Source organism: Streptomyces sp. NPDC041068, assembly GCF_040647455.1.
In the GTDB taxonomy this organism is placed as follows: Bacteria; Actinomycetota; Actinomycetes; order Streptomycetales; family Streptomycetaceae; genus Streptomyces.
On sequence record NZ_JBEZCG010000031.1, the window covers coordinates 1 to 57,671 of the forward strand.

The 57,671-nt window shown below is 70.4% G+C and carries 46 protein-coding genes and 2 pseudogenes (1 of these 48 running past the window's edge); 11 read left to right on the plus strand and 37 right to left on the minus strand.

What is annotated here, in order from left to right; all coding sequences use genetic code 11:
* Positions 1-134: 134 nt before the first annotated feature.
* Together AB0B50_RS42410 and AB0B50_RS42415 are read right to left on the minus strand one after the other, a co-directional pair.
* Entirely contained in the window at positions 135-1,415 is a 1,281-nt protein-coding gene (locus AB0B50_RS42410) for a DUF2092 domain-containing protein (protein WP_362342705.1), read from the minus strand.
* Positions 1,416-1,698: 283 nt separating this feature from the next.
* The gene (locus AB0B50_RS42415; protein WP_362342708.1) at positions 1,699-2,709 is read right to left on the minus strand and encodes a polyprenyl synthetase family protein; all 1,011 of its coding nucleotides are present in this window, start codon (positions 2,707-2,709) and stop codon (positions 1,699-1,701) included.
* Positions 2,710-2,967: 258 nt separating this feature from the next.
* Here AB0B50_RS42415 and AB0B50_RS42420 point away from each other — a divergent pair, with 258 nt between their 5' ends.
* Together AB0B50_RS42420 and AB0B50_RS42425 are read left to right on the plus strand one after the other, a co-directional pair.
* Entirely contained in the window at positions 2,968-4,482 is a 1,515-nt protein-coding gene (locus AB0B50_RS42420) for a peptide MFS transporter (protein ID WP_362342711.1), read from the plus strand.
* A 46-nt stretch (positions 4,483-4,528) separates the two neighbouring features.
* Positions 4,529-6,529, plus strand: a complete 2,001-nt coding sequence (locus AB0B50_RS42425; protein ID WP_362342713.1) for a CocE/NonD family hydrolase — start codon at positions 4,529-4,531, stop codon at positions 6,527-6,529.
* A gap of 26 nt (positions 6,530-6,555) precedes the next feature.
* Here the strand turns inward: AB0B50_RS42425 and AB0B50_RS42430 are convergent, their stop codons facing one another.
* Positions 6,556-7,365: an HAD family hydrolase gene (locus AB0B50_RS42430; RefSeq protein WP_362342715.1), complete on the minus strand. Its 810-nt coding sequence runs from the start codon at positions 7,363-7,365 to the stop codon at positions 6,556-6,558.
* Positions 7,366-7,651: 286 nt separating this feature from the next.
* Here AB0B50_RS42430 and AB0B50_RS42435 point away from each other — a divergent pair, with 286 nt between their 5' ends.
* From AB0B50_RS42435 to AB0B50_RS42450, 4 genes and pseudogenes are all read left to right on the plus strand, one after another.
* The gene (locus AB0B50_RS42435; protein ID WP_362342717.1) at positions 7,652-12,178 is read left to right on the plus strand and encodes an RHS repeat-associated core domain-containing protein; all 4,527 of its coding nucleotides are present in this window, start codon (positions 7,652-7,654) and stop codon (positions 12,176-12,178) included.
* Between the two features lie 2 nt (positions 12,179-12,180).
* Entirely contained in the window at positions 12,181-12,627 is a 447-nt protein-coding gene (locus AB0B50_RS42440) for a hypothetical protein (protein ID WP_362342720.1), read from the plus strand.
* A gap of 324 nt (positions 12,628-12,951) precedes the next feature.
* Positions 12,952-14,241: a fumarylacetoacetase gene (gene fahA, locus AB0B50_RS42445; protein WP_362342723.1), complete on the plus strand. Its 1,290-nt coding sequence runs from the start codon at positions 12,952-12,954 to the stop codon at positions 14,239-14,241.
* Positions 14,242-14,555: 314 nt separating this feature from the next.
* A pseudogene (locus AB0B50_RS42450) lies at positions 14,556-15,002 on the plus strand (Uma2 family endonuclease).
* A gap of 57 nt (positions 15,003-15,059) precedes the next feature.
* Here AB0B50_RS42450 and recQ read toward each other — a convergent pair.
* From recQ to AB0B50_RS42525, 15 genes are all read right to left on the minus strand, one after another.
* On the minus strand, positions 15,060-17,006 hold the full coding sequence (gene recQ, locus AB0B50_RS42455; RefSeq protein WP_362342726.1) for a DNA helicase RecQ: 1,947 nt from the start codon (positions 17,004-17,006) through the stop codon (positions 15,060-15,062).
* Between the two features lie 222 nt (positions 17,007-17,228).
* Positions 17,229-18,917 (minus strand): NADH-quinone oxidoreductase subunit NuoN, encoded by a 1,689-nt coding sequence (gene nuoN / locus AB0B50_RS42460; protein ID WP_362342729.1) that lies wholly within the window; start codon positions 18,915-18,917, stop codon positions 17,229-17,231.
* A complete protein-coding gene (locus AB0B50_RS42465; RefSeq protein ID WP_362342732.1) occupies positions 18,914-20,485 on the minus strand; it encodes an NADH-quinone oxidoreductase subunit M in 1,572 nt (523 codons plus the stop codon). The genes nuoN and AB0B50_RS42465 overlap by 4 nt, the downstream gene beginning before the upstream one ends.
* Before the next feature lie 5 nt (positions 20,486-20,490).
* Entirely contained in the window at positions 20,491-22,386 is a 1,896-nt protein-coding gene (gene nuoL, locus AB0B50_RS42470) for an NADH-quinone oxidoreductase subunit L (RefSeq protein WP_362342735.1), read from the minus strand.
* A gap of 14 nt (positions 22,387-22,400) precedes the next feature.
* On the minus strand, positions 22,401-22,700 hold the full coding sequence (gene nuoK / locus AB0B50_RS42475; protein WP_003974374.1) for an NADH-quinone oxidoreductase subunit NuoK: 300 nt from the start codon (positions 22,698-22,700) through the stop codon (positions 22,401-22,403).
* Positions 22,697-23,533 (minus strand): NADH-quinone oxidoreductase subunit J, encoded by an 837-nt coding sequence (locus tag AB0B50_RS42480; RefSeq protein ID WP_362342738.1) that lies wholly within the window; start codon positions 23,531-23,533, stop codon positions 22,697-22,699. Before AB0B50_RS42480 ends, nuoK begins: the two co-directional genes overlap by 4 nt.
* The gene (gene nuoI, locus AB0B50_RS42485) at positions 23,530-24,189 is read right to left on the minus strand and encodes an NADH-quinone oxidoreductase subunit NuoI (protein ID WP_362342741.1); all 660 of its coding nucleotides are present in this window, start codon (positions 24,187-24,189) and stop codon (positions 23,530-23,532) included. Before nuoI ends, AB0B50_RS42480 begins: the two co-directional genes overlap by 4 nt.
* Entirely contained in the window at positions 24,182-25,516 is a 1,335-nt protein-coding gene (gene nuoH, locus AB0B50_RS42490) for an NADH-quinone oxidoreductase subunit NuoH (RefSeq protein WP_362342838.1), read from the minus strand. The genes nuoI and nuoH overlap by 8 nt, the downstream gene beginning before the upstream one ends.
* A gap of 38 nt (positions 25,517-25,554) precedes the next feature.
* Positions 25,555-28,068, minus strand: coding sequence for an NADH-quinone oxidoreductase subunit G (locus AB0B50_RS42495; protein WP_362342744.1), 2,514 nt, complete (start codon positions 28,066-28,068; stop codon positions 25,555-25,557).
* Complete coding sequence (gene nuoF / locus AB0B50_RS42500) at positions 28,065-29,426, minus strand: NADH-quinone oxidoreductase subunit NuoF (protein ID WP_362342746.1); 1,362 nt, start codon at positions 29,424-29,426, stop codon at positions 28,065-28,067. The genes AB0B50_RS42495 and nuoF overlap by 4 nt, the downstream gene beginning before the upstream one ends.
* Positions 29,426-30,277 carry an NADH-quinone oxidoreductase subunit NuoE gene (gene nuoE, locus AB0B50_RS42505; protein WP_362342749.1) on the minus strand — a complete coding sequence of 284 codons (852 nt, stop codon included), beginning with the start codon at positions 30,275-30,277 and terminating at the stop codon, positions 29,426-29,428. The genes nuoF and nuoE overlap by 1 nt, the downstream gene beginning before the upstream one ends.
* Positions 30,274-31,608, minus strand: a complete 1,335-nt coding sequence (locus tag AB0B50_RS42510) for an NADH-quinone oxidoreductase subunit D (RefSeq protein WP_362342751.1) — start codon at positions 31,606-31,608, stop codon at positions 30,274-30,276. Before AB0B50_RS42510 ends, nuoE begins: the two co-directional genes overlap by 4 nt.
* On the minus strand, positions 31,608-32,339 hold the full coding sequence (locus tag AB0B50_RS42515; RefSeq protein ID WP_362342753.1) for an NADH-quinone oxidoreductase subunit C: 732 nt from the start codon (positions 32,337-32,339) through the stop codon (positions 31,608-31,610). The genes AB0B50_RS42510 and AB0B50_RS42515 overlap by 1 nt, the downstream gene beginning before the upstream one ends.
* Positions 32,336-32,890, minus strand: a complete 555-nt coding sequence (locus tag AB0B50_RS42520) for an NADH-quinone oxidoreductase subunit B family protein (protein ID WP_362342756.1) — start codon at positions 32,888-32,890, stop codon at positions 32,336-32,338. The genes AB0B50_RS42515 and AB0B50_RS42520 overlap by 4 nt, the downstream gene beginning before the upstream one ends.
* A 21-nt stretch (positions 32,891-32,911) precedes the next feature.
* Positions 32,912-33,271, minus strand: a complete 360-nt coding sequence (locus AB0B50_RS42525; RefSeq protein ID WP_003992243.1) for an NADH-quinone oxidoreductase subunit A — start codon at positions 33,269-33,271, stop codon at positions 32,912-32,914.
* A gap of 760 nt (positions 33,272-34,031) precedes the next feature.
* Here AB0B50_RS42525 and AB0B50_RS42530 point away from each other — a divergent pair.
* Entirely contained in the window at positions 34,032-34,853 is an 822-nt protein-coding gene (locus tag AB0B50_RS42530) for a C40 family peptidase (protein ID WP_362342759.1), read from the plus strand.
* An 84-nt stretch (positions 34,854-34,937) separates the two neighbouring features.
* Here AB0B50_RS42530 and AB0B50_RS42535 read toward each other — a convergent pair whose 3' ends face one another.
* The 4 genes from AB0B50_RS42535 to AB0B50_RS42550 form a co-directional block, all read right to left on the minus strand.
* Complete coding sequence (locus AB0B50_RS42535; RefSeq protein ID WP_362342762.1) at positions 34,938-36,089, minus strand: tetratricopeptide repeat protein; 1,152 nt, start codon at positions 36,087-36,089, stop codon at positions 34,938-34,940.
* Complete coding sequence (locus AB0B50_RS42540) at positions 36,086-37,372, minus strand: ATP-binding protein (protein ID WP_362342765.1); 1,287 nt, start codon at positions 37,370-37,372, stop codon at positions 36,086-36,088. The genes AB0B50_RS42535 and AB0B50_RS42540 overlap by 4 nt, the downstream gene beginning before the upstream one ends.
* Positions 37,373-37,416: 44 nt before the next feature.
* Complete coding sequence (locus AB0B50_RS42545) at positions 37,417-37,743, minus strand: putative quinol monooxygenase (RefSeq protein ID WP_362342768.1); 327 nt, start codon at positions 37,741-37,743, stop codon at positions 37,417-37,419.
* 360 nt (positions 37,744-38,103) lie between these two features.
* Positions 38,104-39,390, minus strand: coding sequence for a geranylgeranyl reductase family protein (locus AB0B50_RS42550; RefSeq protein ID WP_362342771.1), 1,287 nt, complete (start codon positions 39,388-39,390; stop codon positions 38,104-38,106).
* A gap of 97 nt (positions 39,391-39,487) precedes the next feature.
* Here AB0B50_RS42550 and AB0B50_RS42555 point away from each other — a divergent pair, with 97 nt between their 5' ends.
* Both AB0B50_RS42555 and AB0B50_RS42560 read left to right on the plus strand, forming a co-directional pair.
* Positions 39,488-40,039, plus strand: coding sequence for a GNAT family N-acetyltransferase (locus tag AB0B50_RS42555; protein ID WP_362342774.1), 552 nt, complete (start codon positions 39,488-39,490; stop codon positions 40,037-40,039).
* 142 nt (positions 40,040-40,181) lie between these two features.
* Positions 40,182-40,484, plus strand: a complete 303-nt coding sequence (locus AB0B50_RS42560; RefSeq protein WP_362342777.1) for a PASTA domain-containing protein — start codon at positions 40,182-40,184, stop codon at positions 40,482-40,484.
* A 27-nt stretch (positions 40,485-40,511) separates the two neighbouring features.
* Here AB0B50_RS42560 and AB0B50_RS42565 read toward each other — a convergent pair whose 3' ends face one another.
* From AB0B50_RS42565 to AB0B50_RS42590, 6 genes are all read right to left on the minus strand, one after another.
* Positions 40,512-43,088 carry a zinc-ribbon domain-containing protein gene (locus AB0B50_RS42565; RefSeq protein ID WP_362342780.1) on the minus strand — a complete coding sequence of 859 codons (2,577 nt, stop codon included), beginning with the start codon at positions 43,086-43,088 and terminating at the stop codon, positions 40,512-40,514.
* Between the two features lie 83 nt (positions 43,089-43,171).
* Positions 43,172-43,867, minus strand: coding sequence for a demethylmenaquinone methyltransferase (locus tag AB0B50_RS42570; protein WP_362342783.1), 696 nt, complete (start codon positions 43,865-43,867; stop codon positions 43,172-43,174).
* 154 nt (positions 43,868-44,021) lie between these two features.
* A complete protein-coding gene (locus tag AB0B50_RS42575; protein ID WP_362342786.1) occupies positions 44,022-44,621 on the minus strand; it encodes a hypothetical protein in 600 nt (199 codons plus the stop codon).
* A 7-nt stretch (positions 44,622-44,628) separates the two neighbouring features.
* Positions 44,629-45,828, minus strand: a complete 1,200-nt coding sequence (gene mqnC / locus AB0B50_RS42580; protein WP_362342788.1) for a cyclic dehypoxanthinyl futalosine synthase — start codon at positions 45,826-45,828, stop codon at positions 44,629-44,631.
* A 70-nt stretch (positions 45,829-45,898) separates the two neighbouring features.
* Positions 45,899-46,624 carry an A24 family peptidase gene (locus tag AB0B50_RS42585; RefSeq protein WP_362342841.1) on the minus strand — a complete coding sequence of 242 codons (726 nt, stop codon included), beginning with the start codon at positions 46,622-46,624 and terminating at the stop codon, positions 45,899-45,901.
* Positions 46,625-46,714: 90 nt separating this feature from the next.
* On the minus strand, positions 46,715-49,777 hold the full coding sequence (locus tag AB0B50_RS42590; protein ID WP_362342791.1) for a BTAD domain-containing putative transcriptional regulator: 3,063 nt from the start codon (positions 49,775-49,777) through the stop codon (positions 46,715-46,717).
* Positions 49,778-50,105: 328 nt separating this feature from the next.
* Between AB0B50_RS42590 and AB0B50_RS42595 the strand changes: the two genes are divergently transcribed.
* Complete coding sequence (locus AB0B50_RS42595) at positions 50,106-50,453, plus strand: hypothetical protein (RefSeq protein ID WP_362342794.1); 348 nt, start codon at positions 50,106-50,108, stop codon at positions 50,451-50,453.
* Positions 50,454-50,467: 14 nt separating this feature from the next.
* Here AB0B50_RS42595 and AB0B50_RS42600 read toward each other — a convergent pair.
* Positions 50,468-50,653 (minus strand): annotated as a pseudogene (locus AB0B50_RS42600) (hypothetical protein); the annotation flags it as partial.
* Positions 50,654-50,748: 95 nt separating this feature from the next.
* On the minus strand, positions 50,749-51,114 hold the full coding sequence (locus tag AB0B50_RS42605; protein WP_362342797.1) for a hypothetical protein: 366 nt from the start codon (positions 51,112-51,114) through the stop codon (positions 50,749-50,751).
* Between the two features lie 896 nt (positions 51,115-52,010).
* Here AB0B50_RS42605 and AB0B50_RS42610 point away from each other — a divergent pair.
* Positions 52,011-53,582, plus strand: coding sequence for a serine/threonine-protein kinase (locus tag AB0B50_RS42610; RefSeq protein ID WP_362342800.1), 1,572 nt, complete (start codon positions 52,011-52,013; stop codon positions 53,580-53,582).
* 51 nt (positions 53,583-53,633) lie between these two features.
* Here AB0B50_RS42610 and AB0B50_RS42615 read toward each other — a convergent pair whose 3' ends face one another.
* The 7 genes from AB0B50_RS42615 to AB0B50_RS42645 all read right to left on the minus strand — a co-directional run.
* Positions 53,634-54,104 (minus strand): pilus assembly protein TadG-related protein, encoded by a 471-nt coding sequence (locus tag AB0B50_RS42615; RefSeq protein ID WP_362342803.1) that lies wholly within the window; start codon positions 54,102-54,104, stop codon positions 53,634-53,636.
* Positions 54,101-54,553, minus strand: a complete 453-nt coding sequence (locus AB0B50_RS42620; RefSeq protein ID WP_362342806.1) for a TadE/TadG family type IV pilus assembly protein — start codon at positions 54,551-54,553, stop codon at positions 54,101-54,103. The genes AB0B50_RS42615 and AB0B50_RS42620 overlap by 4 nt, the downstream gene beginning before the upstream one ends.
* The gene (locus AB0B50_RS42625) at positions 54,553-54,930 is read right to left on the minus strand and encodes a TadE family protein (protein WP_362342844.1); all 378 of its coding nucleotides are present in this window, start codon (positions 54,928-54,930) and stop codon (positions 54,553-54,555) included. Before AB0B50_RS42625 ends, AB0B50_RS42620 begins: the two co-directional genes overlap by 1 nt.
* A gap of 128 nt (positions 54,931-55,058) precedes the next feature.
* Complete coding sequence (locus AB0B50_RS42630) at positions 55,059-55,304, minus strand: hypothetical protein (protein WP_362342808.1); 246 nt, start codon at positions 55,302-55,304, stop codon at positions 55,059-55,061.
* 65 nt (positions 55,305-55,369) lie between these two features.
* A complete protein-coding gene (locus AB0B50_RS42635) occupies positions 55,370-56,299 on the minus strand; it encodes a type II secretion system F family protein (RefSeq protein ID WP_362342811.1) in 930 nt (309 codons plus the stop codon).
* Positions 56,296-57,351, minus strand: coding sequence for a type II secretion system F family protein (locus AB0B50_RS42640; protein WP_362342814.1), 1,056 nt, complete (start codon positions 57,349-57,351; stop codon positions 56,296-56,298). The genes AB0B50_RS42635 and AB0B50_RS42640 overlap by 4 nt, the downstream gene beginning before the upstream one ends.
* A gap of 7 nt (positions 57,352-57,358) precedes the next feature.
* Positions 57,359-57,671, minus strand: partial view of an ATPase, T2SS/T4P/T4SS family gene (locus tag AB0B50_RS42645; protein ID WP_362342817.1) — the 3' portion only. It continues 998 nt past the right edge of the window; the window shows 313 of its 1,311 coding nt (coding positions 999-1,311); its start codon lies beyond the right edge, outside the window; its stop codon occupies positions 57,359-57,361.

Sequence of the window (57,671 nt, forward strand, 5' to 3'; positions counted from 1 at the left end):
CTCACTCCACCCGAGAACACACCTCCCGTGGCCAGCCGCGCGCACCGCCCCCCCCCCTCGCGGCCCGGGGGCGGGCGGCCGGCGGTGCGTACCGGGGGTGACGTCACCCTCGATCCGCCGCTCGGGCCACACGCCTAGTGCGCCGCGTTCGCCGCCTTCACGAGCGCGTCCTTCGTGACCGCGCCCACGTAGACCTTGCCGTCCTCGGTGACGAGGGCGTTGATCAGGCGGGTCGAGAAGACCGTGCCGGAGCCGAACTTGCCGCTGACCTGGTCGCCCAGCGAGTCGAGCAGCTTCTGCGCGTCCGGCGGCACGTCGCCCGAACCGGCCGTCGGCAGGCCCTGGCCGCCCGGCAGCTTCAGCTCGGCGATGGAGCTCCAGCCCTCGCCGATGACCTTCAGGTCGTTGAGGCCCTCTTCCTCGAACTCCTTGCCACCCTTGTCCTTGAACCCACGTTCGTCGGCGGCGTGCTCGTCGGCCTCGGTGACCTTCGCGCCCTTGGGCGGCGTGAAGTCGAAGGTGGACGCGGACGGCTTGCCGAAGTCGACCTTCGTGAAGCCCGCGTCGATCACGGCGGCGCCGCCGGAGGCCGGGGTCAGGGTGAACTTGAGCGGCGTACCGGTCTTGGCGTCGACCGCGACCGTGATCTGACCGACCGTCGAACCGGACTGCTTGGGCTTGACGACCAGGCGGTACGCGTCGCGGCCCGCGACCTGCGCGGTGCCGTCGACCTTCACGGACGTCGTGTCGTCGACGGCCTTCAGGGCCTGCTCTGCGAAGTCCTTGGGGGTGGCGGGGAGTTCCTTCGCCACGTCCTCGGGCGCGCCCTTGTCGGACCCATCGGACTTGTCGGCACCCTTGCCCGAGGCGTCCTCGGCGTCCGCGGCACCCTTCGCGTGATACGCCTCGTTCGACTTGCTGTCGTACGCCCACAGGTCGTCGCCGTTGTGGATCAGGCTGTACTCGGCGGCGTCGTCCAGGACGGACACCTTCTGCTTGTCGGGGCCGTCGGCCGCGACGCGCAGCGTGTGCGTGCCGGACGCCAGCTCCATCAGCTTGCTCTTGGGGTCGGCGGCCGAGCCCTCGCCGCCGCCGTCCTCGCCGTGGTCCGAGCCGCCGCCACCGGCGAAGCCGCCCGCCATGCCGCCCATCGACGGCAGGCCCAGATCGGTGCTGATCTTGACGTTGCCGGAGAGCTGCTGCGTGTCGGACGCGGCGATCTTCTCGATGAGCTCCTGGGCGGTGATCTTCGGCAGATCCGGGTCGCCCGACGTGGCGAGCGCCGGGACGAGCCCGATGGTCGCCGCCGCCACCCCCGCCACCGCGAGCGGGACCACGTAGCGCGCCGCCTTGCGGCGGCCGGCGCTCAGGTCCCCGGCCTCACTGGTGTCCTGTTCCGGTTCGTACGGTGCCATTGTGTGCCCTACCTCCGTGGTCGGCGGCGGCCTTTTCCCTGTACGTGCCTTCGTCCACCCCGCGCCGCCATTCTCACCCGAATTGGTCAGGAGTGGTTGTCCTTGTTGGACTCCATCCGACCAAATCGGCCAGGAAGAAGCGTCAGACCCCGGGCGCAACTCCACGTACTCCCGCGGGATGACACGAAGCGGCGGCGCCTCCCCCGACCCGTAGGGGGTGGCACCGCCGATCGACAGGGGTGCGCGCCGTGACGCAGGTCACGCGGCCGTGGGTCCGTGGACCTCAGCCCGCGCGGTGCACCACCAGGTCGCAGAGCTCCACCAGCGCGGCCTTCGCGTCGCACTCCGGCAGCGGCGCCAGCGCAGCCCGCGCCTCCTCCGCGTAGCGCACGGTGTCCCTGCGGGCGTGCTCCAGGGCGGGGTGCACGCGGAGCCGGGCGAGCGCCTCGGCGTGCCGGGCGTCGTCGGTGAGGTCGGAGGCGAGCAGCTCGCTCAGGGCGATGTCCTCGGCGAGGCCGAGCCGCGCCACGCGCTCGCGCAGACGGAGAACCGGCAGCGTGGGGATACCCTCGCGCAGGTCCGTGCCGGGCGTCTTGCCGGACTCGTGCGAGTCGGAGGCGATGTCAAGCACGTCGTCGGCGAGCTGGAAGGCGACGCCGAGCCGCTCGCCGTACTGCGTCAGGACGTCCACGACGGTCTCGTCGGCGCCGGACATCATCGCGCCGAACCGGCAGGCCACGGCGACCAGCGAGCCGGTCTTGCCGCCGAGCACGTCGAGGTAGTGGTCGACCGGATCGCGCCCCTCGGACGGCCCCGCGGTCTCCAGGATCTGGCCGGTGACCAGACGCTCGAAGGCCTCCGCCTGGATGCGGACGGCCTCGGGGCCGAGGTCGGCCAGGATGTACGAGGCGCGGGCGAAGAGGAAGTCCCCGGTCAGGACGGCGACGGAGTTGCCCCAGCGCTGGTTGGCGCTGTCGACGCCGCGGCGCACGTCCGCCTCGTCCATCACGTCGTCGTGGTACAGCGTCGCGAGGTGCGTGAGCTCGACGACCACGGCGGAGGGCACGACGCCCGGCGCGTAGGGATCGCCGAACTGGGAGGCCAGCATCACGAGCAGGGGGCGGAAACGCTTCCCCCCGGCACGGACCAGGTGCTGGGCCGCCTCGGTGATGAAGGGCACCTCGCTCTTGGTGGCCTCGAGCAGGCCCTCCTCGACAGCCGCCAACCCTGCCTGGACATCGGCTTCGAGAGCCTGGTCCCGCACGCTCAGCCCAAAAGGCCCGACGACGGTCACGAGAGGTTCTCCTGTCTGCTGACGATCACATGGCGAACTCGGTCGATCATTGGATCTCGGTCGATGACACGGTTTGTCGATGTGTCGCTGCCATCACTCAAGTCAGCGTATCCGGTCGACTTTCGATCACAGCGAGCACCTGCCCGCACAACGGCGGCCGGGCAGAGTGCAATCTCCCCCGGTATGTTCTTGATCAGCCCATAAGACTGACAAGACCGCCCCGCACCAGAAGAACCGTAACGACCGGGAGCAGCCGCTTTGTCCCGTACTACGGCCGAGTACGAGCCGCCCGCAGAGCCGCCGACGGATCCGCCGCCGGGCGACGACCACGCCTTCTTCGGGCAGCCACGCGGTCTGCTCACCCTCTCCGGCCTGGAGGTCTGGGAACGCTTCTCGTTTCTGGGCATGCAGGCCATCCTGGTCCTCTACTTCGCCGATTCCGTCGCGAACGACGGCATGGGGATGGCTCCCGGGACGGCGGCGTCGGTCTCGGCGGCGTACGGAACGCTGGTCTATCTGGTCTCCGTGGCGGGCGGCTGGCTCGCCGACCGCATCCTCGGGTCGTACCGCGCGGTGCTGTGGGGCGGCATCCTCATCGCCTTCGGCCACTACTCGATGGCGGTGCCGACGCCGACCATGACGTGGGTGGGCCTCGGCCTGATCAGCGCGGGCACCGGCCTGCTCAAGCCCAATGTCGCCTCGATGGTCGGCAAGCTCTACCGCACCGAGGACGAGCGCCGCGACGCCGGCTTCGCGCTCTACTACATGGCGATCAACGTGGGCGCCTTCGCGGGTCCGCTGATCACCGGCTGGCTCGGCGACCACAAGGGCTGGCACTGGGGCTTCTCGGCGGCCGCGATCGGCATGACGTTCGGTCTCATCCAGTACGTGGCGGGACGGCGTCACCTCGCCGGGCGCAAGGCGTCCGCCGAGTTCGCGCTGCCTCAGGACGCGATGCGGCGAGCGATCCTCATGATCGTCGCCGGGGTCGTCGTCGCCGCCGCGGTCGCGGGGCTGCTCGCCTCCGTCGGCTGGCTCACGATGGACCGCTTCGTGGACCTGCTCACCCTCATCTCGGTGATCGCGCCGGTCGTCTACTTCGCGGTGATGTTCCGCAGCCCGCGCGTGACGGCCGAGGAGCGCCTCCGCTTGCGCCCCTACGTGGTCCTCTTCCTCGCCTCGGTCGTCTTCAACTTCATCCTGTTCCAGGCGTACTCGACGATGATGCTGCTCGCGTCGACGAACGCGGAGACGTCGATCCTCGGATTCCACTTCCCCGCCGGCTGGTACGCCTCCGCGCTCGGCGCCTTCGAGGTCGCGCTCGCCCCGGTGGTCGCCGCCGTCTGGGCACGGATGGGCCCGCGCCAGCCGCACGCCTCCAACAAGATCGCGTTCGGTGTGATCCTGGGCGGTCTGTCGTTCCTGCTGATGGTCCTGCCCACCTCGGGGCACAGCGGAGACACGTACGAGATGGCCGCCTGGTGGATCGTCGGCTCCTATCTGCTGCTCGGGCTCGGCGACGTCCTCCTGGAGACCTCGGGCATGTCGGCGACGACCAAGCTCGCCCCGAAGGCCTTCGCCAGCCAGACGATGGCGCTGTGGTTCCTGTCCCTCGCGCTCGCCAACGGCATCCAGGCACAGGTGGTGAAGCTCTACGGAGAGGTCTCCAACCCGGCGTACTTCGGCGTGAACGGCGGCATCGCCGTGGTCGCGGGCATCGCCGTGATCGCACTCGCGCCGTGGCTGCGCCGCACCATGCACCCCGTCCACTGAGGGCACCCCGCCCACCGAGGACATCCCGTCCACTGAGGTTCCTCCCATGTCACACCCGAAGATCCGGACCGACTTCCCGTACGAGACCACGCACGAGGACATCCGCGTACCCCTCGCCGACGGGACGAAGCTGTACGCGCGCGTGTGGCGCCCGGTCACCGACGAGCCCGTCCCCGTGCTCCTCGAATACCTCCCCTATCGCCTGAGCGACTGGACGGCGCCGCGCGACTGGCAGCGCCACCCCTGGTACGCGGGCCACGGATACGCCTCCGTGCGCGTCGACGTCCGCGGGCACGGCAACAGCGAGGGGCTGCCCACCGACGAGTACTCGGCGCAGGAGCTGTCCGACGGCGTCGAGGTGGTGAACTGGCTGGCCGCACAGCCCTGGTCGAACGGCAGGGTCGGCATGTTCGGCATCTCCTGGGGCGGCTTCAACTCCCTCCAGATCGCGGCGCTCGCGCCCGAGCCGCTCAAGGCGATCGTCACGGTCTGCTCCGCGGACGACCGCTATGACAACGACGTGCACTACATGGGTGGTTCCGTCCTCGCGGTGGACATGCACGCGTGGGCGGCGACGATGCTGGCCTTCGTGTCGCGCCCGCCGGACCCGCGGTTCGTGGGCGACGCCTGGCGCGAGATGTGGCTGACCCGCCTCGAAGCCGTCGACCCGTTCATCCACACCTGGCTGGACCACCAGACCCGCGACGACTACTGGCGGCACGGCAGCGTCTGCGAGGACTACTCCGCGATCGGCGCCGCCGTCCTCGCGGTGGGCGGCTGGCACGACCCGTACCGCGACACGGTCCTGCGCCTGGTCGAACACCTCCCCGACGACCGCGTACGAGGGCTGATCGGCCCCTGGTCGCACCAGTACCCGGACCGCGGCCTGCCGCCAGGACCCGCGATCGGCTTCCTCCAGGAGACGCTGCGCTGGTGGGACCACCACCTCAAGGGTGTCGACACCGGGGTGATGGCCGAGCCGAAACTCCGCTCCTGGATCAGCGATTCGCATCCGCCCGCGACGGTGTACGAGGAGATGAAGGGCGGCTGGGTCGGCGACCCCGCCTGGCCGTCGCCGAACGTCACCCCCACCGCCTACGCCCTCCAGGGCACCCCTGTCATCGTCGACTCCCCCATGCACACGGGACTGGACGCCGGCCGCTTCTTCCCGTTCGGCAACGACGCCGACCTGCCGCCCGACCAGCGGGACGAGGACGCGAAGTCGGCATGCTTCGAGTTCGAGGTCCCTTCGGAGGTACGCATTCTGGGGCGGCCCAGGGTCACTCTGCGGCTGCGCATGGACGTGCCGTACGGCCAGGCCGTCGCCCGCCTCTGCGACATCGCGCCCGACGGCTCGTCCACCCTCGTCACCCGGGGTGTGCTCAACCTCTCGGCCCGCCACGGCAGGGACCGCGCGGACGCCTGGCCGCTCGGCGCCACCGAGGACGTGACCTTCGAGCTCAACGGCGTCGGTCACACCTTCCCGCCGGGCCACCGCATCCGCCTCGCGGTCTCCTCCGCGTACTGGCCGTGGATCTGGCCGCAGACCGACTCGGCGGGCTTCGCCCTGGAGCCGGTGGGCAGCTCGCTGGAACTTCCGGTGCGCGAGGGCGAATTGGACCCGTCGATCACCTTCGAGGCGCCCGAGCAGTCGGAGCCGCTCGGCGTGGTCTTCCCCGCGACCCTCGACGCACAGCGCCCCGAGCGTCTCGTCGTACGCGATGTCGCCAGGGGAGAGTGGCGCCTGGAGGTCGACCCGCGCTACGGCGGCACGCGCGTGTACCCCGACGGCCTGGAGTTCACCGAGGACGCCCTGGAGACGTACACGATCCACGAGGACGACCCGCTGAGCGCCCGCACCCGCTCGGACTGGACGATCCGCCTGCACCGGCCCGAACTCTCCTGGGACGTGACCGTCGAGACGCACTCGGAGATCACGTGCGACGCGGCGGACTTCATCACCTCGAACGAGGTGGTGTGCAAGGACGGGGGCGAGGTCGTCTTCCACCGGACGTGGGAGAGGCGGATTCGGCGGACTGCGGGCTGACGGGCCAACGGGCCGCTCCGGCCTGCCTAACCGGTCAGCAGACGTTCGACAACGACGGCGATGCCGTCTTGTTCGTTCGACAAAGTCAACTCATCGGCCACTGCCTTGAGTTCGTCGTGGGCGTTGGCCATGGCAACGCCGTGCGCCGCCCACATGAACATGGGGATGTCATTGGGCATGTCCCCGAAGGCGACCGTGTCGGCCGCCGTCAGCCCCAGCCGCTCGGCGGCCAGCGCGAGCCCGGTCGCCTTGGTCACCCCGCACGGCTGGAGCTCCACGGTGCCGGGCCCCGACATCGTCACGGTGGCGAGCGAGCCCACCGCGTCGCGCGCCACCGCCGCCAACTCGTCGTCCGCCAGCGTCGGATGGCGCAGCAGGACCTTGCTGATGGGCTCCTCCCACAGCACTCCGCGGCCGGGCACGCGCACCGCGGGCAGCGTGGGGTGCGGCATCTCGTAGCCCGGCTCGATGAGTGTGAGGCCGTCCACGCCGTCCTGGTCGACGGCCGCGTAGACCTGCCCGACCTCCGCCTCGATCTTGCCGAGCGCGGCCTCTGCGAGCTCGCGGTCGAGGGTCACCGACCACTCCATGCGGTCCGCCCCGGCGTCGTACAGCTGCGCTCCCTGCCCGCAGACGGCCAGGCCGTCGTAGCCGAGGTCGTCGAAGAGGGGGCGCACGCGCGGCGCGGGCCGACCCGTCACCACGAGGTGCCTCGCGCCCCCCTCACGGGCGGCGGCCAACGCCCGCCGGGACCGGTCGGAGACCGTGTCGTCGCCGCGCAGCAGCGTCCCGTCCAGGTCAGTGGCGATGAGTGCATATGCGAGGGGAGCGGCCATGATCCAGAGAATACGGATCCTGGGCCCCACCGGAAGCGGCTTGACAAGGTGCATGTGAGGCTGGTGGCGGCCGGGCCGACTGTGGTTCACCAGAAAGTGGACTCTGCCATTCCGCAACACCGCGTTCCGCGACACCGCATTCCGCAACGCCGGGTCCGGGCGACACACGTCTCACGACGTACTCGTTTGGTAACCACGGGAGACGCATTCCCCCTTGTCACCGCACAGCCAGTAGTTTTGGGCGCGAGTACGTCGCTGAGAGTGCGCACGAGACGGGGGAAGACACATGGGGGGCCATCGGCCGTCGGATTGGCATGTACTTGATCTGGAGAAGGATCCGACGCCGGGTGATCCGCAGCGGGTCCGCAAGCTCGCCAAGGACCTGCACGACTTCGCCGACGACGTCGGCAAGGTACTGCGGGACATCAAGGGGATGGCGGGCGAGGACGCGATCCTGCAGTGGGCCGGGCAGACCGCGGAGGCGTTCACGGAGAAGTTCGAGGACGCGCCCAGCAAGCTGAAGAAGCTCAAGAAGAGCTACGACATGGCCGGTGACGCCCTGGCCGCGTACTGGCCGGAGTTGGAGCGCGCCCAGACGCTGGCGGACAAGGCGCTGGTCAAGGGCCGCGAGGCCCAGGCCGATCTCAGCAGCGCCAAGTCCCGTCTCTCCTCGGCCGATTCGTGGGTGGACAAGGCCGGCAAGGAGGCCGACAAGTACAAGGACGACGGCAGCAAGGGCAAGGACGTGCCGCCGCCGGACCCGGACAAGGTCAAGGCGGCCACCCGCAACGCCGCCTCGGCCGAGAAGGCCCAGAAGTCCGCCCAGGGCGATGTCGACTCGGCGAAGAGCGCGCTGGACGCGGCGAAGAAGATGGCCGAGGACGCGCGCAAGATGCGCGAGGAAGCGGCCGGGACCGCGAAGCGGAAGATCGACGAGGCCTCCGACGCCGGTATCCAGAACCGCAAGTGGTGGGAGGAGATCGGCGACTGGGTCTCCGACAACTGGGACACCATCGTCGCCGTCTGCAAGGTCGTCGTCGCCGTCGTCGGCGTCATCGCCATGATCGTCGGCGGGCCCATCCTCGCCGCGATCGTCATCGTCGCGGGCGCGATCGTGCTGGCGGACACCCTGAGCAAATACGCCAAGGGCCAAGCCACCCTCATGGACGTGGCGTTCGCCGCCATGGACTGCGTCCCCGGCATGAAGGGCATCACCACCGCCGCCAAACTCGCCAAGGGCGTGAAGGGCCTGAAGGCGGGAGTGAAGGGCCTCGGCAAGAACGCCGACGACGCCCTCAAGAGCGGCGCCAAGGGCGCCGACAACCGCGCCGCCGACGCCGTGACGTCCCGGGGCTCCGACCCGATCGACATGGCCACCGGCTTCATGTTCCTGCCGCAGACCGACATCACGCTGCCGGGCACCCTGCCGCTGGCCTTCCACCGCCGCGTGTCCTCCGGCTACCGCACCGGCTGGTGGTTCGGGCCCACCTGGGCCTCCACCATCGACCAGCACCTGGAGGTCCACTCCGGAGGAGTCGTCCACGTCACCGAGGACGGCCTGCTGCTCGCCTACCCCCACCCCGTCGAGCCCGGCACACCCGTCCTCCCGGAGGCCGGCGCGCGCCAGCCCCTCACCCGGCTCGACAACGGCGGATACCGGATCGACGATCCGTACACCGGCCACACCCGCTTCTTCGCCGCGCCCGTCGACGGCGTCGCACTGATCCAGCGGATCACCGACCGCAACCACAACCGCATCGACTTCGACCACGACGAGGAGGGCACCCCGCTCGCCATCCGGCACTCGGGCGGCTACCACCTCAAGTTGACCGTCGACGAGGGCCACATCACCTCGCTCGTCCTCGCGGGCGGCTCGGCGGACGGCTCGGACCTCACCGTCAGGACGTACGAGTACACCGACGGCAACCTCACCACGGTCGTCAACAGCACCGGCCACCCGCTGGTGTTCACGTACGACGAGCGGCTGCGGGTCACCTCGTGGACCGACAGCAACGGCAGCCGTTACGACTACGCGTACGACGCACTCGACCGCTGTGTCGCCGAGGGCGGTGAAGCCGGGCACATCGCCATCACCCTCGACTACGACGGCCGCTCCGCCGACTGGCCGGGCGCCCGCGTCACCACCCTGACGACCGCCGAGGGCGCCGTCACCCGCTTCGTCGTCAACGACAACAGCCAGGTCGTCGCCGAGATCGACCCGCTCGGCGGCACTGTCCGCACCACCTGGGACGAGCACCACCGCCCCCTGTCCCGGACCGACGAGCTGGGGCGCACGACGCGGTACGAGCGCAACGGCCTCGGCCACCCCACTCTGGTGACCAGGCCCGACGGGAGCACCGTCCAGTACGCCTACGACGACGCCCTCGCCCTGCCGACGGCGGCGCGCCTCCCCGACGGGACCAGCTGGCACCGTGCGTACGACGCGCGCGGCAACTGCACGGCCGTCACGGACACGGACGGGGCGACCTACCGCTACGGCTACTCCGCGCAGGGGCACATCACCTCGATCACCGACCCGCTGGACCACACCACCACGGTCGAGTGCGACCCCGCGGGCCTGCCGCTGAGCTCGCGCGATCCGCTGGGCGGCACCACCCGGTGGGCCCGCACCGCGACCGGTCTGCCCCACCGGTTCACCGATCCGCTGGGCCGCACCACCCGCTTCACCTGGTCGACGGAGGGCCTGCTGACCAGCCGCGCCGCCGCGGACGGGGCCGCTGAGATTTGGGAGTACGACGGGGAGGGCAACTGCGTCAGTCACACCGACGCGACGGGCGCCGTCTCACGGTTCGAGTACACCCACTTCGACATGATGTCCGCCCGCACCGACCCCGACGGCGCGCGCTACACCTTCCGGCACGACCCCTCGCTGCGGCTCACCTCGGTCACGAATCCGCAGGGACTCACCTGGCAGTACACCTACGACGCCGCCGGGCGCCCGGTGTCCGAGACGGACTTCGACGGCCGCAGCGTCCACTACACCCACGACGCGGCGGGCCACCTCGTCGCGCGCACCAACGCCCTCGGCGGGCGTGTGGAGTACGCGCACGACAGCCTGGGACGGGTCGTCCGGTCCGACGCCGAGGGCGCGGTCACGGAGTACGCCTACGACCCGGCGGGCCGCCTCGTCCGCGCGACCACCGCGGACAGCACGCTCACGCTGCGCAGGGACGCGGCGGGCCGCCTCGTCTCCCAGAGCACCGACGGACGCGAACTCACCCACGTGTACGACGCGTTGGGCCGCGTCGTCAGCCGCACCACGCCGAGCGGCGCGACGACGACCTGGTCCTACGACGCCGCGGGCAACCGGAACGGGGCGAGCGCCTCGGGCCACGCGCTCCGCTTCGAGTACGACGCGGCGGGCCAGGAGGTCGCCCGGCACATCGGGGCCGAGCTCACCCTCACCCACTCCTTCGACGAACAGGGCCGCCTCACCGCGCAGTCCGTGACGGCGGGCGGCACGCGCCGCGTCCAGCACCGCGCCTACCGGTACGGCGGTGACGGCAGCCTCCTCGGCGTCGACGACCAGCTCTCCGGGAGCCGCAGCTTCGGCCTCGACGCGGCGAAGCGGGTCACTGCCGTGCACGCCGACGGATGGAGCGAGCGGTACGCCTACGACCAGGCGGGCAATCAGACCGAGGCCGCCTGGCCGAGCACCCACCCCGGCCAGGACGCGGTCGGCACGCGCGCCTACGAGGGGACCCGCCTCACGCACGCGGGCCGTGTCCGGTACGAGTACGACGCGTTGGGCCGCGTCGTCCTGCGGCAGCGGACCCGGCTCTCCCGCAAGCCGGAGACCTGGCGCTACGAGTGGGACGTGCAGGACAAGCTCCGCTCCGTGGTCACTCCGGACGGCACCCGGTGGACGTACCGGTACGACCCGCTGGGGCGGCGCTCGGCCAAGCAGCGGCTCGCCGACGACGGCCGTACCGTCGTCGAACAGGTCGACTTCACCTGGGAGGGAACGACGCTCTGCGAGCAGACGACCCGCGCGCGGGACCTGCCCCACGAGGTGACGCTGACCTGGGACCACGATGGTCTGCGGCCGCTGACGCAGTTGGAGCGCATCACCACGCCCGCGGGCGGCAAGGCCTCTTCCGAAGGCCTCGGAGCCACGGGAGCCGTCGGGCTCCTCGACGCCCCCTCGGCCCTCCAGCAGGAGATCGACTCCCGCTTCTTCGCGATCGTCACCGACCTCATCGGCACGCCCACCGAACTCGTCGACGAGCGGGGCGACATCGCCTGGCGGACCCGCAGCACCCTATGGGGCACCACCGCCTGGGAATCGGGCAGCACGGCGTACACACCGCTGCGCTTTCCCGGTCAGTACTTCGACCCCGAGACGGGCCTCCACCACAACTACTTCCGCCACTACGAACCGGAGACCGGCCGCTACGCCACCCCGGACCCCCTCGGCCTCGCCCCCGCGCCCAACCCGGTCTCCTACGTGGCCAATCCCCACACCTGGAGCGACCCGCTCGGCCTCTCGCCCTACCCGTACGGCCAGGGCTTCCCGGACCGGAAGCTGCCCCGCGACAAGCACGGCAACCCCGCGCCCGACCCCGCCGCCGAGGGCTATCCCCACACACAGCTCGGCATCAAGCCGGGCCGGCGCGACCGGTACGCGCAGGCCCGTGAGTTCGACGCGGACGGCCAGCCGGTGCGCGACATCGACTTCACGGACCACGGGCGGCCGCAGAACCACGACAATCCCCACCAGCACCGATATCTTCCGAACCCCACAGGCGGAACCCGGCAGAGGGGCCCCGCCGAACCGCTCGAATGGCCGTGACCATGCCCGACACCTCAGACGCCGGAGACGACATGAACGCCGCGGACGACAGGAACACCGCGGTCACCCTGCGGATCCCGATGCACGCCCCCGGGGGGCGCTTCGTCACTCTCTCCGACGTGCTGGCCCACGTACCCGAGGGGCGCGGGGCGGCCTGGACCTGGCGCGTCCTCGAGTTCACCGGCGTCGGGGAGATGCCGGGCGGCCTCTCCGTCGAGGAGTTCGAGGAGGCCGCCCTGGAGTCCCCTGCCGGGCTCCCCTTCGACTGGCCCGCCCTGCGGGACTTCGCGGGGCGGGTCGAGCAGGTGCAGGACCTGATCCTCATCGCCGTCGAAGAGGGCACGGAGCCCGACCCGGCGGCCCTGGAGGCCATGGACCTCTCCGGCAGCCCCTTCGTGATCGAGGCGGTCGACAGCACGGAGTGGCAGGTGACCGACCGGACGCGGTAGGCGGCGTCGGGGCCGTACGCCGCGGACAGGTGCCCGGCCAGGCGTGGCTTCGGCGTGCCGCGGCTCGTCGCGAGGCGGGCCGCAGGCCGTGGTCGGCGTGGAGCCCCTCCACGCGGCCGCTGCTCATCCTGGCCACGGGTACCCCCACGTAGGCACCGACCGAACCCGGACCCACCCCACCCGTGTCTTCCAAAGAACGCCAAGCCGGAATTGAGCTGCCCATCAAGGCCTATTCGGGCATTACGAACTCTTTGGGCACTGCCGCAACAGGGGGCTCCACACGTAACGTGTGGCACACCCCTATGGAAAGCGAGGCAGGTACGCATGTCCGAGCAGACCCCGCTCGACCCGGCCGCCGGCGACTCCGCCGCCCTCCCCGAGGGTGACCCCTTCGGCCTGCCCGAGGGCGACCCCTTCGGACCCCACAACCTCCCGTACGGCGTGTTCTCCCTGGCCGGAGAGGACGACGAACGGCGCAGGGTCGGGGTGCGGCTCGGCTCGTACGTCCTGGACGCGGGCGCCGCGGCCGCCGCGCTCGGCTCCCCCTACGTCTCGCTCCTCGCGCGGCCCACGCTGAACCCGCTGCTCGCCGCGGGCCGCACCGCCTGGTCGGACGTGCGGCGCGCCCTGACGGCCTGGGTCACGGTCCCGTCCCACCGCGACACCGTGCGCCCCCTGTTGCACCCCCTCTCCGAAGTGACCCTGCACCTCCCGTTCGAGGTCGCGGATTACGTCGACTTCTACGCGTCCGAGCATCACGCGACGCACCTGGGCCAGATCTTCCGCCCGGACTCGCCGACGCCGCTGACGCCCAACTGGAAGCACCTGCCCATCGGTTACCACGGCCGCTCCGGCACCGTCGTGGTCTCCGGGACCGACGTCGTGCGACCGACGGGCCAGCGCAAGGCGCCCGCCGACTCGGCCCCGGTCTTCGGCCCTTCGGTCCGGCTCGACATCGAGGCGGAGGTCGGCTTCGTGGTCGGCGCGCCCTCCACGCACGGAACTCCCGTGCCCCTGGCGGACTTCCGTGAGCACGTCTTCGGGCTCACTCTCCTCAACGACTGGTCCGCGCGCGACATCCAGGCCTGGGAGTACGTCCCACTGGGTCCGTTCCTCGGCAAGTCCTTCGCCACGTCGGTGTCCGCGTGGATCACGCCGCTGGAGGCGCTGGACGCGGCACGGACCGCTCCCCCGGAGCGCACGCACCAACTCCTGCCCTACCTGGACGACTCGGCGGAGTCGGTGGCGGACGAGCCGGGCGGCTACGACCTGCGCATCACGGTCACGCTCAACGGCCAGGTCATCTCCGAGCCGCCGTTCGCCAGTGTCTACTGGACGGCCGCGCAGCAGCTGGCGCACATGACGGTCAACGGCGCCTCGCTGCGCACCGGCGACCTGTACGGCTCGGGCACGGTCAGCGGCCCGGAGGCCGGCCAGTACGGCTCCCTGATCGAGATCACCTGGAACGGCCGCGACCCCCTCGAACTCCCGGACGGCAAGCGGACGTTCCTGGAGGACGGCGACGAGGTCACGCTCTCGGCGTGGGCACCGGGTCCGGGCGGGACGAAGGTGGGGCTCGGCGAGGTGACGGGACGGATCGTGGCGGCACGCTGAGCCGAGGCGCTTGCATCAAGCGCCTGGCACAACGCTCCGGCCGAGATGAACGTGTACTCAGCGCTTGGTACAAGCAGGCGCTGAGTACAGGTCCGGGCCCGGCTCCCCGCCCTGATCACCTCGGGCCGCCTCCTCGGGGACGAACGACGTGAGGGTGGTGGGGGCGGTGAGGAAGGCCCTCGACAGCTCGTGACCTGGTCGGACAGCCCCCTGCCGGGTCAAGTCCGCGAGGCTCGCTCACACGTGCGGGGCACCTTTCCGGGTCCCCCCGACACGCTGGACACCCCGGTGAGACTCCACCCATGGGAGCACTGCTGAGCGTCGAACCCGAGGCTTTTGGGCCCACGTGGCCGGTTCCGCCCAAGGGTGGCTGGACGGCCGACGACCTGGACCGGCTTCCGAATCTGCCTCCGCAGGCCTCGAAGTCCTACGCGGATTCACCATCGACATAGGCCGACAGAACAGGCCCGAGCCCGACGTCGTCGTACCCACCGAGTCGTACCCACCGAGTCGTACCCACCGAGGAGATCCTGGACCCCGGACAGACACGCGTCCCCGCGGAAACCGTGGTGCTGGCCATCGAGGTCGTCTCCCCCGACTCCGAGGCCCGGGACCGCGAGGCCAAGCCCCTCAAGTACGCCAAGGCGGGCATCCGTCACTACTGGCGCGTGGAGAACGACAAGGGCCGCCCTGTGGTCTACGTCTTCGAACTCGACCTCACCGCCATCACCGCTCGGCGGTCGGCACCCAAGGCCCCGTAGCCAGTCCGCTCAGGTCGGCTCCGGTGCCCTCCGGAGCCGACCTGAAGTCAGTCAGACCTACCAGTCCGGCTCCTCGTCCCCCCAGTCCGGCTCCACCTCATCGCTCAGCGGCAGCTCGGCCCCGGCAGACGCATCGCCCCCGGCCACCGGCGCCCCGCCCAGGAACTCCGCGACCACCCCGACCACACCCTCGCCGTACGTCGCCCGCTTCTTCTCGCCGACTCCGCTGACGCCCGCCAGATCGCCCACGGACGTGGGACGCAGCGTGGCGAACTCCCGCAGCGTGGCGTCGTGGAAGATCACGTACGCGGGGACGCCCTGCTCCTTGGCCTGGGCGGCGCGCCAGGCGCGCAGGGCCTCGAAGAGCGGCACCGCCTCCTGCGGCAGCTCGGCGGCGGCCGCCGCGGACTTGGCCTTGCGCTCGCTCTTGGTGGCCCGCGCCGCGGCGGCCCGCTTCGGCTCCTTGCGCAACCGCACCTCGCGCTCGCGGCCCAGGACGGAACCGCTCGTCTCGGTGAGCACCAGCGTGCCGTACTCCCCCTCGACCGCGATCAGGCCCTGTGCCAGCAACTGCCGGACCACGCCCCGCCATTCGGCCTCCGCCAGCTCCTCGCCGATGCCGAAGACGGAGAGCTGGTCGTGGTCGAACTGGATGACCTTGGCGGTCTTCTTGCCCAGGAGGATGTCGATGATCTGGCCCGTGCCGAACTTCTGGCCGCGCTCACGCTGAAGACGCACGACCGTGGAGAGCACCTTCTGCGCCGCGACCGTGCCGTCCCAGGTCTCGGGCGGGGTGAGGCAGGTGTCGCAGTTCCCGCAGGACTGCGCGGCCGCCTCCTGGCCGAAATAGGTGAGCAGCTGGGCCCTGCGGCACTGGGCGGTCTCGCACAGCGCCAGCATCGAGTCCAGATGCGAGGCGGCCCGGCGGCGGAACGCCTCGTCCCCCTCGCCGCCCTGGATCAGCTTCCGCTGCTGGACGACGTCCTGGAGGCCGTACGCCATCCAGGCCGTGGAGGGCAGGCCGTCACGGCCCGCGCGGCCCGTCTCCTGGTAGTACCCCTCGACCGACTTGGGCAGGTCGAGGTGGGCGACGAAGCGGACGTCCGGCTTGTCGATGCCCATGCCGAAGGCGATCGTGGCGCAGACGACGAGGCCCTCCTCCCGGAGGAAGCGGGACTGGTGGGCGGCGCGCGTGCCGCCGTCCAGGCCCGCGTGGTACGGGACGGCCTCGATGCCGTTCTTGCACAGGAACTCGGCGGTCTTCTCGACCGAGTTGCGCGAGAGGCAGTAGACGATGCCGGCGTCGCCCGCGTGCTCCTCCTTCAGGAAGGACAGGAGCTGCTTCTTCGGCTCGGCCTTGGGCACGATGCGGTACTGGATGTTGGGCCGGTCGAAGCTCGCCACGAAGTGCTTGGCGTCCGGCATGCCGAGCCGCTGCGTGATCTCCTGGTGCGTGGCGTGCGTGGCCGTGGCCGTGAGCGCGATGCGGGGCACGTCGGGCCAGCGCTGCCCGAGCACCGAGAGCGCCAGGTAGTCGGGGCGGAAGTCGTGGCCCCACTGCGCGACGCAGTGCGCCTCGTCGATGGCGAAGACCGAGATCCTGCCCCGCGACAGGAGATCCAGGGTGGCGTCGAGGCGCAGCCGCTCCGGGGCGAGATACAGCACGTCGAGCTCGCCCGCGAGGAACTCCGCCTCCATCACGCGGCGCTCGTCGAAGTCCTGCGTGGAGTTGATGAACCCGGCCCGCACGCCGAGCGCCCGCAGCGCGTCCACCTGGTCCTGCATGAGCGCGATGAGCGGGGAGATCACGATGCCCGTGCCCGGTCTGACCAGGGCCGGGATTTGGTAGCAGAGGGACTTGCCGCCGCCGGTCGGCATGAGGACCACGGCGTCCCCGCCGCTCACCACATGCTCAATGATCGCTTCCTGCTCGCCGCGGAAGGCGTCGTACCCGAAGACGCGATGGAGCGTACGCAGCGCGTCGCTCTCCGTCACCTCACCCATGCCACCGATCCCATTCATCGCCCTGCCCCCGTACGTCGCGCTTCGACCACTGCCTCCACGATAGGGCCCCGCTCCGACACCCCGAGAAGTTATCCACAGGCTGGGGGCCGAGCCCGGACATCCCGTGTACCGTCCCCGAACACGCTGCCGCCCGGCACCCCGTCTCACGAGGGGGGCCGGGCGGCAGAGCGCGTACGAAGGAATCCGGCTGAAGGAATCCGGCTACCGGACGAAGACTCCCGCCTGGTTCGCCAGATCCAGGAAGTACTGCGGGGCCACACCGAGCACCAGCGTCACCGCGACGCCCACCCCGATCGCCGTCATCGTCAGCGGCGAGGGCACGGCAACCGTGGGGCCGTCCGCCTTCGGCTCGCTGAAGAACATCAGGACGATCACGCGGATGTAGAAGAACGCGGCGATCGCCGACGACAGGACACCGACCACGACAAGGGCGCCCGCGCCGCCCTCCGCCGCCGCCTTGAACACCGCGAACTTACCCGTGAACCCGGACGTCAGCGGAATGCCGGCGAAGGCGAGGAGGAAGACCGCGAAGACCGCGGCGACCAACGGGGACCTGCGCCCGAGCCCCGCCCACTTGGACAGGTGCGTGGCCTCGCCGCCCGCGTCCCGCACCAGCGTGACGACGGCGAAGGCGCCGATGGTCACGAAGGAGTAGGCGGCCAGATAGAAGAGGACGGAGGAGACGCCGTCCGGGGTGGTCGCGATGACACCGGCGAGGATGAAGCCGGCGTGCGCGATGGACGAGTACGCGAGGAGCCGCTTGATGTCGGTCTGGGTGATCGCGACGATCGCGCCGCCCAGCATCGTGATGATCGCGATGCCCCACATGACGGGCCGCCAGTCCCAGCGCAGGCCCGGCAGGACCACGTAGAGCAGACGGAGGAGCGCGCCGAACGCGGCCACCTTCGTCGCCGCCGCCATGAAGCCGGTGACCGGCGTCGGGGCGCCCTGGTACACGTCCGGGGTCCACATGTGGAACGGCACCGCGCCCACCTTGAAGAGCAGCCCCGTCACGACCATCGCGGCGCCGATCAGGAGCAGCGCGTCGTTGCCCATGGTGTCGGCGAGCGCCGGGTCGATGGTCTTGACGTTGCCCTCGACGACGTTCGCGATCGTCGCGTACGACACGGAGCCCGCGTAGCCGTAGAGGAGCGCGATGCCGAAGAGCGTGAACGCCGAGGCGAAGGCGCCGAGCAGGAAGTACTTCACGGCGGCTTCCTGCGACATCAGACGCTTGCGGCGGGCGAGCGCGCAGAGCAGGTACAGCGGCAGGGAGAAGACTTCCAGCGCGATGAAGAGCGTCAGGAGGTCGTTGGCCGCCGGGAAGACGAGCATGCCGCCGATGGCGAAGAGCGCCAGCGGGAACACCTCGGTGGTGGCGAACCCGGCCTTGGTGGCGGCCTGTTCGCCCTCGCTGCCCGGAACGGCGCCGGCCTGCGGCACGAACGAGTCGACGCTTCCCCAAGCTCTCAACTTCGTTCGAGCAGGGGATACCCCACCGCCGTGCGCCGCCGGGTCCAGGCGCCGCTCGGCGAAGGTGAAGATCGCGACGAGCCCGGCCAGCAGGATCGTGCCCTGCAGGAAGAGCGCGGGTCCGTCGACCGCGATCGCACCCATCGCCGCGATCTGGGCCTTCGTGGTGCCGAAGCCGCGGGCGGCGAGCCCGACGACGGCGGCGAAGGCAGCGGCGAGTGCCACCACGGAGACGAACAACTGCACGTAGTAACGGGACTTGCGCGGGACGAAGGCTTCGATGAGCACTCCGATGACGGCCGCGCCGATGACGATCAACGTCGGCGACAGCTGCCCATACTCGATCTTGGGCGCGTCGATCTTGTCGATCGGATCGGCCGCCATTGTCCACAGGCTGTGGACGGCTGATGCGCTCACTTGGCCGCCTCCACCTCGGGCTCGGGGTCCTTCTTCTGTACGTCGGACATGGTGTGCTTGACCGCCGGGTTCACCAGGTCGGTGAGCGGCTTCGGGTAGACCCCGAGGCCGATCAGGAGCGCGATCAGCGGGGCGACGACGACCAGTTCACGCACCCGCAGATCGGGCATGGCCGAGACCTCCGCCTTCACGGGGCCCGTCATCGTCCGCTGATAGAGGACGAGGGTGTACAGCGCGGCGAGCACGATGCCGAGGGTCGCGATGATCCCGACCACCGGATAGCGCGCGAACGCGCCGACCAGGACCAGGAATTCACTCACGAAGGGCGCGAGCCCCGGCAGCGAGAGCGTCGCGAGACCACCGATCAGGAAGGTGCCCGCGAGGACCGGGGCGACCTTCTGCACGCCTCCGTAGTCCGCGATGAGGCGCGAGCCGCGGCGCGAGATCAGGAAGCCTGCGACCAGCATCAGCGCGGCGGTCGAGATGCCGTGGTTGACCATGTAGAGCGTCGCGCCGGACTGGCCCTGCGAGGTCATCGCGAAGATGCCGAGGATGATGAAGCCGAAGTGCGAGATCGACGCGTACGCCACCAGGCGCTTGATGTCGCGCTGGCCGACGGCGAGGAGCGCGCCGTAGATGATGCTGATCAGGGCGAGTACGAGGACGACGGGCGTCGCCCACTCGCTCGCCTCGGGGAAGAGCCCGAGGCAGAACCGCAGCATCGCGAACGTGCCGACCTTGTCGACGACGGCCGTGATCAGTACGGCGACGGGGGCCGTGGACTCCCCCATCGCGTTCGGCAGCCAGGTGTGCAGCGGCCACAGCGGCGCCTTCACCGCGAAGGCGAAGAAGAAGCCGAGGAACAGCAGCCGTTCGGTGTTGGTCGCCATGTCGAGCGAGCCGTCCGCGCGCGCGGCGGAGATCTCCTGGAGCGAGAAGTTCCCCGCGACCACGTAGAGCCCGATCACCGCGGCCAGCATGATGAGGCCGCCGACGAGGTTGTAGAGGAGGAACTTCACGGCCGCGTACGAGCGTTGGGCCGAGGCGTTCTCGTCGCTGCCCGCGTGGGCGCGGTCTCCGAAGCCGCCGATGAGGAAGTACATCGGGATGAGCATGGCTTCGAAGAAGATGTAGAACAGGAAGACGTCGGTGGCCTCGAAGGAGATGATCACCATCGCCTCGACGGCCAGGATCAGGGCGAAGAAGCCCTGGGTCGGCCGCCAGCGGGACGACTTCGTCTCCAGGGGGTCTGCGTCGTGCCAGCCCGCCAGGATGATGAAGGGGATCAGGAGGGCGGTGAGCGCGATGAGCGCGACGGCGATGCCGTCGACGCCCAGTTCGTACCGGACCCCGAAGTCCTTGATCCAGGCGTGCGACTCGGTCAGTTGATAGCGGTCCCCGTCCGGGTCGAACCGCACGAGCACGGTCACGGCCAGGGCCAGCGTGGCGAGCGAGACGAGCAGCGCGAGCCACTTGGCGGCGGTCCGCCGGGCGGCCGGGACGGCTGCCGTGGCGATCGCGCCGACCGCGGGCAGGGCCGCCGTCGCTGTCAGCAGAGGAAAGGACATCGGTATCAGACCGCCCTCATCAGCAGGGTCGCGGCGATGAGTACCGCAGCGCCGCCGAACATCGAGACCGCGTAGGAGCGGGCGTAGCCGTTCTGCAGTTTGCGCAGCCGGCCGGAGAGGCCGCCGACCGAGGCCGCCGTGCCGTTGACGACTCCGTCGACCAAGGTGTGGTCGACGTAGACCAGGGACCGCGTGAGGTGCTCGCCGCCGCGCACCAGGACGACGTGGTTGAAGTCGTCCTGGAGCAGGTCGCGGCGGGCGGCGCGGGTGAGCACCGAGCCGCGCGGGGCGGTGACCGGAACGGGCCGGCGCCCGTACTGGACGTAGGCCAGGGCGACGCCGATGACGAGGACCACCATGGTGGCGCCCGTGACCGTGGTGGCGCTGAGCGGCGAGTCGCCGTGGTCGTGGTGGGTGACCGGCTCCAGCCAGTGCATGAAGCGATCGCCGATGCTGAAGAAGCCACCCGCGAAGACCGAACCGAAGGCGAGCACGATCATCGGGATCGTCATGGACTTCGGGGACTCGTGCGGGTGCGGCTCGTTGCCCTCCGCGTCCGGCTGCCAGCGCTTCTCTCCGAAGAAAGTCATGATCATCACGCGCGTCATGTAGTACGCGGTGATGGCCGCGCCCAGGAGCGCCACCGAGCCGAGGATCCAGCCCTCCGTGCCGCCCTTGGCGAAGGCGGCCTCGATGATCTTGTCCTTGGAGAAGAAGCCGGACAGGCCCGGGAAACCGATGATGGCGAGGTAGCCGAGCCCGAAGGTGACGAAGGTGACCGGCATGTACTTCCTGAGGCCGCCGTACTTCCTCATGTCGACTTCGTCGTTCATGCCGTGCATGACCGAACCGGCGCCGAGGAAGAGCCCGGCCTTGAAGAAGCCGTGCGTCACCAGGTGCATGATCGCGAAGACGTAGCCGATGGGGCCGAGGCCCGCGGCCAGGATCATGTAGCCGATCTGGGACATCGTCGAGCCCGCGAGGGCCTTCTTGATGTCGTCCTTCGCGCAACCGACGATCGCACCGAACAGGAGCGTGACCGCTCCGACGACCGTGACGACGAGCTGGGCGTCGGGCGCGGCGTTGAAGATCTCGCCGGAGCGGACGATGAGGTAGACACCGGCGGTCACCATCGTGGCGGCGTGGATCAGGGCCGAGACCGGGGTCGGGCCCTCCATCGCGTCGCCGAGCCAGGACTGCAGCGGGACCTGGGCGGACTTGCCGCACGCGGCGAGCAGCAGCATCAGGCCGATGGCGGTGAGCTTGCCCTCCGACGTCTCACCCGTGGCCTCCAGGACGGGCCCGAAGGCGAACGTCCCGAAGGTGGTGAACATCAGCATGATGGCGATCGACAGACCCATGTCGCCGACCCGGTTGACCAGGAAGGCCTTCTTCGCGGCGGTGGCCGCGCTGGGCTTGTGCTGCCAGAAGCCGATCAGGAGGTACGAGGCGAGACCGACGCCCTCCCAGCCGACGTACAGGAGGAGGTAGTTGTCGGCGAGCACCAGAAGGAGCATCGCCGCGAGGAACAGGTTCAGGTAGCCGAAGAAGCGGCGGCGCCGCTCGTCGTGCTCCATGTACCCGATGGAGTAGATGTGGATCAGGGTGCCCACACCGGAGATCAGCAGGACGAACGTCATCGACAGCTGGTCGAGCTGGAAGGCGACGTCCGCCTGGAAGCCCTCGACGGGGATCCAGCTGAACAGGTGCTGCGACAGGGTGCGTTCCTCGGCGCCCTTGCCGAGCATGTCCGAGAAGAGCACCACGGCGACGACGAAGGAGGCGGCCGCGAGCAGCGTGCCGAGCCAGTGGCCCGCGCGGTCCAACGCCCGCCCGCCGCACAGCAGTACGGCCGCTCCGAGCAGAGGCGCCGCGACGAGCAGCGCGATCAAGTTCTCCACTTTTCAGCGACCCCTTACAGCTTCATCAGGCTGGCGTCGTCGACCGAGGCCGAGTGGCGGGAACGGAACAGCGACACGATGATCGCGAGCCCGACCACGACCTCCGCGGCGGCGACGACCATCGTGAAGAAGGCGATGATCTGGCCGTCGAGGTTGCCGTGCATCCGGGAGAAGGCCACGAACGCGAGGTTGCAGGCGTTGAGCATGAGCTCGATGCACATGAACACCACGATCGCGTTCCGCCTGATGAGCACGCCGGTCGCGCCGATCGTGAACAACAGGGCGGCGAGATAGAGGTAGTTGACGGGGTTCACTTCGACGCCTCCTCGGTCCGCCCGATGTCGGTCCGCTTGAGGTCGGGCCGCTCCAGGCGATCGGTGGAGCGCTGCTCCAGCGCCCGCAGGTCGTCCAGGGCCTCGTCCGACACGTCGCGGATCTGGCCGCGCTCGCGCAGCGTCCTGTTGACCGTGAGCTCCGACGGGGTGCCGTCGGGGAGCAGGCCCGCGATGTCCACGGCGTTGTGCCGGGCGTAGACACCCGGGGCCGGCAGCGGCGGCAGGTGCTTGCCCTCGCGCACGCGCGCCTCGGCCATCTCGCGCTGGGTCTTGGCACGCTCCGTGCGCTCGCGGTGGGTCATCACCATCGCGCCGACCGTGGCCGTGATGAGCAGGGCGCCGGTGATCTCGAAGGCGAAGACGTACTTGGTGAAGATGAGGGACGCGAGGCCCTCCACATTGCCGCCGGCGTTCGCCTTGCCGAGGCCGTTGAACTCCTTCACCGAGGCGTTCCCGATACCCGCGAAGAGCAGCACCGCGAAGCCGAGGCCGCACAGGGCGGCCAGCCAGCGCTGCCCCTTGATGGTCTCCTTCAGGGAGTCGGCGGCGGTGACGCCGACGAGCATGACCACGAAGAGGAAGAGCATCATGATCGCGCCCGTATAGACGACGATCTGGACGATGCCCAGGAAGTACGCGCCGTTGGCGAGGTAGAACACCGCGAGGATGATCATGGTCCCGGCCAGGCAGAGCGCGCTGTGCACGGCCTTCTTCATGAGGATCGTGCACAGGGCACCGACCACGGCGACCGTGCCGAGCACCCAGAACTGGAAGGCCTCGCCGGTGGAGGTGGTGTAGGCGGCGAGCGTCATCGGCCGACCACCTTCTCCGACGCGGGCTCGCCGTCACCGAAGTCCGCGGCCGCCTCCTGGGGCGTCTCCCCCTTGGAGAGGGCGACTTGGGGGACCGTCCCCGGCGCCGCCTCGGTCACCAGGCCTCGGTAGTAGTCCTGCTCGTCCATGCCCGGGAAGATCGAGTGCGGGCTGTCGACCATGCCCTCTTCCAACCCGGCGAGCAGCTGCTCCTTGGTGTAGATGAGGTTCTCGCGACTGCTGTCGGCCAGCTCGAACTCGTTCGTCATCGTCAACGCGCGCGTGGGGCACGCCTCGATGCACAGGCCGCACAGGATGCAGCGGGCGTAGTTGATCTGGTAGACGCGGCCGTACCGCTCGCCGGGCGAGTACCTCTCCTCGTCCGTGTTGTCCGCGCCCTCCACATAGATGGCGTCCGCGGGACAGGCCCAGGCGCAGAGCTCACAGCCGACGCACTTCTCCAGGCCGTCCGGATGGCGGTTCAGCTGGTGCCTGCCGTGGAAGCGGGGAGCGGTGGTCTTCTGCTGCTCCGGATACTGCTCGGTCAGCCGCTTCTTGAACATGGCCTTGAAGGTCACGCCGAAGCCCGCGACAGGGTTCTGGAACCCCTGCTTCGATTGGTTCGATTCGTGTGACTCCTGGTTCGACTCAGCCATCGGACGCCTCCTTTCCGTCACTTCGGGTTCCGTCACTTTGAGTATCCGGCCCACCACTGACAATCAACTCCCGCTCCTGGCGCGAGCGTCGGCGCGGGACGGGCGGCAGGCTCTGCCCCGGCAGCGGCGGCACGGGGAATCCACCGGCCATCGGGTCGAAGGCGACCGGCTTCTCCTCGGCGGCGGCTTCCTTCTCGCGCTTGTCGCGGAAGATGTCGACGACCACGGAGAGCAAGAGGAGTGCGATGACCCCGCCGCCCACATAGAGCGCGATCGAGGTGAAGTCGTAGTCCTCGTTCCGCATCGCCCTGACCGTGGCGACGAGCATCAGCCAGACGACCGAGACGGGGATCAGGACCTTCCAGCCCAGCTTCATCAGCTGGTCGTAGCGCACGCGTGGCAGCGTGCCGCGCAGCCAGATGAAGAAGAACAGCAACAGCTGGACCTTGATCACGAACCAGAGCATCGGCCACCAGCCGTGGTTCGCGCCCTCCCAGAAGGTGCTGATCGGATACGGGGCCCGCCAGCCGCCCAGGAAGAGCGTGACCGAGACCGCCGAGACGGTGACCATGTTGACGTACTCGGCGAGCATGAACAGCGCGAACTTGATGGAGGAGTACTCGGTGTTGAAGCCACCGACGAGGTCGCCCTCGGACTCCGGCATGTCGAACGGCGCGCGGTTGGTCTCGCCGACCATCGTCACGATGTAGATCAGGAACGAGACGGGCAGCAGCAGCACGTACCAGCGGTCGGCCTGTGCCTCCACGATCGCCGAGGTCGACATCGAACCGGAGTAGAGGAAGACCGAGGCGAAGGCCGCGCCCATCGCGATCTCGTACGAGATCATCTGCGCGCAGGAGCGCAGGCCGCCGAGGAGCGGATACGTGGATCCGGAACTCCAGCCGGCGAGCACGATGCCGTAGATGCCGACGGAGGCGACCGCGAGGATGTAGAGCATCGCGATCGGCAGGTCGGTGAGCTGCATCGTGGTGCGCTGACCGAAGATCGAGACTTCGTTGCCCGCGGGCCCGAAGGGGATCACCGCGATCGCCATGAAGGCCGGGATCGCCGCGACGATCGGGGCAAGGATGTAGACCACCTTGTCCGCGCGCTTGACGATCACGTCTTCCTTGAGCATCAGCTTGATGCCGTCCGCGAGGGACTGGAGCAGTCCCCAGGGGCCGTGCCGGTTGGGGCCGATGCGCAGCTGCATCCAGGCGACGACCTTGCGCTCCCACACGATGGAGAAGAGGACCGTCACCATCAGGAACGCGAAGCAGAAGACCGCCTTGAGGGCGATCAGCCACCAGGGGTCGCGGCCGAACATGGACAGGTCTTCCGCCGCAAGCGGCACCACAGTGTGCGTCACGACGTCACCTCCGGGGCCTCAGTGGACTCCGGCAGGACCGCCGGGCCGATGCGGACGAGGTCGCCGGGGTGCGCGCCGGTGTCCGAAGTGACGCCTCCCCCGGTCGAGTTCAGCGGCAGCCAGACCACGCGGTCGGGCATCTCCGTGATCTGGAGGGGCAGTTCGGTCGACCCCGCGGGACCGGAGACGGCGAGGGTGTCGCCGTCCTTCACGCCCGCCTCGGCCGCCGTGGCCGCCGACACGCGCGCGTGGGCGGCGTGCCGCGTGCCGGCCAGCGCCTCGTCGCCGTCCTGGAGGCGGCCCTGGTCGAGCAGCAGCCGGTGTCCGGCGAGCACGGCCTCCCCCGCCGCGGGCCGCGGCGGCTGGGACCCCGTCTCCAGGGGCTCGGTGGCATGCGGTCCGTCCCAGGCGCCGAGCCGCTCCAGCTCGCGGCGCAGGGTGACCAGGTCGGGCAGGCCGAGGTGGACGTCACCGGCGTCGGCCAGCATGTGCAGCACGCGCGCGTCGGTGGGCGCCAGCCTGCGCGTCATCTGGTCGGGCTTGAGCGCGGCGTCGAACATCCGCACCCTGCCCTCCCAGTTGAGGAACGTGCCGGGCTTCTCGGCGACCGCGGCCACGGGCAGGACCACGTCGGCCCGCTCCGTCACCTCGCTGGGCCGCAGCTCCAGCGAGACCAGGAAGCCGACCTCGTCCAGCGCCTCACGCGCGCGTGCCGGGTCCGGCAGGTCGGCGACCTCGACACCCGCCACGAGAAGAGCGCCGAGTTCGCCGGTCGCGGCGGCCTCGACGATCTGGCCGGTGTCGCGGCCGTAGCGGTGCGGGAGTTCGGCGACGCCCCAGGCGGCGGCGACCTCGTCCCGCGCGCGCGGGTCGGTGGCCGGACGCCCGCCGGGCAACAGCGAGGGCAGCGCGCCCACCTCGATGGCGGCGCGCTCGCCGGCCCTGCGCGGGATCCAGACCAGCCGTGCCCCGGTCGCGGACGCGGCGCGCACGGCCGCGGTGAGCCCACCGGGCACCGCCGCGAGCCGCTCGCCGACCACGATGACCGAGCCGTCGCCGCGCAGCGCCTCGGCGGCCTTCGCCCCGTCGTCCGCGAGGCCGACGCCCGCGGCGAGCGCGTCCAGCCACTCCGTCTCGGTGCCGGGAGCCGCGGCCAGCAGCGTGCCGCCCGCCTTCTCCAGGCCGCGGGTGGCGTGCGTGGCGAGGGAGAAGGTGCGCTGGCCGTGCTTGCGCCAGGCCTTGCGCAGCCTCAGGAAGACGCCGGGCGCCTCCTCCTCGGACTCGAACCCGGCGAGCAGGACGGCGGGCGCCTTCTCCAGGAGGGCGTACGTGACGCCGCTCCCGTCGAGGTCCCTGCCCCGCCCGGCGACGCGCGCCGCGAGGAAGTCGGCCTCCTCGCTGCTGTGCACGCGCACGCGGAAGTCGATGTCGTTCGTGTCGAGGGCCACGCGCGCGTACTTGCTGTACGCGTAGGCGTCCTCCACGGTGAGCCGGCCGCCGGTCAGCACACCGGCCCGGCCGCGCGCGGCGGCGAGACCGCGGGCCGCGACCTCCAGGGCCTCGGGCCAACTGGCGGGCTCCAGCTCGCCGGTCGAGGCGTTGCGCACCAAGGGAGTGGTGAGCCGGTCCGGCTTCTGCGCGTAACGGAAGCCGAAGCGCCCCTTGTCGCAGATCCACTCCTCGTTGACCTCGGGGTCGTCCTGCGCGAGGCGCCGCATGACCTTGCCGCGCCGGTGGTCCGTGCGGGTCGCGCAGCCGCCCGAGCAGTGCTCGCACACCGAGGGCGAGGAGACCAGGTCGAACGGGCGGGAGCGGAAGCGATACGCCGCCGAGGTGAGCGCGCCGACCGGGCAGATCTGGATGGTGTTCCCGGAGAAGTACGACTCGAAGGGATCGCCCTCGCCGGTGCCGACCTGCTGGAGGGCGCCCCGCTCGATGAGCTCGATCATCGGGTCGCCCGCGATCTGGTTGCTGAACCGGGTGCAGCGCGCGCACAGCACGCACCGCTCGCGGTCGAGCAGGACCTGCGTGGAGATCGGCACCGGCTTCTCGTACGTCCGCTTCTTGCCCTCGAAGCGGGAGTCCGGGTCGCCGACCTGCATCGCCTGGTTCTGCAGCGGGCACTCGCCGCCCTTGTCGCAGACCGGGCAGTCCAACGGGTGGTTGATGAGCAGGAGTTCCATCACGCCGCGCTGCGACTTCTCCGCGACGGGCGAGGTCAGCTGCGACTTCACGACCATGCCGTCGGTGCACGTGATGGTGCAGGACGCCATCGGCTTGCGCTGGCCCTCCACCTCGACGATGCACTGGCGGCAGGCGCCCGCGGGGTCGAGCAGCGGGTGGTCGCAGAACCGCGGGATCTCGATGCCGAGGAGTTCGGCGGCCCGGATCACCAACGTCCCCTTGGGGACGCTGATCTCGATGCCGTCGATGGTCAGCGAGACGAGGTCCTCGGGCGGAACCGCCGCCTCCCCGCCCCCGGAGGGAGCGCTATTAGTGGTCACTGTCATGCGTTCACCTCCGTGGTGCGGGAGGGCCGGTCGGCCCAGAGAGTCGACTTGGCCGGGTCGAAGGGGCAGCCCCTGCCGGTGATGTGCTGCTCGTACTCCTCGCGGAAGTACTTGAGCGAGGAGAAGATCGGCGAGGCGGCGCCGTCGCCGAGGGCGCAGAAGGACTTGCCGTTGATGTTGTCGGCGATGTCGTTCAGCTTGTCGAGGTCGGCCATGACGCCCTTGCCGGCCTCGATGTCGCGGAGCAACTGCACGAGCCAGTACGTCCCTTCGCGGCAGGGAGTGCACTTGCCGCAGGACTCATGGGCGTAGAACTCGGTCCAGCGGGTCACGGCCCGCACGACGCACGTCGTCTCGTCGAAGCACTGCAGCGCCTTCGTGCCGAGCATCGAGCCGGCGGCGCCCACGCCCTCGTAGTCGAGCGGGACGTCGAGGCGCTCGTCGGTGAACATCGGCGTCGAAGAGCCGCCGGGCGTCCAGAACTTGAGCCGGTGCCCGGCCCGCATGCCGCCGCTCATGTCGAGCAGCTGGCGCAGCGTGATGCCGAGCGGGGCTTCGTACTGGCCGGGGTTGGTGACGTGCCCGCTGAGCGAGTAGAGCGTGAAGCCGGGCGACTTCTCGCTCCCCATCGACTTGAACCAGTCCTTTCCGCGATTGAGGATCGCGGGAACGGATGCGATGGACTCGACGTTGTTCACCACAGTGGGGCATGCGTAGAGGCCCGCGACGGCAGGGAAAGGGGGACGCAGTCGCGGCTGGCCGCGGCGGCCTTCGAGCGAGTCGAGCAGCGCGGTCTCCTCACCACAGATGTACGCGCCCGCGCCCGCGTGCACGGTGAGTTCGAGATCGAGTCCGCTGCCCAGGACGTTCTTGCCGAGGTAGCCCGCCGCATAGGCCTCGCGCACGGCCTCGTGCAACCGCCGCAGCACAGGGACGACTTCACCGCGCAGATAGATGAAGGCATGCGAAGAGCGGATCGCGTAGCACGCGATGACGATGCCCTCGATGAGGGAATGCGGGTTCGCGAAGAGGAGCGGGATGTCCTTGCAGGTCCCCGGCTCCGACTCGTCGGCGTTGACAACTAGATAGTGCGGCTTGCCGTCTCCCTGCGGAATGAACTGCCACTTCATCCCGGTGGGGAAGCCCGCGCCGCCGCGGCCCCGCAGGCCCGCGTCCTTCACGTACGCGATGAGGTCGTCCGGCGCCATGGCGAGCGCCTTGCGCAGGCCCTCGTACCCCTCGTGGCGCCGGTAGGTCTCCAGGGACCAGGGCTTCTCCTCGTCCCAGAAGGCCGAAAGGACCGGCGCGAGCAGCTTCTCGGGGCTGGTCTCGTTGTTGATCTCGGCTGCCAAGGTCATCACTCCCCCTCCTCGGCGGTCGGTCCGGCCGGGTGCGCCGGGTCGGACGCCGAGGTCTGCTGCGGTGCGTCGTGCGAGCTGAGGTGCTCGGCGGCCGCCTCGTCCTGAGGGGCTCCCTCGCGCGGGTGGACCACGCGCGGCTGCGCCACCTCGCCCTTGGCCAGGCGGAGTCCGATCAGCGAGGCGGGGCCCGCGCCGCCGCTCGCGTCGACGGCGCCGGGCCGCTCGTCCGGGAAGCCCGCCAGGATCCGGGCGGTCTCCTTGTATGTGCAGATCGGCGCCCCGCGCGTGGGCTCGACCTGGACTCCCGCGCGCAGGTCGTCGACGAGGCGCTTGGCGGACTCGGGGGTCTGGTTGTCGAAGAACTCCCAGTTGACCATCACCACGGGGGCGAAGTCGCAGGCCGCGTTGCACTCGATGTGTTCGAGCGTGATCTTGCCGTCCTCGGTGGTCTCGTCGTTGCCGACGCCGAGGTGCTGCTTGAGCTCGTCGAAGATCGCGTCGCCGCCCATGACCGCGCACAGGGTGTTGGTGCAGACACCGACCTGGTAGTCGCCCGAGGGCTTGCGCCGGTACATGGTGTAGAAGGTCGCGACGGCCGTGACCTCGGCCGTGGTCAGACCGAGCACATCGGCGCAGAACTGCATGCCGGTGCGGGTGACATGGCCCTCCTCGGACTGCACCAGGTGCAGCAGCGGGAGGAGCGCGGACCGCGACCCCGGGTAGCGGGCGATGATGTCCTTGGCGTCCGCCTCCAACCGGGCCCGCACATCCGACGGGTAGTCGGGGGCGGGGAGTTGGGGCATGCCCAGGCTGACGCCCGCGCCCTGCTCTGAAGGAGTGGTGGTCACCGGTCGACGCCTCCCATCACGGGGTCGATGGACGCGACGGCGACGATGACGTCGGCGACCTGGCCGCCCTCGCACATCGCCGCCATGGCCTGCAGGTTGGTGAAGGACGGGTCGCGGAAGTGGACCCGGTAGGGGCGGGTGCCCCCGTCGGAGACGACATGCACGCCGAGTTCGCCCTTGGGGGACTCGACAGCGGCGTACGCCTGTCCGGGCGGGACCCGGAAGCCCTCGGTCACCAGCTTGAAGTGGTGGATGAGGGCCTCCATGGAGGTGCCCATGATCTTCTTGATGTGGTCGAGCGAGTTGCCCAACCCGTCCGGCCCGAGCGCGAGTTGCGCGGGCCAGGCGATCTTCTTGTCGGCGACCATGACCGGGCCGGGGGCGAGCCGGTCCAGGCACTGCTCGACGATGCGCAGCGACTGCCGCATCTCTTCGAGGCGGATCAGGAAGCGGCCGTACGAGTCGCAGGTGTCCGCGGTCGGGATGTCGAAGTCGTAGTTCTCGTAGCCGCAGTAGGGCTGGGACTTGCGCAGGTCGTGCGGGAGACCGGCCGAGCGCAGCACGGGGCCCGTGGCGCCGAGCGCCATGCAGCCGGCGAGGTCGAGGTAGCCGACGTCCTGCATACGGGCCTTGAAGATGGGGTTCCCGGTGGCGAGCTTGTCGTACTCCGGGAGGTTCTTCTTCATCTGCTTCACGAACTCGCGGAGCTGGTCCACGGCGCCCGGGGGCAGGTCCTGGGCCAGTCCGCCCGGCCGGATGTACGCGTGGTTCATCCGCAGGCCGGTGATGAGTTCGTAGATGTCGAGAATGAGTTCACGATCACGGAAGCCGTAGATCATGATCGTCGTGGCGCCGAGCTCCATGCCGCCGGTGGCGATGCACACCAGGTGCGAGGAGAGGCGGTTGAGCTCCATGAGGAGCACGCGGATGATCGAGGCGCGGTCGGGGATCTGGTCCTCGATGCCGAGGAGCTTCTCGACGCCGAGGCAGTACGCCGTCTCGTTGAAGAACGGCGTCAGATAGTCCATGCGCGTGACGAACGTCGTGCCCTGCGTCCACGTGCGGTACTCGAGGTTCTTCTCGATGCCCGTGTGCAGATAGCCGATGCCGCAGCGGGCCTCGGAGACGGTCTCGCCCTCGATCTCCAGGATCAGCCGGAGCACGCCGTGCGTGGACGGGTGCTGCGGCCCCATGTTGACGATGATGCGCTCGTCGTCGGCCTTGGCCGCGGACTGGACGACCTCGTCCCAGTCGCCGCCGGTGACTGTATATACAGTCCCCTCGGTCGTCTCGCGGGCGGAAGCATGGGAAGTTCCCTGAGTTGCAGACATCAGCTGTACGACCTCCGCTGGTCCGGAGCCGGGATCTGGGCGCCCTTGTACTCGACGGCGATACCGCCGAGGGGGTAGTCCTTGCGCTGCGGGAAGCCCTGCCAGTCGTCCGGCATCATGATCCGCGTCAGCGCCGGGTGGCCGTCGAAGATCAGACCGAAGAAGTCGTACGTCTCGCGCTCGTGCCAGTCGTTGGTCGGATAGACCGCGACCAGCGAGGGAACGTGCGGATCGGCGTCGGGCGCGCTGACTTCGAGCCGGATCAGCCGGTTGTGGGTGATCGAGCGCAGGTGGTAGACGGCGTGGAGCTCGCGGCCCTTGTCGCCGAGGAAGTGCACCCCGCTCACGCCCGTGCAGAGCTCGAAGCGCAGGGCCGGGTCGTCGCGCAGGGTCTGGGCGACGCGGACGAGGTGTTCGCGCGCGATGTGGAAGGTGAGCTCGTCGCGGTCGACGACCGTCTTCTCGATCGCGTTCTCCGGGAGGAGGCCCTGCTCTTCGAGTGCCCCCTCCAGTTCGTCGGCGACCTCGTCGAACCAGCCGCCGTAGGGGCGCGAGGAGGCGCCGGGCAGCGTGACGGTCCGTACGAGCCCGCCGTAGCCGGAGGTGTCGCCGCCGTTGTCGGCGCCGAACATGCCCCTGCGTACGCCGATGACCTCGCCGGACTCGCCGCGCGGGGCGGGTACGCCGTTGCCGTTCGGGTGCTCGTCGTGCGAGTCGTGCGAGTCGCTCACCGCAGCAGCCCCTTCATCTCAATGGTGGGGAGCGCCTTGAGGGCCGCCTCCTCCGCCTCGCGGGCCGCTTCTTCCGCGTTCACGCCGAGCTTGGAGCCCTGGACCTTCTGGTGGAGCTTGAGAATCGCGTCCATCAGCATCTCGGGGCGTGGCGGGCATCCTGGCAAATAGATGTCAACCGGGACAACATGGTCCACACCTTGCACAATCGCATAATTGTTGAACATCCCGCCTGATGATGCGCAAACCCCCATGGAAATGACCCACTTGGGGTTGGGCATCTGGTCATAGACCTGCCGCAGCACCGGCGCCATCTTCTGGCTCACCCGTCCTGCCACGATCATCAGGTCCGCCTGGCGCGGTGAGCCGCGGAAGACCTCCATGCCGAAACGCGCCAGGTCGTACCGCCCGGCGCCGGTCGTCATCATCTCGATGGCGCAGCACGCGAGGCCGAACGTGGCGGGGAACATGGATGACTTGCGCACCCAGCCCGCGGCTTGTTCGACGGTCGTCAGCAGAAAACCGCTCGGCAGTTTCTCTTCGAGTCCCATGCTCTATGGCCCCTCAGACCTTTAGTCCCATTCCAGGCCGCCGCGCCGCCATACGTACGCGTACGCGACGAAGACGGTGAGCACGAAGAGCAGCATCTCCACGAGCCCGAAAATCCCCAGCGCGTCGAAGGTGACGGCCCAGGGATAGAGGAAGACGATCTCGATGTCGAAGACGATGAAGAGCATCGCCGTCAGGTAGTACTTGATGGGGAATCGCCCACCACCGGCCGGCGTCGGCGTCGGCTCGATGCCGCATTCGTAGGCTTCGAGCTTTGCGCGGTTGTACCGCTTTGGACCGATAAGCGTGGCCATGACCACGGAGAAGATCGCAAAGCCTGCCCCGAGGGCTCCCAGCACGAGGATGGGCGCATAGGCGTTCACGCTCCTCGCTCCTCTCAGTCGGCACTGACTGTTGGCGGTTGCGTCGGACCAGGCCCTGAATCCCATCGAAGATCGCTTACATGTGAAGCAGGTCACAAGCCCAACTGCCCCGCATCTTATGCCCGGCGGTCTGTGATCTGCGACACGGGGTACGACAACGGCTTTGTGATCTCCACCACCTGACGAAGGATCATGAAGTCGGATGAGCGGTGATCTTCGTACGCGAAGCGCCTGAGTGATCACCAGAGGTGACATCTCAGCTCGTCATGCCTGGTCGAAGCGGTGTCGCCCTATCAAGATGTGGCCGCTGCAAGCAAATTGGCGCTGGACACGATCACTTGATAGAGGAGCCGCGTTCACACTTTGGCGGCAGGGGTGTGGACGGATGTGGACGCGTGCGCCGATTCACGAGCGCGTCGAACCCCGGCCGAGGGGTACTCGAAAACTCCGGGAGATCTCGGGGAGGTCTCAGCGAGGTCTCAGGGAGACCCCCCGAGGGGCACCGGTGTGACCTGTGCCACACAGCCCGTCGCGCCGAATAAACCGGGCTTGGCCAACCGGCTCAACCGGTGGTAGACCGAGGGCAATTCGGACGTATCGCAGAAAACCCATGATCACAGGCGTGATCAGCGCTGTCCGCATTGCCCGTTACGGCGTCAATAAAGAGCGACACGCCCGGGATTCGGCCGCGAGAACCGCAACTGTGGCGCAGCACACGTTTCTTGAAGGGAACCGTGAGTCCCTGATAGCGGTTGTTCTCATGTCCCACACCGCTCACATACCCAGCCACCGGAAGCCCCGTCGCAGCGCCACTAAGGTCGCCCTGCGCGCCGGAGTTGCCGGTGGCGTCCTCAGCACCCTGGCAGTGGCCGCGGCGGCCGGTACGGCGAACGCGGCCGAGCCGGTGACCGAGACCATCGAGATGCCCACGCTCTCCACCGATCTGTCCGCGCAGATCGCGCAGTCGGCGGACGCCACCCAGCAGGCCGCCGACACCTACGAGTCGCGTGCCGAGCAGGACGCGGCCGCCACCAAGGCCGCCAAGCAGGCCGCGGAGGACCAGGCGCAGGCGGAGAAGAAGGCCGAGGCGAAGCGCAAGGCCGAGGCCGCCGCCAAGAAGAAGGCGGAGGAGGAGCGCGCCTCGCGTTCCGCCGAGCGCACGAACCTCACCACGCAGTCCGGCGGCGGCTCCTCCGCGAGCACCTCCGACTCGGTGGCCCCGGCCAGCGGCAGCGTTGGCACGGTCATCAGCTTCCTCAAGGCCCAGCTGGGCGACGCGTATGTGATGGGTGCCTCGGGCCCCAACGCCTGGGACTGCTCCAGCCTGGTGCAGGCCGCGTTCAAGCAGGCGGGCGTGAACCTTCCGCGCGTCTCGCAGGACCAGTCGGTCTCCGGCACGCCGGTCTCGCTCTCCAACATCCAGGTGGGCGACATTCTTTACTGGGGTGGCGCGGGCTCCGCGTACCACGTCGGTGTGTACATCGGTAACGGCCAGTACCTGGACGCCGCCAACCCCAGCAAGGGCGTTGTCATCCAGGACCTGTCGGGTTACCCCGCCTCGGGCGCCGTGCGCGTCCTCTGAGGGCCGTACACAGGCACACGACGAAGGGCCGGAACCCCAGCGGGGTTCCGGCCCTTCGCGCGCTCTCAGCGCCGCCTCACGCCCTCAGCGCCGCCGCGCGGCCTCCCGGAACGTCTTGCGTACGGAGGGACGGTCGACCCACATCGTCAGGAGCGTCGTCCCCAGGGCGGCCCAGAAGAGCGTGGTGGGCAGCCCGCGTTCGGTCCACGGCACCAGGGTGAGCAGCAACGTGCACGCCATCACGGCCGCGGACTGCCCGGCGGCGAGCCGCGCCCATCCGTCGCGGCGCAGCAAGGAACGCACGTTCAGGCGGACGCCCTTGCGCCGCCGGTGGAACCGCAGCGCCGCACCGAGCAGCCAGATCACGGTGAGCGGAACCAGGTCCCACAGCCGCTGGCCGAGGGCGAGCGGCAGCTCGCGCGGGGTCTCGCCGTCCGTCGTGAAGAGGTCGAGGCCCGAGGCGATGAGGGCGAGGCAGAACAGGGCGAGCCAGCGGGTGCCGCGCAGCATCCGGTAGGTGGCGGCGTCGAGCTGGGCCCGCATGTCCGCCGACTCCGGGGCGACGGCGAGCGCGTCGGCATACAGGTCGGCGGCGTCGGCGGCCCGGACGCCCGGTGCCTCGGCGGCTCGACGCGTCTGCCCGCTCAGCGCCTCCGCATGGGTCGGGTCGAGCCGCAGGATGGCGCGCTCCATCGCGTCGGCCGTGTCCGCGTCCCCGGAGAGGTCCGCGATGAACAGCGCCTTCTCGTACGGGCCGATCTCCTCGGGGGCGAGCCGGATCGCCTCCTGGACCAGCTCCCTCGCCTCCCCCGCCACCGCGTCGATGTCCGCGGTCTCGATGCGGCCGGTCCCGATCTCCTGGCCACGGCGGACGATGTTCCGCCGGAAGAGGAGATCGGCGAGCATCGAGTAACTGCCCCAGAAGTGCGGGCTGAGCCGGATCGCCGTGCGCAGCGCCGCTTCCGCTTCGTCGAAGCCCCGGCCGCTCAGGCGCAGCGCCTGCGCGTGCACGAGCAGCACGTTGACGTTCTCGGGCGTGAGCCGCAGGGCCCGCTCGGTCGCCTCCAGTGCCTGTTGCGGGCGGTCGGCCCGCAGGTGGCAGCGGGCGAGCTGCTCCCATGCCGCGACGTCGTCGGGCTCCTCGGCGAGCCGCCGCCCGAGGAGCTCCACCGCCTCGTCGTGCCGCCCGAGGGACACGAGTCCCTCGGCCCGCTCGACCGCCTGGTCCAGACTCATAGCTTCCGCTTCTTCTTGAGGTACGTCACGAGGTCGTCGTAGGTGCCGCCCTCGTTCGCGTACATCGCCACGTTGCGGGCGGACGCGAACCAGGGGTCGGCGGACGGCACGGTCTGCTTGACCGCGCCGAGCAGGTCCTTCATGCCGATCATGCGGACGGTGCCGGTGCGCGCCGAGTCGAGCAGCGCGCTCTCGGCGGCCACCTCGCAGACATGCGCGAGGTCGGCACCGGAGAGGCCTTCGGTGGCCTTGGCGAGCTTGCCCAAGTCGATGTTCTCGATGGGGCGTTCGCGCAGGTGGTAGCGGAGGATGGCCTCGCGGGCCGGGGCGTCGGGCGGCAGCACGAGCAGGGTGCGGTCGAAGCGGCCGGGGCGGCGCAGGGCGAGGTCGACGTCCCAGGGAACGTTCGTGGCGGCGAGCACGAAGACGCCCTCGTTGGCCGCGGCGTCGACGCCGTCGAGCTCGGTGAGCAGCTGGTTGACGGTGTTGCGCATACCGCTGCTCTGGGTGCGGCTGCGCTTGCCGCCCAGGGCGTCCAGCTCGTCCAGGAACACGACGCAGGGGGCCTGGCGGCGGGCGGTCTCGAAGACCTCGTGCATGTTGCGTTCGGAGTTGCCGATCCACATGTCGAGCACGTCGTTGACCGACACCGACAGGAAGCCGGCGCCGAGTTCACCGGCGACGGCGCGGGCGATGAAGGTCTTGCCGCAGCCGGGCGGCCCGTACAGGAGCAGTCCGCCGCGCAGGCTCTTGCCGTACAGCTTGCGCAGTTCGGGGTTGCGCAGGGGGGCGAGGAACGCGGCTTCCAGGCGGTCCTTGACGTCCTGCATGCCGCCGACGTCGGCGAGCCGTACGGCACCGGGCGCCGCCGTGTCCTCGACGTCCCACGCCTCCGCGTCGCCGGGGTCCCCGCTGCCGTCCTCGGCGAGCGGCGCCTCCACGAAGCGGGGCGGAACGGCGTCGCCGACCTGGTCCTCGGCGGCGTGCCAGTCGAAGCCCTGCGGCGCGCCTGGAGCCTGTGACCCTGGCGCGGCGGGCGCCTGCGGCTTCGGCTCGGCGGGAGCCTGCGGTGCCGGGGGCATCCCCATGGCCCGGCCCATCAGCTCCCGGGCCTGGGCATCGCCCGGCGCGTGCTGGAGGGCGATTGCCACCTCGGCCACGGCGGCGTCGACGTGCCCCGCGTCCAGGAGCAGTTGGGCGAGGTGCAGGCGGAGCGGTACGTCCTGGGGCGCCGCCGAGACAGCGGTGCGCAAGCTGACTATGAGGGGGGAATCGGCCGACATGGCGCCCACTGTACGAAGCGGGCGCCACTGTCGAGCAGGCGGGCTCAGGCTTCCACGGCCAGCTCCCCCATCGGCCCCCAACCCGCGTTCGGGATGTCGGCGTTGATGATCTCGGGGGTGGCGGCGATGAGCCCGGCCATCGTCTCCAGGCCCGCCTTGAAGTGGTCGGACTGGACGTGCACCGCGCCCGCCTCGGCGTCCCGGAAGCCCTCCAGGAGGACGTACTGGTTCGGGTCGTCGACGCTGCGCGACCAGTCGAAGAAGAGGTTGCCCTCCTCGGCGCGGGTGGCGGCGGTGAACGCGGCGGTGCGCTCCAGCCAGGACTCGGCGTGCTCGGGGCGGACGGTGAACTTCACTGCGATGAAAATCATCCGTCCACCCTGCCTCTGACCAGGCACTCGGACCAAATCGGGCGATTGGGCCCCTGGCGCGACCGGCGGCTTGGGCACGACCGGCGCCTTGGGCGCGACCGGCGCCTTACCGGCCGCGACGCCGACGGCCGGCCCCGCCGCCCGGCTGCGCTCGACGTGCACCACACCGCGATCGAACCGTCCCGTCCGTCCGGCATGCGGCGGGACGTGCGAGTTGGTCACGGCACGGCGAGCCCTCGCGACCTCGCGCTGATCACACAACGCCGCGGCACACCTTCGGGGCGAAGACGTCGCCCCGAAGTCGCCCCGAAGGTGATGCGCACCAGTGTCACCGGATCCGAAGCCGACCGCCTTGAATCATCATGAACGCGGAGCCACCTTGCTCAGGCCGTTGATGACACGGTCCATCGCGTCGCCGCCCGTCGGGTCCGTCAGGTTCGCCAGCATCTTCAGCGTGAACTTCATCAGGATGGGGTGGGTCAGACCGCGCTGGGTGGCGATCTTCATGACCTTCGGGTTGCCGATGAGCTTCACGAAGGCGCGGCCCAGCGTGTAGTAGCCGCCGTAGGTGTCCTTGAGCGTCTGCGGGTAGTTCTGCAGCGCCAGTTCACGCTGGGCGGGGGTGGCACGCGCGTGTGCCTGCACGATGACGTCCGCCGCGATCTGGCCGGACTCCATGGCGTACGCGATGCCCTCGCCGTTGAAGGGGTTCACCAGGCCGCCCGCGTCGCCGACCAGGAGCAGGCCCTTGGTGTAGTGCGGCTGGCGGTTGAAGGCCATCGGCAGGGCGGCGCCCCGGATCGGCATCGTCATGTTCTCCGGGGTGTAGCCCCAGTCCTCCGGCATCGAGGCGCACCAGGCCTTGAGGACCTCGCGCCAGTCCAGCTCGCGGAAGGCCTTGGAGGAGTTGAGGATGCCGAGGCCGACGTTCGACGTGCCGTCGCCCATGCCGAAGATCCAGCCGTAGCCGGGCAGGAGCCGGTCCTCGCCGGGCCCGCGCCGGTCCCACAGCTCCAGCCAGGACTCCAGGTAGTCGTCGTCGTGGCGGGGCGAGGTGAAGTAGGTCCGTACGGCGACGCCCATCGGACGGTCCTCACGGCGGTGCAGGCCCATGGCGAGCGAGATCCGCGAGGAGTTGCCGTCGGCCGCGACGACGAGCGGGGCGTGGAAGGTGACCGGGGTCTTCTCCTCGCCGAGCTTGGCGTGCACGCCGGTGACGCGGCCGGTGCGGTCGTCGATGATCGGGGCGCCGACGTTGCAGCGCTCGTGCAGGCGCGCGCCCGCCTTCTGCGCCTGCCGGGCCAGCTGCTCGTCGAAGTCGTCGCGCTTCCGTACGAGGCCGTAGTCGGGGTAGGAGGCGAGATCCGGCCAGTCCAGCTGCAGCCGCACACCGCCGCCGATGATGCGAAGGCCCTTGTTCCGGAGCCAGCCCGCCTCTTCGGAGATGTCGATGCCCATGGACACGAGCTGTTTGGTGGCGCGCGGAGTCAGGCCGTCGCCGCAGACCTTCTCCCGCGGAAACGCGGTCTTTTCAAGGAGGAGTACATCGAGCCCGGCCTTCGCCAGGTAGTACGCCGTCGTCGAACCGGCGGGCCCGGCTCCGACGACAATTACGTCCGCGGTGTGTTCGGAGAGGGGCTCGGTCACGGCGGGTTCTCCCCAAGGCTCGAAATCTGTGTGCCGACCGGCACGGGATATGGGCAGTCTATGAGGCGGTACTGATCAGCCAGCCGAAGGGCCACACGTGACCGAGCAGACCGAGACCCTGCCCGCGCTGCACCTCCCCGAAGTGCAGCTGCGCGTCCCCACCCATGAGGACGCCTTCGTCTGGCACAGGCTCTTCGACGACCCCGAGGTCATGGAGTTCTTCGGCGGCGCGTCCGCCGAGCTGTCCATGTACGAGGAGCTGACCGCCCGGCAGCGCAGACACGACGCCGAACTGGGCTACTGCCTGTGGACGTTGCTCGACCCCGCGGGCGAGCCGATCGGCTTCGCGGGCGGCCAGCCCTGGCCCCGCCCCTGGGGCCCGACCGGCGAGATCGAGATCGGCTGGCGGCTGGCCCGCTCGGCCTGGGGCAAGGGGTACGCGACCGCCGCGGCCCACGCCACCGTCGAACGGCTGCGCGCGGTGGGCGTGCCGAGCGTGGTGGCGATGGTCGTCGACGGCAACAAGCGCTCCATCGCGGTGACCCGGCGGCTCGGCATGGAGCGCGCCGAGTCGTTCACCACTCCCCCGCGGATCCCGGGCGTCGAGGCGTCACGGCGCACGGCCCACTGCTTCCGGCTCACCCTGTAGCGGGGCTACCCTGCCCGTACGGCAGGGGGTGACATCTGTGCGCAAACCGCCCGAGACGCCGGGGCCACCCGAGACGCCGGGGCCACCCGAGACGCCGGGGCCACCCGGGACGCCGGGGCCACCCGGGACACCCGATGTCCGTGTGCCACGGCTGATCGGCCTGATGGCGGCGGACGCCCGCGAGGCCGCGGCCCAGCACGGCGTGCGGCTCGTGGCGCCCGACCGCCCCGGCTTCCACGACGTCGTCCTCGACTACGTCGTACGCCAGTACCCACCGCCCGGCGCCGAGGTGCCGCACGGCGCCGCCGTCACCGTCTGGTGCGACCTCGGCCCCGGCGAGGCCGAAGGCGGCGCGGGCGTGCGCGAGCCGCGTCGCCCGGGGACGCCGGGCGGCGGACTGCGCAGGGAGCTGGACGAACCGGACCCCGAGGTACCGGCGGTCTGACGGCCACCGCCGCGGACCGCGGACGCGTCAGTCCGTCAGCCGCCAGGTGTCCAGCGCCGTCGCGTGTGTCTTCGCGCCCTCGCCCGCGGGCCAGAAGTCCTCGCGCCACGAGAGCTGGATCGCGTACTCCGTGCCGTTCTGGGCGACGTAACTCTGGTTGATGGCGTGGATCTTGCGGCCCGCCTTGTCGGTGTACGTGTACTCCCAGAGCGCACCGTCCCGCCCCTGGAAGGTGTTCTCCTCCATCCGCACGCGCTCGTAGTCCGACTTGTCCGGCGCGGACTTGGTGTGCTTCTCGATGTTCGTGAAGTTCTCGTACGAGGTGTAGGGCGCGTCCGTGACGACGCCGACGAGGAACTCCTCGCGCCCGGTCGACCCCGCGTACGTGATCTGCCCGGGGCGCTCCGGGTTCACGGACTTCCGGGTCCAGCCCTCGGGCGCCGCGAAGGAGAACCCTTCGGGGTCCGTCACCAGCTCGGAGCCGTCGGGGACTTCGGGCTCACCGGCGACTCCGGCGCTTTCGGTGGGCGCGGGGCTCGCCTCCGGGCTCTGCGAGGCCACGGGGCTCGGGCTCCGGCTCGGCTCCTCGGACCGGCTGACCGAGGGGTTGTCCTCCTTGCCCTTGCCCTCGGCCTCGTCGTCACCGCTGTTCTGCCAGAGCAGGACGCCGGCCGCCGCGCCACCGCCGACCAGGAAGGCACCGGCGATGGTGGCCACCCAGATCCCGGCGCGGTTGCGGGGCTTGGCGGCGGGGGTCTGGTGGCCGAGGTGGACGGTGTGGGGGCCGTACGGCGGGGTGGGCAGGGCGGCCGCCTGGGTGGGCAGGGCAGCTTGAGGGGTGGCGGCGGGGGTGCCTGCCGGGGGCATGCCCACGGGAGTGCCCGACGGAGAGGTGCCGGGCGGAGGGGTGCCGGGCCCCTGGGGCGTGCCCTGCCCCGGAGACTGCATCGGCGCCGGCATCGGCGGCACCGCCTGAGCCAGGCCCTGAGCCCCGCCCCGCTGACCCACCATCTGCAGCAGATACGGCGCGAGCAGCACCGCGGGGAAGATCCACAGCATCCCGAAGAGCAGCATCTCCGGGACGCCGAGCCCCGCCTCCACGCCGCCCGAGCCCGCCGGCCCGCCGGAGCCGCCGAAGCCCGAACTCCCGTCGAAGGCCTGGCCGGAGACCTCGACGCCGATTCCGCTGAACCCGGCGAGCAGCAGGACGAGCCCGAAGAAGACGCCCGCGGCGATGAGTTGCTCGCCACGGCCCGCGCAGCGCCGTGCCGCGAGCACGCCGAGCGTCAGCGCGCAGACCAGGCCGAGCGCCAACGCCCCTACGATCGCCCAGTCGTTGGTGACGTCCCCCAGTTCGGAGAGGCCGAAGGAGCCGCTCTCCTGACCGCTGCCGTACATCGAGCTGCTGCCGCGCACCGAGGCCTCCGCGCCCGCGCCCCAGCCGATGCCGAGCGCCGTGACCGCGAGGTTCGGCAGGATGAGCAGCGCGACCAGGAGCGGCGAGATGTCCGCGTCGTCGAGGTCGGTGAGTTCGGCGAGGTCGTCGACCTGGGTCAGGCTGATGAAGGCGACGACCGAGCAGAGCACGAGTACGACGGCGAGGGCGCTCAGCGCGGTGCCGGTGGCCCGGACGAAGGCCTGCGCGGCGGGTCGCGCCGTCCTTCCCCAAGCTCCCGGCTCCGCTCGAGCAGGGGAGACCCCACTGACCAGGTCGTGGCGGTGCAACACCCCGCAGGAGACGGCGAGTCCGAGCACCAGGGCGCCCAGCGCGGCGAGCACCGGGGACGACGAGAGTTCGACGCCCTCGATCTCGGGCTGCGCGAAGAGCGAGAGCACCAGGACGCCCACGGTCACCGACAGCGCGACCCGCACGGCCGCTTCGAGCCCCGCGGTGCCGCCGCCCTGTCCGGCACCGCGCGCCACCAGGCGGTTGCGCAGGACACGTACGCCGATGAAGAGCGCCAGGATCCACAGCACGGTCACGGTGAGCGGGACGAAGTGCAGGGCCGCGGTGCCTTCGAGGGCGGACTCCGACGCGTCGGAGCCCATGCCCGTCCCGAGGCCGCCGTCGCCGTCGGAACCGCCGAAGGTCGGCCGCTGCTCACGGCCCGTCAACTCGAAGCCGCCGCCGACCGATTGGAGCAGCAGCGCGAGCGCGATGCGCAGCCGGTCGGTGAAGTCGACGACGACCTCGTCGTCCTGGCCGTACGCCGGGATCGCCAGGGACATGGCCCCGATGAGCAGCAGCGCCACCGGCCAGAGCGCGGCCTGCAGGGAGCCGGCCCAGTCCCCGCGGAACGTACGCCCGAGGAAGGCGCCGACGGGTGAGGGAGCCGTGGGGCCGGGGGTGTAGGCGGGGGGAGGCGGAGAGGCGGGGACGGCGGGAGCCTCAGCCGGGGCAGGCGGTGTTTCCTGTGCTGCCTGCTCCGGTAGGCGCTCTTTGCCGCACTTCATGCAGAAGCGGGCCTCTTCAGGAGCGGGAGCCCCGCAGTGTGGGCAGTACGACGCCATCGAAACGCTCCGTCGATCCGGGAGTTCACCAGCAACACGGCCGACCCGTAAGCACCGCATAAAGAAACGGCCGGGTCGTATCAACGGACACATCTTGCCCGGTGGCCGGTTCCCGTCGGCACGGGATCCCTGTTCTCAACTGAAGCGTTACGCGGCGCCGTTCGCCCGGCGCGGGATCAGGCCTGCTTGAACCCCCGGTGCAGCGCCACGACGCCGCCCGTCAGGTTCCGCCAGGCCACCTTCGACCAGCCCGCGTCCTGCAGCAGCCCGGCGAGCGACGGCTGGTCCGGCCAGGAGCGGATCGACTCGGCGAGGTAGACGTACGCGTCCGGGTTCGAGGACACCGCGCGCGCGACCGGCGGCAGCGCCCGCATCAGGTACTCCTCGTAGACCGTGCGGAACGGTGCCCACGTCGCGTGCGAGAACTCGCAGATCACGACCCGGCCGCCGGGCTTCGTCACGCGGTACAGCTCGCGCAGCGCGGCGCCCGTGTCCTGGATGTTGCGCAGCCCGAAGGAGATGGTGACGGCGTCGAAGGTGTCGTCCTTGAACGGCAGTTTCGTCCCGTCGCCCGCCGTGAACGGCATCCAGGGGTGGCGCTGCTTGCCGACCCGCAGCATGCCCATGGAGAAGTCGCAGGGCACGACGTACGCGCCGGCCTGCACGAAGGGCTGCGAGGAGGTGGCGGTGCCCGCGGCGAGGTCGAGGACCTTCTGCGCGGGGCGCGCGTCGACGGCCTTGGCGACGTGCTTGCGCCAGGAGCGGGCCTGGCCGAGTGAGAGCACGTCGTTGGTGAGGTCGTAGCGTTCCGCTACGTCGTCGAACATCGTGGCGACTTCGTGCGGCTGCTTGTCCAGGGAGGCTCGGGTCACCCTGCCTATTGTGTCAGGCCGAGGTTTCCTCGCCCGCGGCGGGCATTTCGCGGTTGCGTCTGCCTCCCTCGTACGGACTCGGGGCGGGTGCGGGTTCGCCGTGGTTGATCGCGCAGTTCCCCGCGCCCCTTGACGGGGCGCCCCGCACCACCCGTCAACGAGCTCGGTACACCAGGCGACCCGCGATGACCGTCGCCACACACGTCGACGCCCCACGTCGCACCAGCTCGGCCCTGTCCGCCACGTCGAAGACCGCGAAACGGGCCGGGCCGCCCGCGGTCAACGGCGGAAGCAGGATCAGCGGACTCGGCGACAAGGACGGCGGGCCCGGCAGCTGTGGCGGGCGTTGGCCCACCGCGAGGCCTGCCCTGCGGACGGCGTCGAGGACGGGCCTGGCCCGCAGTTCGCCCGCGATCGCCACCGTGCCGTGGGCCAGGAGCCGCTGAACGCCCCGCCGGGCGCCGGCGCCGAGCCGGGACGGGTCGGCACGGAAGATGGCGGCCGCGCGCTCGCCGCCGATGGGCTCGGTGCCGAGGGCGTCGGCCTCGCGCGGGTCCGGGTGGTACGTGGCTTCGAGGAGCTCGGTCCCGTACGGGTTGAGCAGCCCCGACGTGAGGATGCCGGGCCAGCGCCGGACGCGGGCGGCGGGGTGCGCGGCGGCCAGTTCCTCGTACGGGCCGACGGCTGCGATGGTCGCGCCGTCGACCAGGACCGCCGTCTCCGGAGAGCGCTCGGCGACGTGAAGTGTCAGCAACAGGGCCTCAGTTGGTGGCGAGGAGCTTCAGCTCCGGGTGCGCCGTGCCACCCTCGATCGCCGTGGACGAGATGTGCGAGGCGACGCGGTCGTCGACCGGGTCGTTCGCCGGGTCGTCGTGCACGACGAGGTGCTCGTACGTGGTGGCGCGCTGGGCAGGGACGCGGTCCGCGGTGCGGATCATGTCGATCATCTCGCGGAGGTTCGAGCGGTGCTTGGCACCGGCCGACGAGACGACGTTCTCCTCCAGCATCACCGAACCGAGGTCGTCCGCGCCGTAGTGCAGGGTGAGCTGGCCCGCCTCCTTGCCGGTGGTCAGCCAGGAGCCCTGGATGTGCGCGACGTTGTCGAGGAAGATCCGCGCGATGGCGATCATGCGGATGTACTCGAAGATCGTCGCCTGGGTGCGGCCCTTGAGGTGGTTGTTCTCGGGCTGGTACGTGTACGGGATGAAGGCCCGGAAGCCTCCGGTCCGGTCCTGCACGTCGCGGATCATCCGCAGGTGCTCGATGCGCTCGGCGTTCGTCTCGCCGGTGCCCATGAGCATGGTGGAGGTCGACTCCACGCCGAGGTTGTGGGAGATCTCCATGATCTCCAGCCAGCGCTCGCCGCTCTCCTTGAGCGGGGCGATGGCCTTGCGCGGCCGGGCGGGGAGCAGCTCGGCGCCGGCGCCCGCGAAGGAGTCGAGGCCCGCGGCGTGAATCCGCTGGATCGCTTCCTCGACCGACACCTTGGAGATCCGCGCCATGTGCTCGACCTCGCTCGCCCCCAGGCTGTGGATGACGAGCTGCGGGAAATCCTTCTTGATCGCGGCGAAGTGCTTCTCGTAGTACTCGACGCCGTAGTCCGGGTGGTGACCGCCCTGGAACATGATCTGGGTGCCGCCCAGCTCGACGGTCTCCGCGCAGCGGCGCAGGATGTCGTCGAGGTCGCGGCTCCAGCCCTTCTTGGTGTCCTTCGGGGCGGCGTAGAAGGCGCAGAACTTGCACGCCGTCACGCAGACGTTCGTGTAGTTGATGTTCCGCTCGATGATGTACGTCGCGATGTGCTCCGTACCGGCGTAACGACGGCGGCGCACGGCGTCCGCGGCGGCGCCGAGCGCGTGCAGCGGGGCGTCGCGGTAGAGGACGAGCGCCTCCTCGGGGGTGATCCGCCCGCCTGCGGCGGCACGGTCGAGGACGGACTGGAGGTCGGCCTTCTCGGTCACCGGAGGTCCCTTTCGTAAGGGTTGCGGACGTACCGGGCCAGCCTACGCCAGCCGTTTCGGCCGCCTGACGTCAGGCGGTGTACGCCCCGAGCAGCAGCCCCACGAACGCCCCGCCGATCAGGAAGGGTCCGAACGGGATCGCCGTCTTGCGCCCGGCGCGGCGGGCGACGACGAGCGCGGTCCCGTACACCGAGGCGAGCAGGAACCCGGCGAAGGTCCCGAGCAGCACGGCGCCCCATCCGTACCAGCCGAGTACGGCGCCGAGGGAGAGGGCGAGCTTCACGTCGCCGAAGCCCATGCCGTTGGGGTTGATGAGGAAGAGCACGAAGTACGCCCCGGCGAGCGCGAGGGCCCCGTACAGCGCGCCCAGCCACGAGCCGCCGTGCTCGGGCACCAGCGCGGCGCCGCCGAGCAGCGCGAGCGAGGCGGCGGCGAGCGGCAGCGTGAGGACGTCCGGCAGCCGGTGCACGGTGAAGTCCACGACGGCGAGCAGCACCCCGAAGGGCGCGAGCACCAGCCATACACCGAGCTCGGGCCGCGGGCCGGTGGTGAGGGCGAGGGCGGCGCAGACGAGGGCGGTGGTGACGACGGTGCCGGAGGTCCGGGGGCCGTAGCCTCCGCCGTCCCGGCTCCGGGCGAGCCCGACCCAGGAGGTGAGGGCCTGCCCCTCGGGGGTCTCACCCCGCCACCCCTCACCGGCGGGTACGGACAGCCGGTAGGCGGCGCGCGGCACGAAGAGCCCGGCGAGGGCGCCCCAGAGGGCGCCGCCGAGGACGAGGGTCAGCAACACGGTCAGCCTCTTGGTGCGGGGGTTCGGGTGGGTGGGTGGGAGAGATCCGCCGCGAAGCGGCGGTCCAGGGCTCCCACCGACCCGCGGACGACGCGACTACCCCACGGCGGTGAGGCCACTGCGCCACGTGGGAAGCAGTTCGTCCAGCAACGCTTCGGTCCTGGGCGGCAGCCCCCTCGCTCCACTCCGAGCGACGAGATCCGCCGCGACCTGCTGAAGCCTCGCAGGATCCTCGGTCGCATGCGTGGCCCGAAGCAACTCGTTCCACAGCCGCTCATCGCCCGGCGCGGAGCCGAGCGCGGCGTTCAGCGCCTCGATCGCCTTCTCCGCCCGCCCCTTCTCCTGGTGGAACTCGCAGAGCGCGAGCCCGATGTCCGCGACGAGGAGCGGCAGCTGCGCGTCGATGATCTCGTGGGTGAGCCACCCGTACCGCCCCTGGGGCCGGTCCGCGAGCAGCGGCCCGCGCACAAGGACCAGCGCGTCGGTGAGCATCCGCCCCCGCACCGCGCGGTTGCCGGCGCCGCGTCCCTGCGTGGCCTCGTGGTAGAGCGAGCGCAGCACGTCCAGGTCGGAGACGACGGACTTGGCGAGCGTGAGCCGCCCGGTCCGGTCGGCCCGCAGCCGCGGCGATCCGTCGGGTTCGGTGCCGAGCCACTCGCGCAGCCGCTCGACGAGCGCGTCGCGCACGTCCTCGGTGACGCCGCGCGGCCACAGCGCGGAGGCGAGCACACGCGGGTGCACGCCTTCGCGGTGCAGCAGCAGAAGCGCGAGGGCCTCGTGCATCAGCGCGCTGCGGTCGCCGTCGGGCGTGTCGAGGCCGATGATCTCGTACGTACCGACGAGGCGGGCGTAGACCGCGGGGCGCCCCTGCTCGGTGACGTCGACGAGGAACGGCGGCGCGGCGGCCGCGGAGCCGTCGCCGGGCCCGGCGGGGCCGCCGGAGCTCTCCGGGTCGGCCTCCGTGAACAGCTGGACGACGGCGCGCTGCTGGGCCTCGGGCAGCGTCTGGGCCGCCAGTTCGAGACCGAGCAGCGGGGCGAGCAGCTTGCCCTCGCGGGTGATCTCCATCTGCCAGGCGGCGCCGGGCAGGTCGCCGGACTCGGCGCCGACCAGGTAGCCGATCCCCAACCGGCTCGCCTCGGCGGCCAGTTCGGCGAGCTTGACGGCATCATCGCCGCTCGGCTCGGCGGCGAGCAGCACGAGGTGCGGGGCCCAGCGGGTGTGCTGGGCGGGTCCGGTGCGGCCGGTGAGCACGGAGTCGTGCCCGGCGGCGCCGAGCGCGCCGCGCCGCTGACGGGTCTCGGCCTCCATGGTCTCGATCAGCGCCTCGACGTCCTCCAGGTGGCGAAGGCGGTTGGGCGCGAGCGGGGTGAGGTCCTGGCCGAAGCCGACGAGGGTGATGGTCATGCGGTCCGACCAGCCGTTGGTGGCCAGCTCGGCGGCGACCGAGGCGAAGACGGCGGCGCGGTCGGCCTCGCTGCCGCTCAGCGAGACGATGCCGGGCACGGACTCCAGGTTGAGGAGCAGCCGCGAGTCGTCCAGGGTGCCCAGGCTGACGAGGCCGGGGTAGGGCGCGGCGGTGTCCACGTCCTCGTACCGCTCGGCGTCGGTGCGCGAGAGCATCCAGAAGGTCTGGTCCTGCCCGAGCTGCCAGGGCGCGGGCGGGCGCCCCGCGGGCTGGGCGAGCTGGAGATGCAGATCTCCATTGCTCAGCCAGGCCGCGTACACGGTCGGCAGGGCGCGGTTCTCCTCGGCGAGCGAGGCGGCGAGGCCGCGCAGCGACAGGTCCAGGAGGCGTACGCCGTCGGGGTCGGCGCCCACGAGCAGCGCGTCCTGCGCGTCGGCGGCGGCACCGGTCGGGGTCTGCGGCTGCATGCCGCGGCGCCCGCCGACGGCGCCCATGGCGGACTGCCACAGGGCGTGCCGACGGCGGCGGCCGAGGGCGCCGAGCAGGCCCGCGGCGAGGAGGGGCGCACCGAGGAGGGCCTCGGGGAGCCCGAAGTCGAAGCCTTCGGAGTGGCTGCCGGTGGTGGCGGAGGGAGCTTCGGCGGCGGGCCGGTCCGGGGTGGCCGGGGCCTCGGGCATCGCGGGCTTCTCGGGGGTGCCGGGGCGCTGCTCGGGAAGGACGATGTGCGCGGTGTCGCGGTCGACGGAGGACCCGCCGCCCTGCTCCTGGCTGCCGCCGCCCTGCTCCTGGCTACCGCTTCCCTGTTCCTGGTTACCGCCGCCCTGGTCGCCGGTCCTGGAGTAGTCGGAGATCTGTTCCTTGACGTCCTCGGAGACCTTGGGCGCCTCGTCGGGCATCTCGACGAGCTCGCCGCCGTGCGCGTCCGCGGGCATCTCCATGATCCAGCCGGGCCGGATGAGGCTGGCCTCGGAGAGCCGGGAGCCGTCGGGCTGCTCGCGGTCCTTGTTGAGCTGGTAGATCTCCTTGTACCGGCGGCCGTCGCCGAGGTGCCGCTCGGCGATCTCCCAGAGGGAGTCGTGATGACGTCCCTCGGGGGGCTGGATCCGGTAGTACTTCGTGTCCCCGTCCTTGGCGTTGCTACCGCCGCCGGCGTGCGCGGCGGCCTGGTCGGCCTGGGCGGCGAGCGCGTCGGCCGCGGTGGCGGCGGCCTGCTGCTCCTGCCCGAACAGCCCCGGGGTCTGCTGGGCACTCGCGGCGCTGGCGGGCTTCTGGTTCCCCTCCAGGGACTGCCCGAACTGCGAGAGCCCCGGCGCGAAGCTGGCGGCGGTGGCGCCCACGAGCAGCAGGGCGGCGACGAGCTGGCGGGCCAGCATCTGACTGCCGCCCGCACCCGGCACCCGGCTCGGGATGCCGACTCCGGAGAGCGCGGCCTTTATCTCGACGAGTACGCAGGCGGTGAACTGTGCCCAGGCGAACCAGACGACGACGGTCAGCACGTTGATGAACGTGCTGACGGTGATCTCCTGCTGCAGCCAGTTCAGCGAGGGCGAACCGCTGGGCAGCGGCCACCCCACGAAGTACACGAGGGCTCCGGGCACGCCGACGAGGAGCACGGCCAACGCGACAAAGGCGAGGAAGGCCTTGACGAAGTCCCCGACGGAACGACGGCGCCGCGGCAGGGGCTGCGGCGTCCGGTTCCGCGGGGACTGCGGGTTCGGCGGGCTCGTCGAGCGTGAGGTGGTGCGCGCCATGGCGGGTGTCCTGGGTTCCTGTGGGGAGGAGCGAACGGAAAGCGAATCGACTACTGAACAACTACTGAAACGACTACTGAACAACTACTGAGGTGACTACTGAGGTGATGGTACGGAAGGTGCCGAAGGGCAAACAGGGGCGGAGCCCAGGACCCTGTCCCGATTGATAACGGCTCGCACCAAAGGCCCGATTAACGCACGGGCTCCGCGCGTCACAGTTCCGGTACGGAAGCACTCCGGTTCCGTCCGATGCCCCACTGCCACACTGTGACCTGGCCGCACACTGGAACAGGCCCGGCGAACAGCCGACGACAGGGGGAGAGGACTCATGGGCAAGGGAAAGAGCGACCTCGCGGTACCGCTCACCGACCTGGAGGACTACGGCAGCCGGCTGCGCTCCATCAAGGACCGCATGAACCGCACCAAGAAGATCTTCGAGTCCTACCGCGACGACATAGGCGACGGCGGTGTGTACGACTCCCTGGAGGACTTCGAGTCCAACTGGGAGGACGGCCGCGAGGACATCGGCCAGCAGCTGGACCAGCTGGCGGACCTGTCCGACGCGGTCGTACGCGAGTTCAAGAAGCTGGACGACGACCTGGCGAAGAAGGTGAACGACGCGGTGAAGATGAACGAGGGCAAGGGCGGCGGGAAGGGCAAGGACGGCGGTAAGTAACCGTCGTTGCGGTGTCAGCGGTTGATGGACTGGATCTCCTGGACGTTCATGTCCTGGGTCGTCTCGAAAATGCCGTCCGGGAAATAGCCCTTCGCTCCGCCCGTGCCTCTCCAGGAGATTTCCCAGGTGATCGACGCCTTCAGCTCGTACGGCTGACCACCCGTGGCACGGAGGTAGTTGATGCCGCAGGGCGGCTCCTCCCCTTCCCCGCCGATGGCCAGGGCAGCGGTGGGCAGTGACACAGCAGCCGTCACGAGCAACCCCAGAGCTCCACGCGCGGCATGTCGGCCGAGGCTCACTTCTGGCGACCCCCTCGTTCCGTCTCCACGGTCGAGGTCTGCCACACGCCGTCGGCGCTCTCGTCCAGCCGTGTGCGGTACTGGACCTTCGGGTCGTCGCCTTCCGGCGTGCCTTTGCCCCTGCCCGTCCTGGTGTTCCGGGTGAAGGCCTTGGCCTCGTCCACGCAGTAGAAAAGGACGCCGAATCCTTCGTTGCCGATGTGCACTTCGGGATTGAAGACCCGCACGCTTCCCTTGAGGCTGAGGCCCTCGTAGGTCTTGACCCACTTCGGCGCGGACGCACGGGCCGCACCCGCGCTGAAGAACTTCAGCGAACTGTCCTGAGGGCTGCCCACGATGATGGCGGCGCACCCGGCCCGCAACCGCTCCTTCCCGTCGTTGAGAATCGCCTGCAGCTTCGGATCACTGTTCGTCCAGCCCTCGAAGTTCGCCTGGAACGTCTTGGGCAGCGTGATCGCCGCCCCCTTCTGAACCGCACGCGGTCAGTGTCAGCGCCACACACGTGGCAAGGACGGCTACGACGAGCCGGGCAGGGCGGCGGTTCACACGGGGCTCCCGGAGGGTGGGGTGCGCTCAGACGAAGCCGACGCTATCCACCATGTACCGGTGATTTCAGGGACGTTCTGTCAACCTCTGTGACTGGTGAGGCACATGGGACAGTTCAGTCGGAAGTCACTCACAGCGGGAAACCGTCGCCCGATCCAGACATGAATCGGCGTACGGCGATGCGCAGTTGTTGGCAGGAGCCACGAGGAGCTCCCCGACTCCGCGACACCTCGCCCGCCCCGAAGTCGACCACGGCCAGCAGCAACCGCACCTGGCATAGGCGGAAACTCATCACCAATACGTGTGATCAACCGACGCGCGAGGAGGCGCCCCCAGCCCTCACCGGTTGCCCCCCACCACCACGAGGGCCCCGAACCCCCCACAACCCCCTTCCGTAGCATGGCCACTCCAGCGATCAGGGAGGGGCAGACCCGATGGACGAGTTGGGGCCGGACGACGGGCGGGAGATAGCCGGGTATCGGCTGCGGGCCCGGCTCGGTGAGGGCGGGATGGGCGTCGTCTATCTTTCGCACACCCGCGGTGGACAGCCCGTCGCCCTGAAGGTCGTGCGGCGCGAGTACGCCCAAGACCCCGAGTTCCGGCGGAGGTTCACGCAGGAAGTCGCCTCCGCGCGGCGCGTCCAGGGGGCCTACACCGCCCCGTCCTCGACAGCTTCACCGACGGGCCCGAGCCCTGGCTCGCCGTCAGTTACGTGCCTGGACCTTCGCTTTCCTCCGCCGTCACGCACAACGGGCCCCTGCCCCTGCCCACCGTCCTGCAACTCGTCGGCGGCATCGCCGAAGCCCTGCAGACCATCCACGCGGCGGGCGTCATCCACCGTGACCTCAAGCCGTCCAACGTGCTGCTCGCCTCCGACGGGCCCCGCGTCATCGACTTCGGCATCGCCCGCGCCGCCGACACCACCGCCCTCACCGGCAGCGACGTACGGCTCGGAACCCCCGCCTACATGGCCCCCGAGCAGGCCATGGGCGGCGACGTCACCCCGGCCCTCGACGTCTTCGCGCTCGGCCTCGTCGCCTACTACGCCGCCACGCGCCGGCACCCCTTCGGCGACGGCACCTCCCACGCACTGCTGTACCGCATCGTCTCCAACGAGCCCGATCTGTCCGCCTGCCCGGAGCCGCTGCGGGGACTCATCGGCGCCTGCCTCGCCAAGGATCCGGCCTCGCGTCCGACTCCGGAGCAGGTCGTGGGCGCGTGTGCGCAGCTCGCCGGGACGGGGGGTCTGGCGCGGCAGGAAGGGTGGTGGCTGCCGCCCGCCGTCGCCGAGCAGATCGCCGAGCAGGAGCGGACGGTGCGGTTGCTCTCCGGGACCGGAGGGGCCTCCGGTTTCGGCGGGCCCCCTGCGCCCGCCCCGGCCGCCTCCCCTCCGCAAGGCCCCGTCCCCGTCACCCAGCCCGGCCTCGCCCCCGGCGACGCGTACGCCGCCGCCGCGCCGACCCGGCCCGGGCACTCCCCCGGCGCCTTCTCCCAAGCTTCCTTCGCGGCCTCCCCGACGCAGCCCGCGCAGTCCCCCACCACTCCCACCGCCCAGCGCCGCCGCACTCCGCTCGTCGTCGCCCTCGCCGTCGTCGGCGTGCTGGCCGTGGGAGGCGGTTCCTTCGCCGCGTACAAGCTCATGGGTGACGACAGCGGCGACTCCGGGAACAGCGCCTCGGGCGATCGCTCCGGGTCGGGCAGCAAGCAGGGCGGCAGCGACCCGAGCCGTGACGGCAAGGAAGAGACGGCCCCCGGAGCCGGCGGTCAGGCGCCGAAGACCGCCGCCGGGTGGCAGGTGAGCGCTCAGAACAAGAACCTGGTGCTCCGTGCGCCGAAGTTCTACCCGAACGCGAAGGACGTCGGCAGCGACACCCTCTGCCAGCCCTCGGACGTCACGACGCTCGACATCAACGACCTCGACGTCACCATCAACGACAGCCGCGCCCCGGGCTCGGGGCCCTGGCTCTCGTACACGGACTGCCCCGATCCCATCAGCCGCAACGGCATACGGCTCGCGGACCCGAGCGGCGCCTTCGGCATCACCACCGAGCGCCGTCCCACGCCCGGACAGTGCCGCGGCACCGCGCAGGAGGGCTCGCTACCCAACCCCATCCCGTTGAGCAAGATCAGGGACGACTCGGTCCTCAAGGCCGGAACCGGCATCTGCATCGAGTCCACCGACGGACCGCTCACCCACCTGTGGATCACCAAGGTCAACAAAGAGCCGGAGAACGACAATCTCCGCACGTACGTGGTGACGGCCACGCAGTGGAAGCCCGAGTGAGGTCGGCTTCGGGGCAGGGCCCGGGGCGGTGGAAGCACCGCCCCGCCCGCCTCAGCCGACCTCGTTCTCCGCGGCCGCGCGGCCCTTCACGGTGACGTCCCCGCCGTAGAACATGCCAGTGAACACCGGGCTGTAGGTCATCTGGACCTCGACCTCGACCTGCTGCGCGTTCGCCGTCACGCAGTGCGTGTTGGCCACGTCCGAGGCGATCAGACCGGCCTCCTCGACGAAGGCCCTGACCCGCGCGCCGCAGTTCTCGTAGTTGATGGGAGCGCCCTTGGCTCCCTCGTAGATGCCCTCGGTGTCCAGGTCCTGCGCGGCGTAGCGCGCGGCCTGCTCCGCGATGTCCGCGGCGCGCTCCCGCTTGGAGATGGAGAGTCCGCCGTCGATCACGAACGCGGAGAGCGTGAGGAAGACGATCGCGAAGATGATGACGGCACCGGCGCCCGAGCCCCGGTCGTCGAGGCGCTCGCGGCGGGATGCGATCCAGTCGCGTACGACTCCATGGCACGGGCGCTTCACGCCGACCTCCGGTACGGGTCCAGCGGAGAGCTGAAGCTGGCCTCCAGCGTCGTGGGGACGTCAAGGCCCAGCATGGCCAAGCCCTTGACCTGGCAGCTGACTTCGACCGTGAAGAAGGGGTCGACGTCGGGGTCGAAACCCTTGCTCTTCTGGACAACGGACACCGGGCCCGAGCAGACGTCCGCGAGGTCCGCCTGCGCGGCCCTCTTGGCCTCGGCCAGCGCCGTGCCGTGCTCCTTCTGGATCGAGCCCGCTCGCGCCGCGTCCCGCGCCGCCCCGTCGATGGCTCCCCGGCCGTCGACCAGCTGGCCGAAGGCGACGAGGACCAGGATGAAGAGGATCATCACCGGGGCGAGGATCACGACCTCGACCGTCGACAGACCCCGCTCGTCGCAGCGGGCGCGCAGGGAGCGCGCCCAGCTCCGCACGGCGGACCGTACGTCGCGCATCAGCCGTCCTCCTCGACGAACCGCTCCACGGGTCCGGACGACTGCGCGTGCACGTTGAAGTCCAGTCCGGGGAAGACCATGGGCACCTTGGCCGTGATCTCCACACCGACTGTGTTCGGTTCGGGCTGGATGGTCTTCACATTCGGGTCGATCACCAGCTGCGGACCGAGCTGGCGGATGTAGGCCTCGGCCACGTCGCCCGCCTCGCCCCGCCATCCGCCGGGGTTCTCGTCGGCCATGGCACGGGCCTTGCGCGCGCCCGCCTGCGCCGCCGCCTGGGCAACGTGATCCGCGAAGAAGTACAGCGCGAACTGCACCGTCGCGAAGATCATGAAGAACAGCACCGGGGTGAGCAGCACGAACTCGATCGCGGTCATGCCGGATTCGCCGCGGGTGGAGGCGGCCTCCACCCTGCGGCGTACGAACCCGCTGAATCCGCGCGAGTCCCGCGCTCGATCCCTGTGATTCCTCATGGCGTCAGATACCGGTCTCGGTGATCGTCGGCTCAGCAGGTCTTGCCCGCGTCAGCGCCCTCGATGCACTCGCCGACCTTGGACGCGCCGCCCTTCAGCGCGCCGTTGATGATCGCGGCGACCACGCCCACGATCGCCACGACGACCGCCGAGATGATGACCCACTCGACCGCGGACGCACCGCGGTCCAGCTCGCCGGAGCGCGCGCGCTGCACGCGGCCCTTCAGGAAGGTCACGAGGAAGTCGACAGCCGGGTGACTGAAGTTCCGTCCGTTCATGATGAGTTGTCCTCTCAGATGTGGTGGGGGGAAGAAGCGCCGACCCCCGTTGTCGCCGGCGCCACCTAGACCTGGAACACGCGCATCGCCGCCGGGAAGATGAGGAAGACCAGGAAGCCCGCGCACAGCAGCAGCTGTGCGACCAGCATCGACTGGGATTTCTCGCCCGCGCTGCCCTCGATCTCGGCCAGCTCGCGGTGTCGCATCGTCTCCGCGCGGGAGGCGAGGGACTCGCGCACCTTCGCGCCGTCGTCCGCCACCAGCGCCAGAGACGCCGACAGGTCCTTCAGCTCTTCGACGCCCAGTTCCTCACCGAGCGAGCCGAGGGCCTGCCACTGGCTGACGCCGGTGATGCGGGCGTCGGCCAGAGCGCTTCGGATACGTTGCGTCGCCCATCCGTCGGAGACTTCCGCCGCCGCCATGAGCGCCTCGGGGAGACCGCGGCCGCCCGCGAGGCTCATCGACACCAGGTCCAGATAGGCGCCGATGACACGGCGCAGATCGCGCCGCTTGTCTGCCGCGTCCCTGCGTACTTCCAGGTCCGGCAGGAAGAAGAAGAGCGCGCCGAACATCAGCGCGAGCCACACCGGGATGATGGGGCTGCTGCCGAAGCCGAGCGTCCAGACGACGGCGAAGAGGAACGGGCCGAAGAACACGCCGACCGCGGCGAGCAGCACCTTCGTCGCCAGGAACTTCTCCCAGCTGCGGTCCAGGACCGCGAGGTCGGCCCGCAACGACCGCTGTTCCCAGCCCTGTTGGAGGTAGAACTCCGCGACCCGGGCACCCACCCGCCCGCGCATGGTGCCGAACCGGCCCGGGCTCTCCGTGTCCGACGTCGCCCGGTGCGACTCGTACGCCGCGCCGCGCGCCCGCATCGCGTCGATGCGGGCGACCGTCGCGACCGCACTGCGCTTGGACGGCATCAGGGCACGGACGAGGGCGAAGATGCCGAGGCCGAGCACCGCGCCGATCACTATCGGCATCGTCAGGCTCATCGACGTACCCCCTCGGAGGAGTTGGTGTAGCCGGGCAGGCCCTGCTGGGCCTGGGGCGCGCCCGGACGGCCGAACTGGGGCACCTGGCCCTGGCCGCCCGCCGCCGGGTCGCCGCCCGCGCCGCGCGGGCGGACGAACTGCACGCCCGGCTCGTCCTTGACCAGGAAGCGGTCCGGCGTCTCCACCGTCGACAGCTTCCGCAGCCACCAGAAGCCCAGCGCGAACAGCGCGCAGACCATGGCGAGCACGACCTGGCCGACCGCCGTGCCGTACGGCGCGACGAACTCGCGGTTGAAGATGGACAGGCCGAGGACGAACGCGATCGAGACCGCGACCACGATCTGGACGGAACGACGGGTCGACGCGCGCTGCGCCATGACGCGCTGGCGCATGTCGACCTCCTCGCGCGCCGACTTCGCGAGCGCGCCGAGCACTTGACGCAGGCCGGGGCCGCGCAGCTTGGCGTTGAGGATGAGCGCCGCGACGATGATGTCCGCCGAGGCGTCGTCGATCTCGTCGGCGAGGACCTGCAGGGCCTCGGGGAGCGGGGTGCGCGCCCGCAGTCGGTCCACCAGCGCGTCCAGGTGGGGGCGGAGCACCGGCGCCGCCGCGCGGGCGGATGCGGGGATCGCCTGCTCCAGGCCGACCGCGCCCGCGATGGTGTCACGGAGGGACTCCGTCCAGGCGGCGAGCGCCTCGACGCGGCGCATCTGCGCGCGTTCCTCCGCCGCGCCGCCGAAGAGCTTGTCCCAGAAGAAGACGAGGATGCCGGACGCGATGCCCGCCACCGCCCAGCGGGTCAGCAGGAGCACCACAAGGCCCACGCCGATCGCGGCCGAGCCGCGCTGCCCGACGAAGCGGATCAGTTCGCTCGCGCGCTCGCTCGCCTTGTGCTTCTCGTGCTCGGGCTTGGCGGGCAGACCGCGGATCGCCACGGCGAGCAGCGCGAGACCGCCGCCCGCAGCGATGCCGCAGCCGAGCGCGTACAGGACGGGCAGCGAGAACAGCCCGCCCATGGAACCGAGGCCGCCCGCAGCGACCGTTGCGTTCATGTCGTGCTCACCCCCATTGCCCGGCGGGGCGGTAGCCGAATGCGGCCAGGTCGTCCATGCAGGCGATCGGCGCGTGCGCGACGACCCTGCCGTCCGGTGCCTCCGCGAAGACCTCGCTGGACAGGACGCGGCCGTCGACGCCGTTGACCTCGCGTACGGAGGTCACCATGCGCTGGAGCTTGCCGCCGGACTGGTAGTTGTTGCGCCGCTGGATGAAGACGACGAAGTTCACCGCTCCCGCGACGAGCATCTGGCTCGCCTCGATGGGGAGGCGTTCCGTGGCCTGCAGCGCGTACGTCGAGATGCGGTTGAACACCTCG

What these genes read in the sequence shown, in the direction of transcription:
- AB0B50_RS42410 (WP_362342705.1), bottom strand. Translation starts at nt 1,415, where the DNA reads ATGGCACCGTACGAACCGGAACAGGACACCAGTGAGGCCGGGGACCTG.
- AB0B50_RS42425 (WP_362342713.1), top strand. Translation starts at nt 4,529, where the DNA reads ATGTCACACCCGAAGATCCGGACCGACTTCCCGTACGAGACCACGCAC.
- AB0B50_RS42430 (WP_362342715.1), bottom strand. Translation starts at nt 7,365, where the DNA reads ATGGCCGCTCCCCTCGCATATGCACTCATCGCCACTGACCTGGACGGG.
- AB0B50_RS42435 (WP_362342717.1), top strand. Translation starts at nt 7,652, where the DNA reads ATGGGGGGCCATCGGCCGTCGGATTGGCATGTACTTGATCTGGAGAAG.
- AB0B50_RS42440 (WP_362342720.1), top strand. Translation starts at nt 12,181, where the DNA reads ATGCCCGACACCTCAGACGCCGGAGACGACATGAACGCCGCGGACGAC.
- fahA (WP_362342723.1), top strand. Translation starts at nt 12,952, where the DNA reads ATGTCCGAGCAGACCCCGCTCGACCCGGCCGCCGGCGACTCCGCCGCC.
- recQ (WP_362342726.1), bottom strand. Translation starts at nt 17,006, where the DNA reads ATGGGTGAGGTGACGGAGAGCGACGCGCTGCGTACGCTCCATCGCGTC.
- AB0B50_RS42465 (WP_362342732.1), bottom strand. Translation starts at nt 20,485, where the DNA reads ATGTCCTTTCCTCTGCTGACAGCGACGGCGGCCCTGCCCGCGGTCGGC.
- AB0B50_RS42480 (WP_362342738.1), bottom strand. Translation starts at nt 23,533, where the DNA reads ATGACGCTCGCCGCCTACACCACCTCCACCGGCGAGGCCTTCCAGTTC.
- nuoI (WP_362342741.1), bottom strand. Translation starts at nt 24,189, where the DNA reads ATGGCTGAGTCGAACCAGGAGTCACACGAATCGAACCAATCGAAGCAG.
- nuoH (WP_362342838.1), bottom strand. Translation starts at nt 25,516, where the DNA reads ATGTTCGGCCGCGACCCCTGGTGGCTGATCGCCCTCAAGGCGGTCTTC.
- AB0B50_RS42495 (WP_362342744.1), bottom strand. Translation starts at nt 28,068, where the DNA reads ATGACAGTGACCACTAATAGCGCTCCCTCCGGGGGCGGGGAGGCGGCG.
- nuoF (WP_362342746.1), bottom strand. Translation starts at nt 29,426, where the DNA reads ATGACCTTGGCAGCCGAGATCAACAACGAGACCAGCCCCGAGAAGCTG.
- AB0B50_RS42510 (WP_362342751.1), bottom strand. Translation starts at nt 31,608, where the DNA reads ATGTCTGCAACTCAGGGAACTTCCCATGCTTCCGCCCGCGAGACGACC.
- AB0B50_RS42520 (WP_362342756.1), bottom strand. Translation starts at nt 32,890, where the DNA reads ATGGGACTCGAAGAGAAACTGCCGAGCGGTTTTCTGCTGACGACCGTC.
- AB0B50_RS42530 (WP_362342759.1), top strand. Translation starts at nt 34,032, where the DNA reads ATGTCCCACACCGCTCACATACCCAGCCACCGGAAGCCCCGTCGCAGC.
- AB0B50_RS42535 (WP_362342762.1), bottom strand. Translation starts at nt 36,089, where the DNA reads ATGAGTCTGGACCAGGCGGTCGAGCGGGCCGAGGGACTCGTGTCCCTC.
- AB0B50_RS42540 (WP_362342765.1), bottom strand. Translation starts at nt 37,372, where the DNA reads ATGTCGGCCGATTCCCCCCTCATAGTCAGCTTGCGCACCGCTGTCTCG.
- AB0B50_RS42545 (WP_362342768.1), bottom strand. Translation starts at nt 37,743, where the DNA reads ATGATTTTCATCGCAGTGAAGTTCACCGTCCGCCCCGAGCACGCCGAG.
- AB0B50_RS42565 (WP_362342780.1), bottom strand. Translation starts at nt 43,088, where the DNA reads ATGTGTCCGTTGATACGACCCGGCCGTTTCTTTATGCGGTGCTTACGG.
- AB0B50_RS42590 (WP_362342791.1), bottom strand. Translation starts at nt 49,777, where the DNA reads ATGGCGCGCACCACCTCACGCTCGACGAGCCCGCCGAACCCGCAGTCC.
- AB0B50_RS42595 (WP_362342794.1), top strand. Translation starts at nt 50,106, where the DNA reads ATGGGCAAGGGAAAGAGCGACCTCGCGGTACCGCTCACCGACCTGGAG.
- AB0B50_RS42620 (WP_362342806.1), bottom strand. Translation starts at nt 54,553, where the DNA reads ATGCGCGACGTACGGTCCGCCGTGCGGAGCTGGGCGCGCTCCCTGCGC.
- AB0B50_RS42625 (WP_362342844.1), bottom strand. Translation starts at nt 54,930, where the DNA reads ATGACCGCGATCGAGTTCGTGCTGCTCACCCCGGTGCTGTTCTTCATG.
- AB0B50_RS42630 (WP_362342808.1), bottom strand. Translation starts at nt 55,304, where the DNA reads ATGAACGGACGGAACTTCAGTCACCCGGCTGTCGACTTCCTCGTGACC.
- AB0B50_RS42635 (WP_362342811.1), bottom strand. Translation starts at nt 56,299, where the DNA reads ATGAGCCTGACGATGCCGATAGTGATCGGCGCGGTGCTCGGCCTCGGC.
- AB0B50_RS42640 (WP_362342814.1), bottom strand. Translation starts at nt 57,351, where the DNA reads ATGAACGCAACGGTCGCTGCGGGCGGCCTCGGTTCCATGGGCGGGCTG.